Annotated in this window: 58 protein-coding genes and 3 tRNA genes (2 of these 61 cut by a window edge); 35 read left to right on the top strand and 26 right to left on the bottom strand. The window is 70.0% G+C overall.

Translation table 11 applies throughout. From position 1 onward, the window contains the following. The 8 genes from HNR40_RS04345 to HNR40_RS04310 all read left to right on the top strand — a co-directional run. Positions 1–431, top strand: the 3' portion of a protein-coding gene (locus tag HNR40_RS04345) for an NADH-quinone oxidoreductase subunit J family protein (protein ID WP_312896178.1). Its footprint begins 163 nt before the window's first position; only the last 431 of its 594 coding nucleotides appear in the window; its start codon lies beyond the left edge, outside the window; it ends in the stop codon at positions 429–431. After that, positions 431–931: an NADH-quinone oxidoreductase subunit NuoK gene (gene nuoK / locus HNR40_RS58105; RefSeq protein WP_312896177.1), complete on the top strand. Its 501-nt coding sequence runs from the start codon at positions 431–433 to the stop codon at positions 929–931. Before HNR40_RS04345 ends, nuoK begins: the two co-directional genes overlap by 1 nt. Continuing rightward, positions 928–2,871, top strand: coding sequence for an NADH-quinone oxidoreductase subunit 5 family protein (locus HNR40_RS04335; RefSeq protein WP_184958511.1), 1,944 nt, complete (start codon positions 928–930; stop codon positions 2,869–2,871). The genes nuoK and HNR40_RS04335 overlap by 4 nt, the downstream gene beginning before the upstream one ends. Then, entirely contained in the window at positions 2,868–4,550 is a 1,683-nt protein-coding gene (locus tag HNR40_RS04330; RefSeq protein ID WP_184958509.1) for a complex I subunit 4 family protein, read from the top strand. Before HNR40_RS04335 ends, HNR40_RS04330 begins: the two co-directional genes overlap by 4 nt. Continuing rightward, the gene (locus tag HNR40_RS04325) at positions 4,547–6,055 is read left to right on the top strand and encodes an NADH-quinone oxidoreductase subunit N (RefSeq protein WP_184958507.1); all 1,509 of its coding nucleotides are present in this window, start codon (positions 4,547–4,549) and stop codon (positions 6,053–6,055) included. Before HNR40_RS04330 ends, HNR40_RS04325 begins: the two co-directional genes overlap by 4 nt. A gap of 360 nt (positions 6,056–6,415) precedes the next feature. Next, the gene (locus HNR40_RS04320) at positions 6,416–7,261 is read left to right on the top strand and encodes a hypothetical protein (RefSeq protein ID WP_184958505.1); all 846 of its coding nucleotides are present in this window, start codon (positions 6,416–6,418) and stop codon (positions 7,259–7,261) included. Between the two features lie 12 nt (positions 7,262–7,273). Then, positions 7,274–7,720: a hypothetical protein gene (locus HNR40_RS04315; protein ID WP_184958503.1), complete on the top strand. Its 447-nt coding sequence runs from the start codon at positions 7,274–7,276 to the stop codon at positions 7,718–7,720. A 12-nt stretch (positions 7,721–7,732) separates the two neighbouring features. After that, on the top strand, positions 7,733–7,876 hold the full coding sequence (locus HNR40_RS04310; protein WP_184958501.1) for a hypothetical protein: 144 nt from the start codon (positions 7,733–7,735) through the stop codon (positions 7,874–7,876). Positions 7,877–8,022: 146 nt separating this feature from the next. Here HNR40_RS04310 and HNR40_RS04305 read toward each other — a convergent pair. Continuing rightward, positions 8,023–8,104 (bottom strand) — tRNA-Tyr (locus tag HNR40_RS04305). 90 nt (positions 8,105–8,194) lie between these two features. After that, on the bottom strand, positions 8,195–8,536 hold the full coding sequence (locus HNR40_RS04300; protein ID WP_312896176.1) for a cupin domain-containing protein: 342 nt from the start codon (positions 8,534–8,536) through the stop codon (positions 8,195–8,197). Positions 8,537–8,754: 218 nt separating this feature from the next. Between HNR40_RS04300 and HNR40_RS04295 the strand changes: the two genes are divergently transcribed. From HNR40_RS04295 to HNR40_RS04285, 3 genes are all read left to right on the top strand, one after another. Continuing rightward, positions 8,755–9,246 (top strand): YajQ family cyclic di-GMP-binding protein, encoded by a 492-nt coding sequence (locus tag HNR40_RS04295; RefSeq protein WP_184958497.1) that lies wholly within the window; start codon positions 8,755–8,757, stop codon positions 9,244–9,246. A gap of 760 nt (positions 9,247–10,006) precedes the next feature. Continuing rightward, positions 10,007–10,858, top strand: a complete 852-nt coding sequence (gene htpX / locus HNR40_RS04290) for a zinc metalloprotease HtpX (protein ID WP_184958495.1) — start codon at positions 10,007–10,009, stop codon at positions 10,856–10,858. A gap of 23 nt (positions 10,859–10,881) precedes the next feature. Next, entirely contained in the window at positions 10,882–12,363 is a 1,482-nt protein-coding gene (locus HNR40_RS04285; RefSeq protein ID WP_184958493.1) for a hypothetical protein, read from the top strand. On the opposite strand, the gene HNR40_RS04280 is transcribed toward HNR40_RS04285, so the two are convergent. Further along, on the bottom strand, positions 12,338–12,808 hold the full coding sequence (locus HNR40_RS04280) for an NUDIX hydrolase (RefSeq protein ID WP_184958491.1): 471 nt from the start codon (positions 12,806–12,808) through the stop codon (positions 12,338–12,340). The genes HNR40_RS04285 and HNR40_RS04280 overlap by 26 nt on opposite strands. 93 nt (positions 12,809–12,901) lie before the next feature. Here HNR40_RS04280 and HNR40_RS04275 point away from each other — a divergent pair, with 93 nt between their 5' ends. Further along, positions 12,902–13,396: a flavoprotein gene (locus tag HNR40_RS04275; protein ID WP_312896175.1), complete on the top strand. Its 495-nt coding sequence runs from the start codon at positions 12,902–12,904 to the stop codon at positions 13,394–13,396. Between the two features lie 656 nt (positions 13,397–14,052). Here the strand turns inward: HNR40_RS04275 and rpmG are convergent. The 9 genes from rpmG to HNR40_RS04230 all read right to left on the bottom strand — a co-directional run bounded on the left by rpmG (position 14,053) and on the right by HNR40_RS04230 (position 19,282). Further along, positions 14,053–14,217 (bottom strand): 50S ribosomal protein L33, encoded by a 165-nt coding sequence (gene rpmG / locus HNR40_RS04270; RefSeq protein ID WP_101786011.1) that lies wholly within the window; start codon positions 14,215–14,217, stop codon positions 14,053–14,055. Positions 14,218–14,287: 70 nt separating this feature from the next. Next, positions 14,288–14,361 (bottom strand) — tRNA-Met (locus HNR40_RS04265). 157 nt (positions 14,362–14,518) lie between these two features. Beyond that, positions 14,519–14,594, bottom strand: a tRNA-Thr gene (locus HNR40_RS04260). A gap of 51 nt (positions 14,595–14,645) precedes the next feature. Continuing rightward, on the bottom strand, positions 14,646–16,292 hold the full coding sequence (locus HNR40_RS04255; protein ID WP_184958489.1) for a sensor histidine kinase: 1,647 nt from the start codon (positions 16,290–16,292) through the stop codon (positions 14,646–14,648). Further along, the gene (cseB, locus tag HNR40_RS04250; RefSeq protein ID WP_184958488.1) at positions 16,289–16,951 is read right to left on the bottom strand and encodes a two-component system response regulator CseB; all 663 of its coding nucleotides are present in this window, start codon (positions 16,949–16,951) and stop codon (positions 16,289–16,291) included. Before cseB ends, HNR40_RS04255 begins: the two co-directional genes overlap by 4 nt. After that, positions 16,948–17,361 carry a hypothetical protein gene (locus HNR40_RS04245; RefSeq protein ID WP_184958486.1) on the bottom strand — a complete coding sequence of 138 codons (414 nt, stop codon included), beginning with the start codon at positions 17,359–17,361 and terminating at the stop codon, positions 16,948–16,950. The genes cseB and HNR40_RS04245 overlap by 4 nt, the downstream gene beginning before the upstream one ends. A gap of 31 nt (positions 17,362–17,392) precedes the next feature. Continuing rightward, positions 17,393–17,596 (bottom strand): transposase, encoded by a 204-nt coding sequence (locus HNR40_RS04240; protein ID WP_184958484.1) that lies wholly within the window; start codon positions 17,594–17,596, stop codon positions 17,393–17,395. A gap of 73 nt (positions 17,597–17,669) precedes the next feature. Then, positions 17,670–18,158, bottom strand: coding sequence for a C40 family peptidase (locus HNR40_RS04235; protein WP_312896174.1), 489 nt, complete (start codon positions 18,156–18,158; stop codon positions 17,670–17,672). Between the two features lie 113 nt (positions 18,159–18,271). Further along, on the bottom strand, positions 18,272–19,282 hold the full coding sequence (locus tag HNR40_RS04230; protein ID WP_184958480.1) for a GH25 family lysozyme: 1,011 nt from the start codon (positions 19,280–19,282) through the stop codon (positions 18,272–18,274). 258 nt (positions 19,283–19,540) lie between these two features. On the opposite strand from HNR40_RS04230, the gene HNR40_RS04225 reads away from it, so the two are divergent. Genes HNR40_RS04225 through HNR40_RS04215 form a run of 3 tightly spaced genes read left to right on the top strand, consistent with a single transcriptional unit; the run spans position 19,541 to position 21,706 of the window. Continuing rightward, entirely contained in the window at positions 19,541–20,476 is a 936-nt protein-coding gene (locus tag HNR40_RS04225) for an ATP-binding cassette domain-containing protein (RefSeq protein ID WP_184959421.1), read from the top strand. After that, positions 20,457–21,200 carry an ABC transporter permease gene (locus HNR40_RS04220; protein ID WP_184958478.1) on the top strand — a complete coding sequence of 248 codons (744 nt, stop codon included), beginning with the start codon at positions 20,457–20,459 and terminating at the stop codon, positions 21,198–21,200. The genes HNR40_RS04225 and HNR40_RS04220 overlap by 20 nt, the downstream gene beginning before the upstream one ends. 20 nt (positions 21,201–21,220) lie before the next feature. Continuing rightward, on the top strand, positions 21,221–21,706 hold the full coding sequence (locus HNR40_RS04215; RefSeq protein WP_184958476.1) for a DinB family protein: 486 nt from the start codon (positions 21,221–21,223) through the stop codon (positions 21,704–21,706). 263 nt (positions 21,707–21,969) lie between these two features. Here HNR40_RS04215 and HNR40_RS04210 read toward each other — a convergent pair whose 3' ends face one another. After that, positions 21,970–23,055, bottom strand: a complete 1,086-nt coding sequence (locus HNR40_RS04210) for a calcium:cation antiporter (protein WP_221339911.1) — start codon at positions 23,053–23,055, stop codon at positions 21,970–21,972. Positions 23,056–23,249: 194 nt separating this feature from the next. Between HNR40_RS04210 and HNR40_RS04205 the strand changes: the two genes are divergently transcribed. From HNR40_RS04205 to HNR40_RS04195, 3 genes are read left to right on the top strand one after another with little or no spacing between them, the layout of a single operon-like run. Beyond that, positions 23,250–23,699 (top strand): MaoC family dehydratase N-terminal domain-containing protein, encoded by a 450-nt coding sequence (locus HNR40_RS04205; RefSeq protein ID WP_184958472.1) that lies wholly within the window; start codon positions 23,250–23,252, stop codon positions 23,697–23,699. 1 nt (position 23,700) lies between these two features. Then, entirely contained in the window at positions 23,701–24,129 is a 429-nt protein-coding gene (locus HNR40_RS04200) for a MaoC family dehydratase (RefSeq protein ID WP_184958470.1), read from the top strand. 34 nt (positions 24,130–24,163) lie between these two features. Then, positions 24,164–25,342: a hypothetical protein gene (locus tag HNR40_RS04195; RefSeq protein ID WP_184958468.1), complete on the top strand. Its 1,179-nt coding sequence runs from the start codon at positions 24,164–24,166 to the stop codon at positions 25,340–25,342. Between the two features lie 7 nt (positions 25,343–25,349). Here HNR40_RS04195 and HNR40_RS04190 read toward each other — a convergent pair whose 3' ends face one another. The 6 genes from HNR40_RS04190 to HNR40_RS04165 form a co-directional block, all read right to left on the bottom strand. After that, positions 25,350–25,580: a hypothetical protein gene (locus HNR40_RS04190; RefSeq protein WP_184958466.1), complete on the bottom strand. Its 231-nt coding sequence runs from the start codon at positions 25,578–25,580 to the stop codon at positions 25,350–25,352. A 39-nt stretch (positions 25,581–25,619) separates the two neighbouring features. Further along, a complete protein-coding gene (locus tag HNR40_RS04185) occupies positions 25,620–26,273 on the bottom strand; it encodes a hypothetical protein (RefSeq protein ID WP_184958464.1) in 654 nt (217 codons plus the stop codon). Beyond that, the gene (locus HNR40_RS04180; RefSeq protein WP_184958462.1) at positions 26,266–27,507 is read right to left on the bottom strand and encodes an ABC transporter permease; all 1,242 of its coding nucleotides are present in this window, start codon (positions 27,505–27,507) and stop codon (positions 26,266–26,268) included. The genes HNR40_RS04185 and HNR40_RS04180 overlap by 8 nt, the downstream gene beginning before the upstream one ends. Continuing rightward, positions 27,504–28,259, bottom strand: a complete 756-nt coding sequence (locus HNR40_RS04175) for an ATP-binding cassette domain-containing protein (protein WP_184958460.1) — start codon at positions 28,257–28,259, stop codon at positions 27,504–27,506. Before HNR40_RS04175 ends, HNR40_RS04180 begins: the two co-directional genes overlap by 4 nt. A 106-nt stretch (positions 28,260–28,365) precedes the next feature. Next, positions 28,366–28,701, bottom strand: coding sequence for a hypothetical protein (locus tag HNR40_RS04170; RefSeq protein WP_184958458.1), 336 nt, complete (start codon positions 28,699–28,701; stop codon positions 28,366–28,368). Positions 28,702–28,870: 169 nt separating this feature from the next. Further along, positions 28,871–29,224 carry a hypothetical protein gene (locus HNR40_RS04165; RefSeq protein WP_184958457.1) on the bottom strand — a complete coding sequence of 118 codons (354 nt, stop codon included), beginning with the start codon at positions 29,222–29,224 and terminating at the stop codon, positions 28,871–28,873. Positions 29,225–29,756: 532 nt separating this feature from the next. Here HNR40_RS04165 and HNR40_RS04160 point away from each other — a divergent pair. After that, positions 29,757–30,782, top strand: coding sequence for a UDP-N-acetylmuramate dehydrogenase (locus HNR40_RS04160; protein WP_184959419.1), 1,026 nt, complete (start codon positions 29,757–29,759; stop codon positions 30,780–30,782). Between the two features lie 221 nt (positions 30,783–31,003). Further along, positions 31,004–31,570, top strand: a complete 567-nt coding sequence (locus tag HNR40_RS04155) for a TMEM165/GDT1 family protein (RefSeq protein ID WP_184958455.1) — start codon at positions 31,004–31,006, stop codon at positions 31,568–31,570. Position 31,571: 1 nt separating this feature from the next. Here the strand turns inward: HNR40_RS04155 and HNR40_RS56070 are convergent, their stop codons facing one another. Both HNR40_RS56070 and HNR40_RS04145 read right to left on the bottom strand, forming a co-directional pair. After that, entirely contained in the window at positions 31,572–34,427 is a 2,856-nt protein-coding gene (locus tag HNR40_RS56070; protein ID WP_281395038.1) for a helix-turn-helix transcriptional regulator, read from the bottom strand. Positions 34,428–34,605: 178 nt separating this feature from the next. Continuing rightward, a complete protein-coding gene (locus tag HNR40_RS04145) occupies positions 34,606–34,752 on the bottom strand; it encodes a hypothetical protein (protein ID WP_184958451.1) in 147 nt (48 codons plus the stop codon). Positions 34,753–34,903: 151 nt separating this feature from the next. Between HNR40_RS04145 and HNR40_RS04140 the strand changes: the two genes are divergently transcribed. The 4 genes from HNR40_RS04140 (at position 34,904) to HNR40_RS04125 (ending at position 39,412) form a co-directional block, all read left to right on the top strand. Further along, a complete protein-coding gene (locus tag HNR40_RS04140) occupies positions 34,904–35,950 on the top strand; it encodes a hypothetical protein (protein ID WP_184958450.1) in 1,047 nt (348 codons plus the stop codon). 56 nt (positions 35,951–36,006) lie between these two features. Further along, entirely contained in the window at positions 36,007–36,936 is a 930-nt protein-coding gene (gene deoC / locus HNR40_RS04135) for a deoxyribose-phosphate aldolase (RefSeq protein ID WP_184958449.1), read from the top strand. Between the two features lie 2 nt (positions 36,937–36,938). After that, the gene (locus HNR40_RS04130) at positions 36,939–38,387 is read left to right on the top strand and encodes an aldehyde dehydrogenase family protein (protein ID WP_184958448.1); all 1,449 of its coding nucleotides are present in this window, start codon (positions 36,939–36,941) and stop codon (positions 38,385–38,387) included. Between the two features lie 179 nt (positions 38,388–38,566). After that, on the top strand, positions 38,567–39,412 hold the full coding sequence (locus HNR40_RS04125) for an aldehyde dehydrogenase family protein (RefSeq protein ID WP_184958447.1): 846 nt from the start codon (positions 38,567–38,569) through the stop codon (positions 39,410–39,412). A gap of 199 nt (positions 39,413–39,611) precedes the next feature. On the opposite strand, the gene HNR40_RS04120 is transcribed toward HNR40_RS04125, so the two are convergent. Beyond that, positions 39,612–40,901, bottom strand: a complete 1,290-nt coding sequence (locus HNR40_RS04120; RefSeq protein ID WP_184958446.1) for an FAD-binding oxidoreductase — start codon at positions 40,899–40,901, stop codon at positions 39,612–39,614. A gap of 70 nt (positions 40,902–40,971) precedes the next feature. Between HNR40_RS04120 and HNR40_RS04115 the strand changes: the two genes are divergently transcribed. Further along, on the top strand, positions 40,972–41,850 hold the full coding sequence (locus HNR40_RS04115) for a LysR family transcriptional regulator (RefSeq protein ID WP_184958445.1): 879 nt from the start codon (positions 40,972–40,974) through the stop codon (positions 41,848–41,850). On the opposite strand, the gene HNR40_RS04110 is transcribed toward HNR40_RS04115, so the two are convergent. Continuing rightward, entirely contained in the window at positions 41,847–42,962 is a 1,116-nt protein-coding gene (locus HNR40_RS04110; RefSeq protein ID WP_312896173.1) for an MFS transporter, read from the bottom strand. The two genes, HNR40_RS04115 and HNR40_RS04110, sit on opposite strands and share 4 nt — an antisense overlap. 90 nt (positions 42,963–43,052) lie before the next feature. On the opposite strand from HNR40_RS04110, the gene HNR40_RS04105 reads away from it, so the two are divergent. The 3 genes from HNR40_RS04105 (at position 43,053) to HNR40_RS04095 (ending at position 46,956) form a co-directional block, all read left to right on the top strand. Next, complete coding sequence (locus HNR40_RS04105; RefSeq protein WP_184958442.1) at positions 43,053–43,367, top strand: ArsR/SmtB family transcription factor; 315 nt, start codon at positions 43,053–43,055, stop codon at positions 43,365–43,367. Between the two features lie 497 nt (positions 43,368–43,864). Further along, positions 43,865–46,273, top strand: coding sequence for an ATP-dependent helicase HrpB (gene hrpB, locus HNR40_RS04100; RefSeq protein ID WP_184958441.1), 2,409 nt, complete (start codon positions 43,865–43,867; stop codon positions 46,271–46,273). Further along, complete coding sequence (locus HNR40_RS04095) at positions 46,270–46,956, top strand: hypothetical protein (protein ID WP_184958440.1); 687 nt, start codon at positions 46,270–46,272, stop codon at positions 46,954–46,956. The genes hrpB and HNR40_RS04095 overlap by 4 nt, the downstream gene beginning before the upstream one ends. Before the next feature lie 31 nt (positions 46,957–46,987). Here the strand turns inward: HNR40_RS04095 and HNR40_RS04090 are convergent, their stop codons facing one another. Next, positions 46,988–48,166, bottom strand: a complete 1,179-nt coding sequence (locus HNR40_RS04090) for a threonine synthase (protein ID WP_184958439.1) — start codon at positions 48,164–48,166, stop codon at positions 46,988–46,990. A gap of 56 nt (positions 48,167–48,222) precedes the next feature. Between HNR40_RS04090 and HNR40_RS04085 the strand changes: the two genes are divergently transcribed. The 3 genes from HNR40_RS04085 to HNR40_RS04075 are packed head-to-tail and all read left to right on the top strand — an operon-like array spanning position 48,223 to position 50,696. After that, the gene (locus HNR40_RS04085; protein ID WP_184958438.1) at positions 48,223–49,071 is read left to right on the top strand and encodes an SPFH domain-containing protein; all 849 of its coding nucleotides are present in this window, start codon (positions 48,223–48,225) and stop codon (positions 49,069–49,071) included. Further along, positions 49,064–49,225: a type II toxin-antitoxin system antitoxin gene (locus tag HNR40_RS04080; protein ID WP_184958437.1), complete on the top strand. Its 162-nt coding sequence runs from the start codon at positions 49,064–49,066 to the stop codon at positions 49,223–49,225. Before HNR40_RS04085 ends, HNR40_RS04080 begins: the two co-directional genes overlap by 8 nt. Before the next feature lie 19 nt (positions 49,226–49,244). After that, positions 49,245–50,696 (top strand): amidase, encoded by a 1,452-nt coding sequence (locus HNR40_RS04075; protein ID WP_184958435.1) that lies wholly within the window; start codon positions 49,245–49,247, stop codon positions 50,694–50,696. On the opposite strand, the gene HNR40_RS04070 is transcribed toward HNR40_RS04075, so the two are convergent. Beyond that, entirely contained in the window at positions 50,693–51,526 is an 834-nt protein-coding gene (locus tag HNR40_RS04070; protein WP_184958433.1) for an undecaprenyl-diphosphate phosphatase, read from the bottom strand. The genes HNR40_RS04075 and HNR40_RS04070 overlap by 4 nt on opposite strands. A gap of 167 nt (positions 51,527–51,693) precedes the next feature. Between HNR40_RS04070 and HNR40_RS04065 the strand changes: the two genes are divergently transcribed. Both HNR40_RS04065 and HNR40_RS04060 read left to right on the top strand, forming a co-directional pair. After that, complete coding sequence (locus tag HNR40_RS04065; RefSeq protein WP_184959418.1) at positions 51,694–52,179, top strand: SigE family RNA polymerase sigma factor; 486 nt, start codon at positions 51,694–51,696, stop codon at positions 52,177–52,179. Continuing rightward, entirely contained in the window at positions 52,176–52,868 is a 693-nt protein-coding gene (locus HNR40_RS04060; protein WP_184958431.1) for a hypothetical protein, read from the top strand. Before HNR40_RS04065 ends, HNR40_RS04060 begins: the two co-directional genes overlap by 4 nt. On the opposite strand, the gene HNR40_RS04055 is transcribed toward HNR40_RS04060, so the two are convergent. Beyond that, the gene (locus HNR40_RS04055) at positions 52,865–53,674 is read right to left on the bottom strand and encodes a Rossmann-fold NAD(P)-binding domain-containing protein (RefSeq protein WP_184958430.1); all 810 of its coding nucleotides are present in this window, start codon (positions 53,672–53,674) and stop codon (positions 52,865–52,867) included. The two genes, HNR40_RS04060 and HNR40_RS04055, sit on opposite strands and share 4 nt — an antisense overlap. A 75-nt stretch (positions 53,675–53,749) precedes the next feature. Between HNR40_RS04055 and HNR40_RS04050 the strand changes: the two genes are divergently transcribed. Both HNR40_RS04050 and HNR40_RS04045 read left to right on the top strand, forming a co-directional pair. Then, positions 53,750–54,661, top strand: a complete 912-nt coding sequence (locus tag HNR40_RS04050; RefSeq protein ID WP_184958429.1) for an AraC family transcriptional regulator — start codon at positions 53,750–53,752, stop codon at positions 54,659–54,661. Continuing rightward, positions 54,658–54,700, top strand: the beginning of a protein-coding gene (locus tag HNR40_RS04045) for an HAD domain-containing protein (protein ID WP_184958428.1). Its footprint extends 464 nt past the window's final position; 43 of the gene's 507 nt are visible here — the first part of the coding sequence; it begins with the start codon at positions 54,658–54,660; the stop codon falls past the right edge of the window. Before HNR40_RS04050 ends, HNR40_RS04045 begins: the two co-directional genes overlap by 4 nt.

The raw sequence follows: 54,700 nt of genomic DNA, 5'->3' as shown, positions 1-54,700 counted from the left end.
ATCTGGTGCTGACCGCGGAGTTCGTCGCCTGGGTGCAGGTGCTGATCTATGTGGGCGCGGTGGTGGTGCTGCTGCTGTTCGGCATCATGCTGACGCGCGCTCCCATCGGACGCTCGGCCGACCTCGACAGCGGCAACCGCGTCGTGGCCGCCGTCGTCGCGCTGGCGACGGCCGCGGTCCTGGTCACGGTCGTGATCGACGGCTTCCGCACGGCGTACGCGCCGCTGAAGCCGGGTGAGGGCGCGGCGGGCGAGCTGGGCGCGAGCGTGTTCAGCACGTGGGTGCTGCCGTTCGAGGCGCTCTCCGTGCTCCTGCTCGCGGCGCTGATCGGCGCCATCGTCCTGTCCCGCACCGACATCCGCGGCGCCCCGCCGTCCGCGGGCGAGGCCGGCGGCGATCCGGCTCCGGCTGAAGGTCCCGGGGGGCCCTAGTGCACATCGTGTACCCCGCGGTCGTCTCCGCGTTGCTCTTCTCCATCGGCGTCTACGGCGTGCTGGCCAGACGCAACACGATCCTCGTGCTGATGTCGGTCGAGCTCATGCTCAACGCCGTCAACATCAACCTGGTCGCGTTCGACATGTGGCTGGCCGACGTGCTCCACAGCGGTCAGGTGCTCACGCTGTTCATCATCGTGATCGCGGCGGCAGAGGTGGGTCTCGGCCTGGCGATCGTGCTCGCGCTCTTCCGCAACCGCCAGAGCGTCGACCTCGACCGCCTGCGCGCCCTGGCCGAACCCGCCGACCCGGCCACCACAGCCGACGGCGACAACGGCGCGGGCGGCGACAACGGCGCGCGTGCCGACGACCACCAGCCCGCCGGACTCGACACGGTCACCTCACCCCAGCTCACCGCACGCGGCAACGGCGCCTCCGACCAGGGCGACGGCGTCGGCCGGCCCGGTCACCCCGCCAGGCGAGGAGGCAACGCATGAGCACGACATCCTCGCCGTTCCCCCTGCTGATCGTGGCGCTGCCGTTCCTCGCGGCCTTCGCGGGCCTGCTCCTTTCCCGCTGGCCAAGAACTCGTCGACCACAACCGGGGGCCGCCGAAGCGAAGGGGCAGGAAGCAGGCCACCAGCACCGGGGAGGCAACCGGCGCGCGGCCTGGATCGCCGTCCTTCCCACCGCCGTCTCGGCCGCTCTGGCGCTCTGGCTGGCGGCCGCTCAGGGCTTCGCGTTCTTCGCCGAACGCGCGGTCGATCCGGTAGGCGCCGACTACGGCGAGATCGTCACCGGTACGGTCCCCATCACGCTGACCCTCCAGGCCGACGCCCTGTCCGGTGTCCTCGGGGTCCTGGTGACCCTGGTGGCGCTGGCCGTACAGGTCTATTCGGTGGGTTATCTCCACGACGACCGGCGCTACCCGTCCTACAGCGCCTTCATCAGCCTGTTCACCAGCGCCATGCTGCTCGTCGTCTACTCCGGCGACCTGCTGGTCCTGTACGTGGGCTGGGAGGTCATGGGCCTGTGCTCCTACCTGCTCATCGGCCACTGGTGGGAAGACCGGTCAAACTCCAGGGCCGCCGTGAAGGCCTTCCTGGTCACGCGACTCGGCGACGTCGGCTTCCTGTTCGGCATCTTCGTGCTCGGCATCTCGGCGGACAGCTTCCGCATCGCCGACGTGCTCGCCAAGGTGCCGGAGATGTCCACGGCCACGCTGGTCACGGCGACCATGCTGTTGCTGGCCGGGGTGGCGGGCAAGAGCGCCCAGGTGCCGCTGCACACCTGGCTGCCCGACGCCATGGCCGGTCCGACGCCGATCAGCGCGCTGATCCACGCCGCCACCATGGTCGCCGCCGGCATCTTCATCGTCGCCAGGCTCTTCCCCGCGTTCCTCGGGGCCAGGCCCACGCTCGACGTGCTGGCCGTCATGGCGGCGCTCGGCATGCTGGGCGCCGCCCTGGCCGCGCTGGCCCAGGACGACCTCAAACGTGTGCTCGCCTATTCGACGATCAGCCAGCTGTCCTACATGGCCGGCGGCCTGGCCGCGGGCTCCGACCACGCGGCCATCTTCCACCTGCTCACGCACGGCGCGTTCAAGGCGCTGCTGTTCCTGTGCGCGGGGGCGGTCATCCACCACGTCGGCTCCAACCTCATGAGCCAGATGGGCGGCCTGCGCCGTGAGCTCCCGGTCACGTTCGCCGCGACCACGATCGGTTTCGCCGCCCTCATGGGCCTGCCACCGGCCAGCGGATTCTTCAGCAAGGACAGCCTCCTGCTGGCCATGGACGGGGCGGTCAGCGGCGCCGCCCTCACCGACGCCGCCGCGCTCCTGCTCTACGCCAGCGCCCTGGCCACCGTCGTCGTCACCGGCGCCTACTCGGCCCGCGCCTGGTTGCGTACGTTCTTCGGACCCGGACGCACCATCGCCCTGCCCGAGCCGCAGCCCGGCACGGCGCACGTGGTCGACACCCGCGAGGCGCCGCCGACGATGCTGATCCCCATCGTCCTGCTCGCGGTCCCCGCCCTCCTGCTGGGCTTCGCCGGCGGCCTCCACCTCGACGTCGGCGTGGCCACGATCAGCGTGGTGCTGGCGCTGCTCGGCTCCGGAGTCGTCTACGCCTTCTGGCGCGGCGATCCGGTGGCCGACCCCGCGCGTATCCTCGGGCCGTTCCGCGTCCCGTGCGAACGCGCCTTCTACGTCGACTCCGTCTACGCGGCCCTGTTCGTCCGCCCGATCCTCGCGCTGTCCCGGCTGGTGGTCAGCACCGACGACCGGGTCGTGGACGGCGCGGTGCGCGGCTCCGGCCGCACGGCCCGTGGCCTGTCGGGGGTCCTGCGCCTCGCGCAGAACGGCAACGTGCAGCTCTACGTCAGCGGCGTGCTCGCCGGAGTGCTCCTGATCGTCGTCGGGGCGGTGATGTTCGCATGAGCGGGCTCAGCTGGCTGCCTGTCGCACTGCTGGCCGTACCTCTGCTGGGTGCTCTTCTGCTGCTCGCACCCCCGCCGGCGCTGCGGCGGACGCTGCGCCTCTACGGCCTCGCCGTCTCCGGCGTGGTCCTGGTGCTGGCCGCGATCATGGTCGCGACTTTCGAGTACGGCCAGGCCGCCCGTATGCAGTTCACCCTCGACCTGCCGTGGATCCCCGGCCTGGGGGTCAGGTTCCACCTGGGAGTCGACGGGATCTCGCTGCCGCTGGTCGCGCTGACCGCCCTGCTGACGTTCCTGTGCTTCGTCTACCTGGGCGTCGGCGACGGCCGCGGCCAGGGCCAGCTGCTCCGCCCCAGAGCGGGCGGCAGCCGGCCGAGGGCGCTGGTGTTCACGCTGCTGGTGCTCGAAGTCGGCATGATCGGCACCTTCCTGGCCCTGGACCTGCTGCTGTTCTTCGTGTTCTTCGAGATCGTGCTGATCCCGATGTACTTCCTGATCGCCGTCTGGGGCGGCAAGGCCCGCCGGGCGGCGGCGGTCAAATTCATCCTCTACACCCTGCTCGGCTCGGTCGTCATGCTGCTGGGCCTGCTGTTCATCTGGGCCCAGGCGGGCACGCTCGACATGGTGGAGCTGGCCGCCCGGCACGGCGCCGGAATGTCCAGGGCGGTGCAGGTGATCGCGTTCCTGGCGGTCGGCATCGGCCTGGCGGTGAAGACCCCGATGTGGCCTTTGCACACCTGGCTGCCCGACGCCCACACCGAGGCGCCGACCGTCGGCTCGGTGCTGCTGGCCGGTGTGCTCCTCAAGATGGGCACCTACGGCTTCGCCAGAATCGCCATCCCGGTCCTGCCCGAGGGCGCCGCCGCACTGGCGCCGTGGCTGGGCGCGCTGGCCGTGGTCGGCATCATCTACGGCTCCCTGGCCTGCCTGGCCCAGCGCGACCTGAAACGGATGATCGCCTACTCCTCGGTCGGCCACATGGGTTTCGTCCTGCTCGGTTTCGCCACGCTGACCACCGTGGGCATCAACGGCGCCCTGTTCGCGAACGTCGCCCACGGCCTCATCACCGGCCTGCTCTTCTTCCTGGCCGGAGCGATCAAGGAGCGCTACTCGACCGCCGACATGCCCTCGATCACCGGCCTGCTCGCCACGCTCCCGCACCTGGGCTCGGTGCTGACGTTCGCGGCCATCGCCTCGCTCGGGCTGCCGGGCCTCGCCGGGTTCTGGGGCGAGATGCTCGCGCTGCTGGGCGCGTTCGATCCGGCCGAGGCGCTGTCACGGCCCCTGTTCCTGACGTTCATGGTCATCGGAGGTCTGGGCGCGGTGCTGACGGCCGCGTACTTCCTGGTCATGCTCTCCCGCGTGACCCACGGACTCCCGGGCAGCAAGGCCGTACCCGTCCCGCCCGGCACCGTCCTGGCCGCGTCGGGGCCGGGCGATGAAGCGACCGGCCCAGAAGCCTCTCTCGCGATCGGCCCGTCCGACGAGACCGCGGACGCGCGCCTGGAGAAGACGGGTGAGCGGATCGGCCTCCTGTCCCACATGCCCGACATCCGCCGCTACGAGATGGCCGCCTGGGTGCCGCTGATCGTGCTGATCCTGCTGTTCGGCCTCTGGCCCGGACTCCTGCTCTCGCTCACCACACCCGCCGTCGAGGCGCTGCTGGGGGTCGTGTCGTGATCCAGTCGATCGACTACTTCGCCATCGCGGCCCCGCTGATCCTGGCGCTGGTGGCGGGCCTGGTGCTGCTGCTCGACGCCTTCCTGCCCGCGACCCGCCGGGTGCGCACCGCGCTCGGCCTCGTCACGCTGACCGGCCTGCTCGCCGCCCTGGCCTTCGTCGTGGCCCAGTCCCCGGCGGCGGCCCAGGGCCTGTCCACGTTCTGCGTCCCGAAGGCACTCAACACCGGCCCCACGCCCATGTGCTCCTTCGTCGTCGACCACTACACCGTGGTCTTCGCCGGTCTGGCCCTGGTGGCCGGGGTCGTCGTGGTGCTGCTGTCGATGACCGAACTCGCGGGCGGCGGCATCCCGGTCGGCGAGTGGTACTTCCTGCTCCTGTGCACCCTGGTGGGCGCCGTCGCGCTCCCCGCCTCCCGTGACCTGATCATGCTCGTGGTCGCGCTCGAACTGGTCTCCCTGCCGGTCTTCGCCCTGACGGCGCTGAAACGCTACGACGGCCGCGGCTCGGAGGCGGCGGTGAAGCTGTTCGTGATGTCCGTGGTCTCGACCGCCGTCATGCTCTTCGGCGTCTCCCTGCTCTACGGCATCACCGGCACCGTCTACCTCAACCGCATGGCCGCGACCCTGAGCGGCCAGCTCCCGGCCCCGGGCGCCCCCGGCGCGCTGCCCTCGGTCGTCGCGGTCGGCGTGGTCCTGGTGACGGCGGGCTTCGCGTTCAAGATCGCCGCCGTCCCGTTCCACTCCTGGGCCGCCGACGTCTACCAGGGCGCGCCCATCCCCATCGCCGCGCTCCTGTCGGTCATCTCGAAGGCCGCCGGATTCGCCGGACTCATCCTGGTCCTCGTGGCCGCCCTGCGCGGCCAGGCGGCGACCTGGTCCCCGTTGATCGCCATCCTCGCCGCCCTGACCATGACCGTGGGCAACCTGCTGGCCATGCGCCAGCGCTCCGCCGTACGCCTGCTCGCCTGGTCCTCGGTGGCCCAGTCCGGCTACATCCTCGCCCCGCTGGCCATCGCCGCGGGATCGGGCGCCGCCATCGCCGCGTCGATGGCCTACCTGGTCCTGTACGCCGCCATGAACCTGGGCGCCTTCGCCGTGGTCATGCTCGTCTCCCGGAGCAGCCCGCGCAACGAGCTGAACGACTACCGTGGCCTCGCCTTCCGCACACCGGTCGCGGGCATCGCCCTGGCCTTCTGCCTGATCTGCCTGGCGGGCCTGCCGCCCGGCCTGGCGGGGCTGTTCGCCAAGGTCGTCGTCTTCCGCGAGATCGTCGAGGGCGGCCTGGGCTGGCTGGCCGTCGTCATGGCCGTCAACACGGTCATCGGCCTGTATTACTACGTGGCCTGGACCGCCCGCGTCGTCACCCCGGCCGCCGCTCCCGCCCACAAGCTCGCCCGGATCCACCCGGCCACCTGGGTCGCCGTCGCCGCCACCCTGGCGGTCGCCGTCCTGTTCTCCGCGGCTCCGCAACTGGTTCTCACCCTGACCACGCTGACGGGCTGACACCGTCGTACGGCGAGCGCGTGGGGCGAATGGCCAACCGAAACCACGGATCGCCGTGCGACAGGCCGACCACGATGAACACTCTGTGGCCGTCGCGTCACGCCTGCTCAACTCGGTGAGCACGGGACGACTCCATCGTCCACGGTCTCACATGATGAGAAAGGCCGCCGCGACGGAAGGCATTTTTGAACACACGACCCTTTTTCGGCAGGGTTGATAAATGTGGCCGTGCGGTTAATGGTAGTTTCAATTTGAATTGGATTGCCCGTGACGACCCGGTCGGCCTGAATTTTGTGTCTTTCCAGCAGCTTGCTTGCCTGTTAACTTCTCTGTGGAATCAACGATCGCGGAGGAGAGGCAATGCTCCACATCGAACTCGACGTCTTTTCTGGACGTCCGAATCCGCACTGGAAGCTCACGGCACGCGAAGAACGCGAACTCATCGAACGGCTCAAGGCGAATCGTTCCGGGCTACGCCAGGTCAACGACGTCGAGTCCAAGCTGGGTTATCGCGGAATGGTCGTGACCGCCGACCGGTCAAGCCAGGAACGCCTCACCGCCTCCGGCCTGCCACCGAGCTTCCGCCTCAGGGAGGCCACCGGCCTGCAGGTGTCGGACGTGACGGAACGCTGGCTGTTACACACCCCCGGCGCGCAGTCCACCATCTCACCCGAGGTCGGCGGCGTCGTCGATCTGACCATCGGCTCCCCGACGGCACAGCAGGAAGGCGGCGGCCAGGCGATCGCGGCCTGCGCGACCTGGTCGTCCACCTGGGCAGACCTCAACACCTTCTGGAACGGCGCCCGCCGTCCCACGAACAACTGCTACAACTTCGCCTCCAGTCTCGCCACCGGCACCTTCGCGCAGCCCGGCCGCGGCACCGGCAGCATCTTCACCGCGCTGACCATCGCCAACATCAAGGCGGCGGTGTTCCGCGACGGCTACACCAGCGCCTGCAACGACGACAGATTCGTCAGCTACGTCTGCATCTGGCCGGGGACGGACTTTCACTTCTACCACCGGATCGCCGATTACTCCGGCAGCCTCCAGCGCTGGGCGCACAAACCAGGAAGCACACCGGCGACCAACGTCGACAATTCCGGACTGGCCATTACCAATCCGGTGACATGCAACCGGGGGCCGTATACAGTGGACGGATCTCCGTACATCTATCCCCGGGTAAATCCGCGGTCCACTATCAACTAGTCAGGGGTTCCAGTGGCTGTCCGGCTTGTTCTCGCGGTGATCGGAGTTTCGCTGTCCATGTTCGCCTGCGGCAATTCTGGCGCCGAGGGCGACTCGCCGAGCGTGGCGACAGTCGAGATTTACTCAGGTCGGCCGAATCCGAGCTGGACCCTCGACAAGTCCGCGCGCTCCGCAGTGGTCACAGCGGTGGACGACCTGCGGGTGGACGAGGGACTCAAGCCACCGGACGAAGGCAAGCTGGGTTTCCGCTGGATCGAGGTGACCGGTCTGGACACCTCGCACGGCCGCGCGGCACGGGCCAAGGTGGCCCCGCGCGTCGTCGCCCTGGAACTGTCGGCCGATCGGCGGGTGGTCCTGCTGGCCGACCCCGAATCGCACACACTCCAGGAGCTGCTGCGGCACGCCGCGGGCCATGTTGACGCCGACGTGCTCAACCTCATCCGTCAACAGATCCGCTAACGGAGGGCACCAATGTCCGAATCAGTCTCACGTCGTACGATCATCGCCGGCATTCTCGTGGGCAGCGCCGCCGCGTTCGCCCTGCAGTCGGAGGCGCTCGCGGGCGCCCCCACCGGCGCCGTCGAGTCCTGGCTGCTGACCACGGCCAAGTTCTGACGAACCAGCGGCGTCACGTGGACCCATGGCCAGGAGGGCACCGCCCGGCAACGGACCGGTAGCAGGCCATGACTCCCGCCGCACTGACCAAAGCGAAGGGCCCCTGGTGCGCTTAGGCGCAGACCAGAGGCCCTTCGTACTGCGTGTGGCAGGTCCAGGGTTCGAACCTGGGTAGGCTAAGCCGACGGATTTACAGTCCGCTCCCATTGGCCACTCGGGCAACCTGCCTTGTCAGACCCGCTTGCGCGGCGACAGGTAGAAGAATAGCGGACTTTCGAGGTGGACGTGACATCAGAATGTCCTGCTTGTGGTCGGGGGTCAGCGGCGCTTCGCGACGGTGAGGAGGACGGCTGAGTCCTCCACGGCCTCGACCGCGTGTACGGCCTGCGGAATGATCAGCAGGTCCCCGGTCATCCCGTCCCAGGACACGCCGTCGGACAGGAGTTTGACCCGGCCGGACACGACGTAAAGGGTGGCTTCGCCGGGATTGTTGTGGTCGTCCATGCGGGATCCGGCGGCCAGGGCGATCAGGGTTTGGCGTAGGACCTGTTCGTGCCCGCCGTACAGGGTGGTGGCGGAGCGGCCGCTTGAGGCGACACGCGCGGTTTCGAGCTGGTTGCGGGCTACCGCGGTCAATGACTGCTTGTTCAAAGGTTCCACCTCTCACCATCCTGGTCGTGGGTATTCCCGCAGCTCACCCCCATCTCCCCGGCCAAGGCTCGGGTAAACGACATTTGACCGGCAGAGCGCCGCGCGCGGATGCTGGCTAGGCTTGTCAGGCTTATCAAGGACTATCGGGCCGCGGCGCCCGTGCGGGCTATCGAGAGTGTAGAAGGCCGAGTCCGCCGTGACTTGGCCCGTCTGAGAGGTTTCGGGCATTGGCAGACTCGTCATTCGACATCGTCAGCAAGATCGACCATCAGGAGGTCGACAACGCGCTGAACCAGACCGTCAAGGAGATCGGGCACCGCTTCGACTTCAAGAACACCGGCGCTTCGATCAGCTGGTCCGGCCAGCAGAACATCGAGATCAAGGCGAACAGCGAGGAGCGCGCCAACGCCGCCCTCGACGTGTTCAAGGAGAAGATCATCAAGCGGGGTCTCTCGCTGAAGATCCTTGACTCCGGCGAGCCGAAGCTGTCGGGCAAGGAGTACCGCATGATGATCGCCCTCAAGGAGGGCATCGACCAGGAGAACGCGAAGAAGATCTCCAAGCTGATCCGCGACGAGGGCCCCAAGGGCATCAAGGCGCAGATCCAGGGCGAGGAGCTTCGGGTCAGCTCCAAGAAGAAGGACGACCTGCAGGACGTCATCACCCTGCTCAAGGGCAAGGACCTCGACGTCGCCCTCCAGTTCGTGAACTACCGCTAGCGACGCTCGGGGCACACCGTGCCCCGAGCCGCTCGCCCACCTTTTCAGAGGTACGGCGGCCGCTCCGCCATTCCCCACCACACGGGCACCCGATCCCGTGGCCGGCCCAAGCACCACACCCCCCGAGAGCCGCACCAGGCCCTGCCCTGCCCGCGACGTGCCGTCCCGAGACGCGCCGTGCGAGGCTCCGACCTGCCCTGCCCGCAACGTGCCGCCCGCCACGCGCTGTGCCGCTCGGCTGAAGGGGCAGCGCCAGTCCTGAGGTCATGTCCCGTGCGTGCCGCGCCACTCCGGACGAAGTTCACGTCGCTTCGAATCCGTGGTCCCGGCCAAGGCTTGTGCGGTGAGGCTCGGGCCGAGGGTGCCCCTGACCGCTCCGGCCCAAGGCTTGTGCCGTGTTGCTCGGGCCGAGGGTGCCCCTGACCGCTCCGGCCCAAGGCTTGTGCGGTGAGGCTCCGGCCGAGGGTGGCCCTGACCGCTCCGGCCCAAGGCTTGTGCCGTGTTGCTCCGGCCGAGGATGTCCCTGACCGCTCCGGCCAAGCTCCACCCCTGCTGACGGCCCCTTGACCGCATGCCGTACCCCTGACTGGGGGTTGTGGGCTTGTGGGGGTCACAAGTTTGCGCAGGTCAGCGTCTCCAATATCCGGTCAAGTCGGGGAACGGGGGATTTCCGGAACGCCGTGCGGGATGGTGGAGCGGGAACGTTGAGGTAGGGGATGGACGTTGGAAGTGGTGAACCCAGACCACGGAAGGGGGAGCCTTGCGTCGCAACGGTGTGCGCACTGCCGTGCTACTTGGCGGATTGTCGGCAGGAATCCTCGTCGTGGGCACCTGGGTGGGTGGCAGGGTCGGGCTGCAGATCGCGGTGCTGATGGCGCTGGGCACCTCCGGCGTCGCGTATTTCTTCTCCGACCGGATCGCGCTGTCGGCCATGCGGGCCCGGCCGGTCAGTGAGGTCGAGCAGCCGACGCTTTACAAGATCGTGCGCGAGCTGTCCACGGAGGCGCGGCAGCCGATGCCGAGGCTCTACATCTCGCCGACGGCCCAGCCGAACGCCTTCGCCACGGGCAGGAGCCCCAGGCGGGCGGCGATCTGCGTGACGTGGGGGCTGACCCGGCTGCTGGACGAGCGGGAGCTGCGCGGGGTCATCGGGCATGAGCTGTCACACGTGTACAACCGCGACATCCTCCTCTCGTCCGTCACGGCGGCGCTGGCCACGATGATCACCTGGGTCAGCTACGTCGCGGTGTTCTTCGGCGGCTCGGACGACGATGAGGGCCCAGGGTTCCTGGGGGCGCTGCTGATGATGGTGCTGGGCCCGGTGGCGGCCGGCATGGTGCAGATGGCGATTTCCCGGACACGCGAGTTCCAGGCGGACGAGTCGGCCGCCCGGCTGACCGGCGACCCGCTGGCTCTGGCCTCCGCGCTGCGGAAGATCGAGATGGGCGCCCGGCGGCTGCCGTTGCCGGAGAACAGCCGCCTGACCTCGGCCTCGCACCTGATGATCGCCAACCCGTTCAGCGGATCGGGACTCGGCCGGATGTTCTCCAGCCACCCGCCCACCTCGCAGCGAGTGGCGAGGCTGGAGCGAATGGCGGGCTACCGGCGCTGAGGCGGCTCCGGCACAATTGGATCATGGGGTTACGTATGCGGCTCACCGCGGCCGAGCAGCGTGTATGGAAGGCGTTCGAGACGGGCGCCTGGGCCGAGTTCGCCGACCCCATCACCGGTCCCGGCTGTACCGCCGGCCAGAACGCGCCCACCGACGGCGAGACCTGGGGCCCCGAGCGCACCGTGCGCGGCGAGGTCATCTCGGCCCTGCTCCTCGGCGCTCACGAACCCGACGCGGGAACCGCTCCTGCCGTACGGCTGCGCGGCGCCCGCATCACCGGCCAGATCGCCCTCAGAGGGGCGAACACCGCATACGAGCTCGCGGTCAGCGGCTGCCACCTGGAGGAACCGGTCGACTGCGCCGGCGCGACCACCAGGACGCTGCGGTTCACCGACTGCCACCTGCCCGGACTGCGCGGCAGCGGCATGCGGGTGGCCGGGCACATGAGTTTGTCGGGTTCGATGGTGACCGGCTCGATCCGGGTGGCGCGGGCGGTGTTCGAGAGCGGCCTCTGGCTCGGCGGCACGAAGATCACCACCACGGACGAGTGGGCGCTGTGGTCGGGCGCGATGGTGGTCGACGCCGGCCTCTACCTTAACAATGCCGACATCACCGGCGGCCTACGCCTGGTCGGGGCGCGGCTCAACGGCGGCCTGTTCATGAGCAACGCCACCATCCGCAACCCCGGCAAGGACGCGCTGGCCGCCGACAACATCACGGTCGAAGACATCTTCGAAGGCGACTTCCAGGCTTTCGGGGTGGTACGCCTGCGCGGCGCCCGCGTCAACGGCACCCTGTCGATCACCGGCGCCATCCACAGTCCCGACACGCCGTACGCGCTGCACGCCAGCCACATGGAGGTCCGCGAACTCGTCCTCAAGCCGGCCGAGCCCATCGAGGGCGTTGTCAGCCTCGCCCACTCCCGCGTCGGCACGCTCCGCGACGACCCCGACACCTGGCCGGAAAAGCTCCGCCTGAACGGCCTGGTCTACGAAGCACTGCGCGGCAGCGGCGTCACCAAGCGCATCGACTGGGCCGGACGGGATCCGGCGGGGTTCCGGCCGCAGCCGTACGAGCAGCTCGCCGCGTGGTGCCTGCGCGACGGGAACGAGCATCTGGCCCGCCGCACCCAGCTGGCCAAGCTGCGGGCGCGCCGCCGTACCTCACCGCTCAGCGGCCGTATCTGGGGCAATCTCCTCGACATCACCGTCGGGTACGGCTACCGCCCCTGGCTGGCCTCGATCTGGTTCGTGCTGCTGCTGGTCGTGGGCACGGTCGTGTTCGCCCTGAACCCACCCAGAGCGCTCAAGCCAGCGGAAGCGCCCGTGTTCGACGCGTTCGCCTACACCTTCGACCTGCTGCTGCCGATCGCGGCATTCGGGCAGCGGGAGTTGTTCGATCCGGCCGGTTGGACCCAGGGGCTGGCGTACGGCCTGATCGCCGCCGGGTGGATCCTGGCCACCGCGCTGATCGCCGGAGCTACCCGGATTCTCCGTCCGGTGTGATCTTGCGAAGAATGGCCGGAAGGTCCACGGGGAAGATGGTCTCGTCCGTCGCTTCGAGTTCCTCCAGGCTCCACCAGCGGTGTCCCAGCGTGGTGTCCTTCTCCACGTCCTCCATGTGCTCGAACGAGACTTCCGCGCCGGTCACCCGGATCGCGAAGAACGTCTGGTCCTGCGTGATCGCGTACTCGGCGAAGTTGAACGAGATCGTCCCGGTCGCCAGCGGCCCGGTGAACTCACCGGCGGGCGCCGCGATCCCGGCCTCCTCGAACAGCTCCCGGACCGCCGCGTCCAGCAGCGTCTCATCGGCCTCGGCCGCGCCGCCGATCGTGAACCAGAACGGCTCATCCGGCCTGGCCGGATCGAACCCGTGCAGCAGCAGGACCCGGCCTTCGTCGTTGATGGGGAGCGCGCGGCCGGTGAACCGGCGCAGGGGGATCTTCGTCACGACCGACAGCTTAAGCCGCCTCGCGTTTCAAGGTCGGCGATCACCGCGAACCGGGCATAGAACGTCGAACTCATCGGCAACTAGCCTGGCCTGGTGAAGGTCCTCTACGTCATCGTCTGCGCCGCCGCGCCCGCCTCGGACGTCGGCCGCCTGGTCGAACTGGCCCAGGACGCCGGATGGGCCGTCCAGATCGTCGCCACCCCGCAGGCCCTGGACTTCATCGACGTGCCCGCGCTGGAGCTCCAGACCGGCCAGGCCGTCCGCAGCCGCTACCGCAAACCCCACGAACCCAAGCCACCCAGACCCGACGCGATCATCGTCGCCCCGGCCACCTTCAACACCGTGAACAAGTTCGCCCAGGGGATGACCGACTCATACGCGCTCGGCCTGCTCGCCGAGGCGCCCGGACTGGGGATCCCGGTAGTGGTGCTCACCTTCGTCAACGCGGCACTGTCGGCCCGCGCGCCGTTCATGCGGAGCGTGGAGAGCCTGCGCGCCGAGGGCGTCGTGGTGGTGGAGGGCTCAGACGGCGAACAACAAACCCAGCCCTGGGACCTGGCCCTCAGAGAACTCACCCCACCCCAATGATCCAGTACGGCCCGCCGCCCCCAGTTGCCGGGACACGCGGGGTCCCGCTCCACCCAACGGCTAGCCCGAGGGGTGTGGGCCAGGCGGGGTGGCCCGGGGCCTTGGGGCGGGTGCGGGAGGTACGGTACCGAGGGCTGCCGAGCGAGCCCCGGTGGACCGTCGCGAGCTGTCCCGGAGACGACTACAGCGCTGGGCCGTGGCGGTGGTGATCGTGACGTGTGCCCGTGTCGCCAGCGGGGTTGGGCCAGGGAGTCTGCGGGCCAGGCGTGGGGTGCTGCGGGAAGTCCGCGGAGTTGGCCCCGGGAGGCCGTAGGCCAGGGCTGGGGTGCCGCAGGAAGTCTGCGGGCCAGGGCTGGGGTGCTGCGGGAAGTCGGTGGGCGGTCGCGACGCTTTGCGTGACGCCGACGGCGGTTAGGCCCGGAAGCCTGCGGGCGGGACCGGGCGGCTGTGGGGCGAGGGCAGGTGGCGTTGAGCCGGGGGTGGCCTGCGAGGGGTTTTGGGTGGAGAAATGCGACAAACCGGCGCCTCGGGTTGAGGTGCCGGTTCGTGCGGTGTGTTGCAGGAGTGTCTGCCCTGCGGAGAACCCGGGCCGCGTGTGGAATCGCGGCTGAGGCGCGGTCGGCCGGATCGGGAGGTGGCCTGGCCGCGGCCGAGTGCTAGCGGGTCTCGCGGTGCGCGCGGTGGGTGCGGCAGTTGGGGCAGTACTTCTTCAGCTCAAGCCGATCCGGGTCGTTGCGCCGGTTCTTCCGCGTGATGTAGTTGCGGTGCTTGCACTCCTGGCAGGCCAGCGTGATCTTCGGCCTAACGTCGGTGGCAGCCACGTGGGAGTGCCTTTCTACGTTCGGGACATGGACATACCCGTGCCCAGGCCAGGTGACCTGAGAAGGGCCGTAGCGGAGGCCGGACTTGAACCGGCGACACAACGATTATGAGCCGTTTGCTCTGCCTGACTGAGCTACTCCGCCTGGAGCCGGGCGAAACAACCCGGACCCGTAGAGGATACCCGACCTCGGGAGCACATACGTACATGACCTGGTCAGGTGGGTTGACCTCATCTATGCCTCACCACTGAACTCATAACAAAAGCCTCGACCGAAAACTTCCGGTGAGGCCTGGTGAAGCTGGAGCCCCCAAACGGAATCGAACCGTTGACCTTCTCCTTACCATGGAGACGCTCTGCCGACTGAGCTATAGGGGCCTGTCCGCAGGCGCTGTCTGCGTTGCGGACAGGTGTAACCATACACGGCAGTCAGCGATGATGCGAACTGGTTCCAGGCAATCTCAGGGTCACCACGGCACCCGTGTCCGTGTTGCCGAACTCCAGGTCAGCACCCAGCATCCGGGCCTGCCCGGCGGCGATCGTCAACCCCAATCCGACCCCCGTCCCGCGGGCGCGAGCACCGCTGGCGAACCGCTGAGGACCATGTTCTCGCAGTACGGCCAGCATGTCCGCCGGGAACCCCTGCCCATGATCCGCCACCCGCACCGTCGTGCCGTCCACGGTGACCGTGACCGGCGGCCGCCCATGGCGCACGGCATTGGTCACAAGATTGGCCAGAATGCGCTCAACCCGCCGCGGATCGGTCTCCACCTCAACATCCCGCACCACCACCACCCGCACCCCGGCGCCCCCGCTCGCCGGGTAATCCGTCCCAGGAAGGGCGTCGCTCGGAACGGGGCTCCCTTCGCAAGCCGCCTCCGGGAGGGCGCTGTCGTTCGCGTGGGTGTGGTCCAACCCCGGCGGCGGGGCTGGAGTATCGGGGTTGGGGGTGTCGTCGTCCGGCGTGGAAGAGCGGGGGTGTTCTGGAGCCGCGTGGTCGGGTGTGGCCGTCGAGGGGGTGGGCGCGGGGGTGGCGTGGGCGGCGGTGATGGCTCGGTGGGTCAGGGCGCTCAGCAGGCGGCGTTCCAGGGTGGGTTGGTCGGTGTGGGCGTCCAGGCGGGCCACTTCGAGGATGTCTTCGACCAGCCTCGCCAGTACGGCGGCGCGGTCGCGGACCAGCTCGGCAGGACGGCCGGGAGGCAGCAGTTCGGCGGCCGTGAGCAGGCCGGTGACCGGGGTGCGCAGCTCGTGCGCGATGTCGGCTGTCACGCGGCGTTCCGCCTCCAGCCTGGCCTGGAGCGCGTCGGCCATCTGGTCCAGCGCTCTGCCCACCGCCACGACCTCGTCCCCCCGCCAAGCGCTCCTCGAACGGGAGGACACAGACACGACCGCGTGGTCCGCTGGCGGTGGTGCGGAAGAGGGCGATGACGGGCCGACAACCGGTGAGCCGGGCGTGGGCGGGCTCCCGGATGGCGCGGGCGCGAGTGGGTCGGGCGTGGATGGGTCCCCGGGTGGCGCGGGCGCGAGTGGGTCGGGCGTGGAGAACGCGGTGGGTGGCGCGACAAGGGCCGGGGGTGGGGTGACGCGGGCGGTCAGGTCGCCGGAGGCGATGGTGGTGGCGGTTCGGGAGACGTGGCGGAGGCGGCGGCTCAAGCCTGTGGCCACCGCGATCCCCGCCAGACAAGCCACCAACGTGGCCAGCGCCCCCGAGGTGAGCAGGGTGCGGTCGAGGGCGGCCAGCTGGGCCTGTTCGGGGTGGTAGGGGCGGGTTAGGGAGACGGTCTTGCCGGACAGGGTGGTGGCGGCCCAGAGGGTGTCGCCGTCCAGGTACGTGGCTCGGACCGGGCGGGCGGTGATCTCGCGGGACAGCGGCGCGGGGACGGGGCCGACGGTCAGGCCGGCGTCCTGGCCCTCCGCCTGGCGGGCCAGGAGCGACTGGAACTGGCCGTCGAGGGTACGGCGCGCGGTGTCGAGCTGGGTGTCGGCGGTGCGCAGGTGAACGAGGACTCCGATGGCCGTGGCCACCGCCACCGCGGTCAGAGCCAGCGACAGGGCGATCTTCAGGCGCAGGCTCATGAGCGCCTCAGCTTGTAGCCGAACCCGCGTACGGTCTCGACCCGGTCGTTGCCGATCTTGAAGCGCAGGCGCTGCACGTGTACGTCGACGACGCGGGTGTCGCCGTCCCAGGCGTAGTCCCAGACGTTCTGCAGCAGGGTGTCCCGGGACAGGACGATCCCGGCGTTCGCCGCGAACTCCAGCAGCAGCTTCAGCTCGGTCGGGGTCAGGGACAGGAGGGTGCCGCCCCGCCGTACCTCCATGGACTGGGTGTCGATGGTCAGGTCGCCGAACGTCAGGACGGCGGGGGCGCTCGTGGCGGCGGCGCGGCGCAGGACGGCGCGGATGCGGGCGTGCAGGACGCCCAGTTCGAACGGTTTGGTGACGTAGTCGTCGGCGCCGGCCTCCAGGGCGTTGATCACGTCTATGGCGTCCGACCTGGCCGAGATCATGATGATGGGGACGTCGCCCGCCTGCCTGATGCGCCGGGCCAGGCTGACGCCGTCGAGGTGGGGGAGCATGATGTCGAGGAGGGCCACGTCGGGAGGCTGGCGTTGGAAGGCGGACAGGCCGGACAAGCCATCCGATGCCGTGCGTACGGCCAGGCCGTGGCGTTCGAGCGCGAGCTGGGTGGCCTCGCGGATCACGGCGTCGTCCTCGACGAGCAGAACGTCGGTCATCGGGGCGGCACCTCCAGCTTCTGGTCGGTCAGGTCGTCCTTGATCTTGTGGCCGGAGGTGACGGTGAAGCGGGCGTAGTAGCCGGTGCGCTCGAACCGCGTCAGGCCGGTGAGGGTGATCGTGGCGGGGTAGCCCTTCTCGCAGCCGGGCAGGCACCAGGTGCCGCTCACTTGGCCGGTGCCGACTGCTTGCTCGCCGCCCCAGGACTGCCAGCGCACGCCGTTCATGCTGCTGAACTCGGTGAGCGCGAAGTCCGACGGGCGTTGCAGGGCATCGCCCATGTAGGCGACGACGTAGACGGGACCGCGGGACTCCGACGGCGGCGCCGGGCCCTCGACCCGGACTCCGCCGGCGGCGCCGCAGGCCGCCGTGAGGGCGAGCGCGAGGAGCGTCAGAGCCTGTTTTCGCATGTCAACGAGGGTACGGCGGCGCCCGTGTCGGTTATCCTGCAGCTCTGTAACGACGGTCCATCGGTAGCGCGATCACTTCGCACAGGTCGGCCAGATCCACGTGCTTGGCGACGTCGGCCACGGACAGGCAGTCGGCGATCAGCCAGCCGTTGCGCCGGATCCGCAGCACCTGGCGGCCGGCCCGCGTCGCCGGGACGACCTCGTAGCCGCGGGGGCCCACCCATCGCCTGTCCATAGCGGCACAGATTAGACCTCAGGACTCTCAATTTTCACGCAGCGACTCATGCCTCCTGGGCATCGTGAGTCAGTCAGAACCGGTAGTAACCGGCGAAGCCCTTCTTGTCGGCGATGTCATCGACGCGGATCTCGGCGCCGGTCTCGGGGGCGTTCATCATCTTCCCGCCACCAAGGAAGATCCCGACGTGATGCGTCTTAACGCGCTTTTTCGTGATTTTTCCGAAGTACACGAGGTCGCCAGGCTGCGGCTTCTTGACCCGGTACATGCGCCGCACATGGTCATCAGTGTTACCCGGACCGAGCACGTCGGAGCCGTGCGCCAGCGCGTACACCCACCTGGTGAACCCCGAGCAGTCCAGCCCCCTGGTCCTGGCGGCGGGACAGGGCTTGATCTTCCCCTTGTAACCGAGGCAGGTGCCCTTGGACGGGCCCGGCTCGTCGGCGTGCCCGCCGCCCCAGGAGTAGGTGATGTCCTTGCGCTCGATCTCGTAGGCGAGCCTGACGATGTCCGGCGCCACCCACTCCCTGATGGGGGCGGAGGCGGTGGCCAGCAGGAGCACCAGGGCAAGCGCGGGTAGCAGTCCCCGCCGTAGCCGCCCCGACACCCGCCAACGCCTCCGTTAATAGGGAAAGACGGGATACATCCTCATCGAAAAGGCGCAAGATCGCGCGCTCAGCGAGCCTTCAGGTTCAGCTCCACCGTTCCGACCGTGAACCGCATCCCCACGCTCCCCTTGGCCGGAGCCTTCGTGGTGAACGTCAGCCGCACCTTCTGTCCCCGGTTCAGCTTGGCCACCGTGCACTTCACGGCCGTGCCGCTGAACTTGCAGCCGGGCGCCTTGACGACCTTCTGCCCGCCGTACGCCCGACCGGAGATCTTGATCGTGCCGGCGGGGTGCGGGCCGGTGTTGGCGATCGTGATCGTGTACGAGCGGCGGCTCTTCGCCTGGCCGGACACCGTCAGCTCGACCGCCGAGATGGCCAGCTCCCTGAGCTCGGACTCGCTGCCGTTGAAGGAGTTCTGCCCGCCGGCCAGCGTGCCCTTGTCGGCCGACTGCCAGAACGTGTGCCTGTCCCAGCTCTTCGGCAGCTCGCCCGGATCGGCGCCCCAGCGGGCCAGCCAGAGCGGGTTGGCCTTGAATTTGGCCGAGTCGCCGGTGCACGTCTTCCACCAGCTCGCCGTGGTGTAGATGATCGCCTGGCGTCCGGTGCGCTGGTGGTAGCGCTTCGTGAAGTCCTTGACCCACGTGACCATGTCCTTGGGGGACAGGCCGTAGCAGTTGTCCTTGCCGTTGCGGTCCTTGTAGGGGTTGTCCTCCAGGTCGAGCACGCCCGGCAGGGTGATGCCGTCGCCGGTCCAGCGGCCGCCGTTCTGCACGAAGTACTCGGCCTGGGCGGCGCCGTCCGACTCGTGCGGCTGGGCGAAGTGGTACGCGCCGCGGATCAGCCCCGCGTCGGCGGCGCCCTGGAACTGGGCGGAGAACGTGGGGCTGACGAAGTCGCCGCCCTCGCTGGCCATCACGAACGCGAACTTCGCGCCGCCCGACGCCACGCTCGCCCAGTCGACCTCGCCGGTCCAGTTGCTCACGTCGACGCCGGGCACGCCGTCGGCGGCTTGGACGGGTAACGCGTTCGCGCCATAACCGACCGCGGCGAGCGCCGCGGCCACCAGAACACGCTTCACGAAGGGGTCCCCTTTTCACCGATTAGGCCCCAGATCTTCCCGGAGTACGGCAGGGCCCCGCAACCGCCGACAAAGGTCATCGCGAAATTTCCTGAAATCCCAGGTCGGAGCGCCATTTCGAATGATGGCCGACGTAGCGTTTCCGCAGGTCAGCGCCGTATGTGAATGTCACGTTCGCGTTTGCCTAAACCCCGCTGACCTGCGCAGACTTTGGGGAAATCCGCCCGCCTCCCAAGCAAGGGGCTGTTTGCCATGCCCATCATCAGTGCCCGGGGACTCACCCGGAGCTTCACATTGAAACGAAAAGAGACCGTCGACGCCGTACGCGGCATCGACCTCGACATCGAAGACGGCCAGCTGGTCGCCTTCCTGGGCCCGAACGGCGCGGGCAAATCGACCACCCTGCGCATGCTCACCACGCTGCTGCCGCCCACGAAGGGCAGCGCCACGGTGGCCGGGCACGACATCGCCACCGACCCGTCCGGCGTCCGCGCCCGCATCGGCTACGTCGGCCAGAAGAACAGCGCGGGCGAGAACTACCGCGTCCGCGACGAACTCGTCGCCCAGGGCCGTTGCTACGGCCTGCCCATCCCGCAGGCGCGCCGCCGCGCCGACGAGGTGCTCGACATGCTCGACCTCACCAAGATGGCCAAGCGCCGGCCCGGCACGCTCTCCGGCGGCCAGCGCCGCCGCCTCGACCTCGCGATCGGCCTGGTACACGAGCCCAAGCTGCTCTTCCTGGACGAGCCGTCCACCGGCCTGGACCCGACCAGCCGCGCCGAGGTCTGGTCGCACATCCTGCGCGTGCGCGAGGAGATCGGGATGACCATCTTCATGACCACCCACTACCTCGAAGAGGCCGACGCCATGGCCGAGCGGGTGATCATCATCGACAACGGCCGGATCATCGCCGACGGCACCGCCGAGCAGCTCAAGAACGACCTGGCCGGCGACCACATCATCCTGACCACCCCGGACGCCGCCCGCGCCGCCGAGCTGACCGGTGGCGAGGCAGACGGCGCCACCGTGAAACTGCGCGTCCCCAACGCTCCGGCCGCGCTGCCCGAATGCCTCAGAACCCTCGACGCGCACGAGATCAAGGTCACCGCGGCCGAGACGAAGCGCCCCACCCTCGACGACGTGTTCCTCGCGCTTACCGGAAGGAGCCTGGCCGATGACGACGTTCCTGCGTGACACGGCGACGGTCTTCACCAGGGAGTTCACCCCGTCGTTGCGGAATCCGACGACCCTGGTCTTCGAGATGTTGCAGCCGCTGCTGTTCCTGTTCCTGTTCGGCTCGCTGCTGAAGGGGGCGACGGACACCTCGTGGCAGTGGTTCGTGCCCGGCATCCTGGTCATGATGTGCCTGACCGGGCCGATGGGCTCCGGATACAACCTGCTCACCGAGGCGATCGGCGGCTCGCTGGAGCGCCTCATGGTCTCGCCGCTGAACCGCACCGCCATGCTGGTCGGCCGGACGCTGAAGGAGATGGCGGTCCTGTTCCTCCAGGCCGTGCTGATCATCCTGCTGGCGCTGCCGCTCGGCTTCGAGCTGCACCTGGCCGGGGTGATCCTGGGCCTGGCGCTGCTGATCGTGCTCGGGGTGGGGCTCGGGTCGCTGTCGTTCGTGCTGGCGCTCAAGTCGGCGCCGGACGGCACGATGTTCTATCTCGTCACGCAGTGGGCGCTCTTTCCGCTGCTACTCCTGTCGGGAGTGCTGCTGCCCGTGGACTCCGGCCCGGCGTGGCTGCGGATCGTCGGATACGTGAACCCCGTCAAATACCTCGTCGACGCACAACGTTCGCTCTTCTCCGGTCAGCTGGGTGATATCTCTGTCTTGTACGGCGCAGCGGCCGCCGGCCTGGTGGCCCTGATCGGCCTCTATGCCGGAACCAGGGCGATGCGCAAGGGCATCTAGACCCCGGAAGGGGTGACGACATGTCGAGCGAGCGCGACGACCTCGTCCAGACGCTGGACAAGCACCGAGGGTTCCTGCGCCACACGGTCCAAGGGCTCACCGACGAGCAGGCGGCCCTCACGCCGACGGCCAGCGCGCTGTGCCTGGGCGGCCTCATCAAGCACGTCGCGAACGTCGAGCAGCGCTGGGCCCGCTTCGCCACCGGAGGCGCCGAGCACATGGAGAGCGTGCCCGTCGACTGGGAGGGCCAGTTCAGGATGGACGCGGGCGACACGCTCGACGCCCTGCTCAAGCACTACGAGTCGGTGGCCGAGGCCACGAACGAGCTCGCCCGCACGCTCGACCTCGACACCTCGCACGCGCTGCCCACGGCGCCGTGGTTCGAGCAGGGGGCACGCTGGTCGGTGCGCCGCGTGATGCTCCACATCATCGCCGAAACCTCCCAGCACGCCGGCCACGCCGACATCCTCCGCGAGTCCATCGACGGCCAGAAATCCATGGGATAAGCCCTTAAAAGCGCACCATCCCTTACGGCTCCGCCACCCCACCCCCACCCGCCGCCGTGGGCCGGCGCCGATCGTGGGGATCGCTTCTCACGTCGGACGTGGCGCCCACCGCAACGGCGCCACGTCAGCCACCCAAGTGGTCAACCTCCCTGAGAACACCTGACAGAAGGACCTCCCTCCTCGCCTCGACGAGAAAGGAGGAGGGCGTTGAGGTGAGGAGACGGGTCCTCGTGTTTAGGCGTTGTCTGTGACCGGCCAGATGGTCATGGGCTGACCGCGAGGAACAGGAACGCCGCGAACAGCACCAGGTGGACGCCGCTCTGCAGCAACGTTGCCCGTCCCGGCACCACGGTGAGGGTGGAGACGCCGACCGTCAGGGCGAGCAGCACCATGTGGGTGCCGCCGAGCCCCAGCACCAGCGGCCCGTCCAGCCAGATCGAGGCGAGCGCGATGGCCGGGATCGTCAGGCCGATGCTGGCCATCGCCGAGCCCAGCGACAGGTTGAGGCTGATCTGGAACTGGTCGCGCTTGGCCGCGCGTACCGCGGCGATGGTCTCGGGCAGCAGGACCAGCAGCGCGATCACCACGCCGACGACGGCGTGCGGCAGCCCGGCCTCGGAGACGGCGCTCTCGATGATCGGCGACTCGACCTTCGCCAGGCCGACGACGGCGACGAGGGCGACCAGGAGGAGGGCGAGGCTGACGAAGGCGGTTCTGGTGGTCGGCCTGGGCGCGTGCGAGTCCGGGGGCGTGGGCTGGCCGTCGTGGGTGACGGGGAGGAAGTAGTCGCGGTGCCGTACCGTCTGGGTGAGGACGAACAGGCCATACAGCGCGAGCGAGGCCACGGCGGCGAAGGCGAGCTGGCCGGGGGAGAACTCGGGGCCCTGGGCGCTGGTCGTGAACGTCGGCAGCACGAGGCTGAGCGTCGCGAGCGTGGCCACGGTGGCGAGCGCGCCGCCGGTGCCCTCGGCGTGGAACGCCACGACCCGGCGCCGGAGCGTGGCGGCGAGCAGGGACAGTCCGACGATGCCGTTGCAGGTGATCATGACAGCGGCGAAGACGGTGTCGCGGGCGAGCGACGCGGTCTTCTCGCCGCCGCTGATCATCAGGCTGACGATCAACGCCACCTCGATCACGGTGACCGCGACCGCGAGCACCAGCGAGCCGAACGGCTCACCGACGCGGTGCGCGATGACCTCGGCGTGGTGCACGGCAGCCAGGACCGCCCCGGCCAGCAGCACCGCCACGATGATCACGACGACCATCGGAGGTTCCCGTCCCCACGTCAGAGCCAGCGCCAGAAGTGCGAGGAGAGGGACGGCGGTGGTCCAGTTGAGGAAACGGCGCATGGTATAGATCATGCCCTAAGTGGAGTGTCTGTTCACTTGTGTCCGGTTGGGCGATCGGGCATCAAGGGTCATCGTGCGGCAATGCCGAGGCCGTCGCGGGTGCGGGCGGTTCATGATGGAGTCGGGACGGCGACAGCCGAACCTTGTTCTGTTACGGTCGGGTCGAAAGCTCAGGAACGCGTGAAGGGGCACGAATGGCCTTGAACCGTGATTTCGTGGGGCGGTCGTATGCGTCCGCCGCGCCGTACGAGGTCAGCCGGGTGAAGATCCGCGAGTTCGCCGCGGCGATCGGCGACCACAACCCGATCTACCGCGACCGGGACGCGGCCCAGGCCGCGGGACATCCGGACGTGGTGGCGCCGCCCACCTTCCCCATCGTGTTCAGCCTGCAGAGCGGCGGTGAGGCGCTGGCCGATCCCGAGCTGGGGCTGAACTTCGCGATGGTGGTCCACGGCGAGCAGCGGTTCGAGTACACGCGGCCGATCTACCCCGGCGACGAGCTGGTCACCCGATCGACGATCACCGACATCCGCAGCGCCGGGCGCAACGAGCTGCTCACGATCAAGAGCGAGGTCAGCACCGTCGCCGGCGAGCCCGTCTGCACCACCTACAACACCATCGTCGAGCGTGGAGGGGCGGTCTGAGATGACGGCGACGGTCAAATACGACGAGGTCGAGGTCGGCCAGCAGATCCCCGCGGTCGACTACCCGGCGCGCCGCCTCAACCTGGTCATGTACGCCGGCGCCTCCGGCGACTTCAACCAGATCCACTGGAACGAGCGGTTCGCCAAGACCGTCGGCCTGCCCGACGTCATCGCGCACGGCATGTTCACGATGGCGCAGGCGGGACGGTTCGTCACCGACTGGGCCGGGGATCCCGGCGCGGTCGTCGACTACGGGGTGCGGTTCTCCTCGATGGTGGTCGTGCCCGACGACGACCAGGGCGCGACGATCACCGTCAGCGGCGTCGTGGAGGAGAAGCTGGAGGACAAGCGGGTCGTCATCGCCCTGGTGGCCAAGTCCGCGGACGCCAACGTGCTGTCCAAAGCGCGTGCGGTGGTTCAACTGTCCTGATAGAGGCGGCCTGTCCCGGGGTAGGGCGGTCCGTATGAGTGAAGTGCCGCACCACGTCATCGAGCTGGCCGAACAGCGCGTGAAGGCGAGGGCGGAGCGCGACTACGCGCTCGCCGACGAGCTGCGCGCCCGGATTGAGCACGAGGGGTGGCTGGTCAAGGACGCCCCCGACGGCTACACGCTGAGCGAGAAGCCGCCCTACACCATCTGGCCGACCGTCCGCTCGATCCCGATCACCGGCGCCACCGACGCCGGCCCGCCCCGCCACCTCAACCCGCGGGCCGTCGGCCCCACCTCGGGCACCGGCCGCGACACGACCGGCGGCGGCGAGGGCTCCGCCGGGGGTACCGCGGGTGGCGCGGGAGCCCAGCAGGATCCCGCCGCCGAGCTGGGCTTCTCCGGCGATCCCCAGTCCAGCGGGGCGCCGGAGGACGACATGCTCCACGCGCAGCGGATCTGGGACGCCAGCCTGGCCGCCAACCGGCTCGACGACGCCGGGGTGAACCAGCAGCGGCAACGCGCCGAGATCGCCGACGTCACCGTCTCGGTGGGGCTGATCGCCGACGGCCGCCCGGACGACGTGCGCGCCTGTGTGGAGGCGCTGCTGGAGCACACCGACGCCGCCGTGCTCGCCCTCGACCTGGGCAACCGCGACGGCGTGGGCGACGTCCTGCACGAGTTCGCCACCCGGCGGCCCGAGCGGGTGACCGTCTGGCACGTGGCCGAGCTGCCGCACTGGTTCTGGGGGTCGGCAGGGTGGGGCGCCTGCCGTACCACATTGTTGCGGTTGGACACCTCGGACGTGCACGTCCTGATGGAGACCTCCACGATCCTCACGGGCGACGCGCTCACGCCGCTGACGGCGGCGATCCAGCGCGGCGCGGTCGCGGCCGGGTGGAAGGGCGCCGACCCCGACGCGGACGGCCACACGTGGTACGAGGCCGGTCCCGGCCGGGTCCGCGCGCTGATGGGCTACCTGATGGCGGTACGGCGGGCCGAAGCGCTGGCCGCGATGCCGCAGGAAGCCCGCTACTACCGCAACGCGGACCTGGAGCTCTCGCTCGGCTTGGACGGCGAGCTGGTGGTGCCGCAGGAGACGCTCCCCGTGCACGGGCTGCGCCACCACGGCTACCACGACGTCGACGAGGACTACCGCGAGCGCGAGTCCCGCCGTACCTATGACCGGGTGCTGCGGCTGCTGCGCCCTTCCTGACGGCGCGTCACTTCAGGTCATGCGCGCGGCCCGGCGGCTCCTTGAGCACGGTCAGCTGCCACTGCAGGTCGGCTCCCGTGGGTGAGGTGGGCTCAAGATGGTTGGTGAGCCGAACCCCCATCCCAAGGGTGTCGGCCGCGCGCACGGCCTCGATAATGCTGTCGATGTCCGTGCTGCACACGATCTTGACCGTGGCCTGGGCGGAGCGATCGTCCTGCGAGTCGTCACCATGGGACATTGAGCCACTCCTGTTCGAGAGGACGGGGGCTTTCCCCACTTACTGAGCACGTCCGAGATGGGCCCGATGAAGCAACCGCAGTGGGCCACGCCGCCAGAGCCCTGCTTCCAGCAGCGCGGCCAGGCCAAGGGCCAGCACGATGGCGGTGGCCGCCCAGGCCCACGTCGACGCTTCCGGCTGTCTGGCGATCGCCCACCACGGGACCAGTCCGCCTCTGCCTCCCCGCCCGGACTCGTACAGAGGGACCAGCAGGACCACGGGCAGGACCCAGCCGAGAGACCTCCCCAGCAGCGCGGCGGACAGGCATGCGACGCCCGTCCAGAAGACTATATTGCGCAGGACCAAGGGGATCAGCTGTGCCGTGTCACTCAGCAGGAGGCCGGCGACCGCGGACAGCAGGGCGATGACCGACGTCAGGGCGACGCACGCGAGGTCGATGACGTGGACCTTCCTGGCGGCCACCCTCTCGGCGTCCATCATGGAACTGCGCACGGCCAGAGCGGTGACGCACGCATAGGGGACCGGCGCGAGGATGGCGAGCGGAAGAGTCGCCTGGTCGCCCGGCAGCAGCAGGAGGTTGCGTCCCCATATCGCGACCGTCGCGCACAGACACAGGAGAGCCGCCCACAGCGGCACCAGGTGCCTGGTGCGCACGAGCCAGACGAGGGCGGTCACGCCTTCCGGTCTATCCACCGCAGGCTCCCATGATGGTGATCTGCCGTCGCGCCCACTGGACCTGCTCAGCTCTGGCCAGCTTCAGTGTCGAGCCCACTTCCTGGCGTCCGGCCGAGGTCAGGGCGATGGAGTCCCAGTAGGCGTCCTGCAGCCTCCCCAGGTGGCTTGAGCTGATCCAGGTGTCCAGCTTGGCGCGTGCTTCGATGCGCCGACGGCCCGCGACCTCGCTCTCCTCCGCGCCGCAGTCCTTCAACAAGGCCCAGGTCAGCCTGAAGGACTGCAGCGAGCCGAACGCCTCTCCCGTGGATCCCGCGACCACGCCGACGAACACCGTGGATCCGCCGGCGATCGCGAGTCCCTCCTCGGCCACTACGTCGGGGTAAGGAAAGACGTGGCGCGTCGTGTCGATCAGCGCCTTCGTGGCCTGGAGCGCGCCGGGCAGCCGCGCGGCGTTCTCCGGCCACAGGCACACCCGGGTTCGCTCGACGAGGCCGCAGACGGGATCTTCGGCAGGCGCGCGGGCCTGCTGCGGGGGACCGAGCGCGACCACCGCGAGCACCGCGAGCCCGGCTGACCCCGTCGCCATGAGCGGGCGCCACGCGGGGCGCCGCCCCACCACGGTCCGCGCGCTCACGAAGAGCGCGGCGAACACACAGGTGATCGCAAACGCCACCCGGGCCGCGAGAGCAGCCGGGCTGACCTCCTTGTTCGCTTCTCCGAAGTAGGGCACGAGCAGCGACATGACGAACAGGGGAAAGAAAGAGAGAAACCCGGCGACCGGTGGTGCGAGGCGGCTATTCACCGTGCTTCCGACCGCGTGCCCGAGCGCGGTGACGATAATGGTCGCCGCGAAACCGAGCAGAAGATATGAGGGCCACAGGGACCCGGGCGGAGCCATTCGCGCCGTGACGAATCCGGCGATCAGCGAAACAACGGCGAGCACGATCCAGGAGAAGACGAGGGAGCTGAACAATTGCACGGCTTCGATCTGCCATCGGGGACGAGCGGCGCCATTCAGCAGATCCGCGGTGCCCGTCCGATGCACCCGCTGGGCCGCCCACGCGGCCACGGCGGCCACGGCGACGCCGGGCAACTGCGTGGCCGCGGCTATGACCTGGACGCTGGCCTCGGGCCACACCGCGTGCCAGGTCTCCCGCTCCCGTAAGAGAACCGCTATGGCGAGGGCGCTGATCGGAAGGACGACCCAGAGGAAGGGAGATCGCCGGAGCTCCATGCCCAGGACCCTGATCACGCGCGGACCCTCTCGTCTCTGAGCACGGAGATGTAGCCACGCTCCAACTCGGTGTCACCCCGGGCCCCGTCCACGGCGGCGCCGATGAGTTCGTCAGGCGTGCCGGAGAAGCCGAAGGCTCCCGAGGCGATGACGTGGAGCCGGTCGCAGATGGCCGCGACGTCTTCGACCAGATGGGTGCTGAGAACAATGGTGGCCTCGGCCGAGACCCGCCGCATCAGCTCGCGGAACGCCAGCCGCTGCTCCGGGTCCAGCCCGACGGTGGGCTCGTCCAGCAGAACCAGCCGGACGCCGCCCGCCACCGCCTGGGCGATGCCGGCCCGCCGCAGCATGCCGCCGGAGAGCGCCTTCATCTTGGTCTTCGCCTGGTCGCCCAGATCCACTGCCTCAATGGCGTCCATGGCCGCTTCGCGGGCCCGCCTGCCCGGAACCTGACGCAGCCACAAGCAGTAGCGGACGAATTCGTAGAGACTGAAGTTCGGATAGTATCCGAACTCCTGCGGGAGAAAGCCCAGGTGTCTTCGCGCGGCGCGTACGTCGGCATCCCCGTCAAGGCTCTTCCCGAAAAGCTGAACCTGCCCGGACCTCGGTGGGAGTACTGTTGCCAGTGTGCGCAGCAGGGTTGTCTTTCCCGCGCCGTTCGGCCCGAGAAGCCCCACAATGCCGCCGTCAATCTCGATCGTCAGATTCTCGATGATCGGATTTCCGCCATAACCCTGCGTCAGATTATCGGTGCGTATCGCAGGACGCATCAATTCAACCCCTCGCGATGGGACGGCCGGCCCGTCTCGGCCGGCCGTCCTATATGGAACGGGAACGAGTCACGCTTCGTGCTCCGGCGGCAGGCCGGTCACCGGGTCAGCCCCAGCCGTAGACGAAGTCCCAGCCGACCAGAGTGTTCGCGCAGGTCTGGGTCAAGGCCCAGGTCTGGTACTGCTTGGACGTCCAGATGTCGGTCTGCCAGTCGCAGTCCCACACACCTCGCGACCAGTTGTTGTCCGCGCTGCCGCTCCTGATGCAACCGAGCGCCGCCGATTTGCTCTCCGGAATAACTCGCTTTCCGTCGCAGTCCCAGCGGGCGAGGGCGGAGTTGGTTGCCTCGGACGGGGGTTCGGCCCAAGCGGGTGTGCTTCCGGCCGTGAACGCCGCCATCGCACAAATGGCGGTGGTCACCGCTAAACGCTTGATGCGCATGCGGTAGACTCCTTTCTGCATCGTTGATGCCCACGGGTGGGGGTTCCCTACCAAGGCCCCACCCGTGGACTAACGCTTAATCGCGAAGGAATTGCAGGTGCGCGCATCCTTCTTTATGAGGATGTGCGCCGCGTGGGCTCAGGACACCACGGATCGGACCAAGGCCGGGTCAGCCCCAGCCGTAGACGAAGTCCCAGCCGACGAGTTCGGTGTTGCAGCTCTGCGTCAGCGACCAGGGGTAGTAGCGCGGCCCCGTCCAGATGTCGCCCTGCCAGTCGCAGTCCCAGACTCCCCGCACCCAGTTGGTGTCCGCCGGGCCGCTCCTGCCGCACTGGAGAAGTGCCGCCTTCACCGTGGGGTTCACCCGACGGCCGTCACAGCTCCAGTTGGCGAGGGCGGAGTCGGGCTGAGGCTGTGCCGTGGTCGCCTCGGACGGGGGTTCGGCCCAAGCCGGTGTGCTTCCGGCCGTGAACGCCGCCATCGCACAAATGGCGGTGGTCACCGCTAAACGCTTGATGCGCATGCGGTGGGCTCCTTTCTGCATCGTTGATTCCCGCTGAACGAGGTTCCCTACCAAGGCTTCGTTCGCGAGATCGCCGCGGAGTTGCGGCGTGAATTCCGCGAAATCACTTCCGTGGAATCCATTGGAACCTTATTTTGGAACCGAAATACTGTCAAGAGTTCTTTTCCGCGCTTACCGTTCGATCGATGCGTGTGAGCACATGGGCGGGCCTGTCGATGCCAAGGGCCGTGCGCAGCGCCTTGATCGCCCGAAGCACACAGTACATTTCACGCAATAGCTCTAAAGATGTCAACACGAATCCAGAATTCATCTGACTCGGCGACGGACCGGCTTATCTACATTCTTACTACATTTGCCCTTGGAGATTGGTCGCTCGGATATGTGCACGCAGTATTCATGGGATTCGGCTGTCGTCATTGACGCTTGGCAGCGTGGGGGAAGGTGTTCGCGGGCTTCTGGACGGCTCGATCCGGGGCCGGGCCGCCGGGTGTCCGTGCATGGCGGGGGGCTCATAAGCTAGGGCCCCATGGAGATGCTGGCGCCGTACACCACGCTGGGCCTGGGTGGCCCGGCTCGCGAGTTCGTCGAGGCCGCCACGGCGGAGCAGCTCGTCTCCTTCGTGGCCGAGGCCGACCGCGACGGGGTTCCGACGCTGGTGCTGGGCGGCGGCAGCAACCTGGTCGTGCCCGACGAGGGCTTCGACGGGCTGGTGATCAAGGTCGCCTCGACCGGTGTGCGGGCCGAGCGCGACGGCGGGCAGGTGCTGCTCACCGTCGAGGCTGGCGAGGACTGGGACGCGCTCGTGGCCCGCGCGGTCGCCGAGGGCTGGTCCGGCATCGAGTGCATGTCCGGCGTCCCCGGCCTGGTGGGGTCCACGCCGATCCAGAACGTCGGCGCCTACGGGCAGGACGTGTCACAGACCGTCCGCTGCGTGCGGGCCTACGACCGCAAGACCCGGCAGGTGGTGGACATCGAGGCGCGGCGGTGCGGGTTCTCCTACCGCGACAGCGCGTTCAAGCGGGACCTGTCGCGGCACGTGGTGCTGGGCGTCACCTACGTCCTGGACATCTCCGATCTGTCGGGCGAGGTGGCCTACAAGGAGCTGGCCGCGCGCCTCGGGGTGCCGATGGGCGAGCGGGTGGGGCTCGCGGACGCCCGCGCGGCCGTCCTGGCCCTGCGCAGGAGCAAGGGCATGGTGCTCGACCCGGCCGACCCCGACACCCGCAGCGCCGGATCGTTCTTCACCAACCCGATCCTGGCCCCCGCCCAGGCCGCCGAGCTGGAGTTGCGCGCGCCCGGCCATCCTCGCTGGGATCTGCCTGACGGCACGGTGAAGGTGCCGGCGGCGTGGCTGATCGAGCAGGCGGGCTTCCCCAAGGGCTATCGGCGCGGGCCCGCGCGCATCTCGACCAAGCACACGCTCGCCCTCACCAACCCCGACGGCGCGGCCACCGCGGCCGACCTGCTGGCGCTGGCCAGGGAGGTGCGCGACGGCGTCGCGGAGAAGTTCGGGGTGCGGCTGGTCAACGAGCCGGTGATGGTCGGCTGTGAGCTCTGACACCCTCACCTGAGGAACATCGGCGGGGATCGGCCTGTTAAAGTTGTCGAGATATTCCGAAGGGGAGTAGTCCCAAATCACGTGATCGACACACTGGCGTCTCGACGCCCGGTCACGTGGGCCTTCACAGGCGGACGAGACCTTCGGCCTGGCAGCCATTGCCGGGCCGAAGAGTCGTGCCCCGACAGGCGCTCCGGTCCGGTTCGTAGGAATGAGGACCGTTGGAAGCGTTCTGGATCAGTCTTGTGGCCATTTTCGTGGCGGAGCTGGGTGACAAGAGCCAGCTGATGGCGATGACGTTCGCCACCCGGTTCAAGGCCTGGCCGGTGTTGGTCGGCATCACCATCGCCACCACCGTCGTCCACCTGCTCAGCGTGGCCGTCGGCGGGCTCATCGGTGACGCCCTGCCCACCACCGCGATCTCCATCGCCGCCGGCATCGCCTTCCTCGGCTTCGCGCTGTGGACGCTGCGCGGCGACGAGCTGACCGACGAGGAGTCGAAGAAGGCCCAGCGCACCACCAGGAACGCGATCATCGCGGTGACGGTCGCGTTCTTCCTGAGCGAGCTGGGCGACAAGACGATGCTGGCCACGATCGTCCTGGCCACGCAGCACGGCTGGCTCGGCACCTGGATCGGCTCCACGGTCGGCATGGTCGCCGCGGACGCCCTGGCCATCGTGGTCGGGCGGATCCTCGGCAAGCACCTGCCGGAGAAGGCCATCCGCTACGGCGCCGCCGCGGCGTTCGCCGTCTTCGGCATCATCCTGCTGGTCGACGCCATCTGGTAGCTCAGGACGACAGCAGCGACAGCCGGTACGCGGCCGCGGCGGCCTCGCCCCGGCTGGAAACTCCGAGCTTGGCCAGGATGTTGGAGACGTGCACGCTGACCGTCTTCGCCGAGATGAACAGCTCGGCCGCGATGTCGCGGTTGCTGCGCCCCAGCGCCACCAGCCGGAGGACCTCCAGCTCCCGGGGCGTCAGCAGCTCCGACGTCGCGGACGGCGCCGAGGCGCCCACCCGCCGGCCGAGCATCTCGATCTCCTCCACCAGCGGGGTGGCCCGCAGCGCCTCGGCCAGCGGCTGCGCCACCCGCAGCCGCGTGGCCGCGCCCTCGCGGTCGCCCGACTGGGCGGCGATGGTCGCGGCGTGCAGGAGGGCCTTGGCCTGGGCGTGCGGGCGGCGCAGCCGTTCCCACGCGGCCGCGGCGGCGTCGAAGTCGCCGGTGTAGGTCAGGCGGTAGGCCTCGGCGGGCGGGCCCGAGATGCGGAGCGTGGCGGCCACTTCGGCGGCGTGGCCGCGCACGTGCTCGGACAGCGTGGGATCGATGGCCTCCGCCTGGTCGCAGACGTGGCTGATGAGGGAGAGCAGCCGCCAGCCGAGCGCCGACTTGCTGGACTGCGACGGCCGCGACAGCACCCGGTGGGCGACCTCCAGCGCCGAGTCGGGCTCGCCCTTCAGCAGGTGCCAGCCCATGTGCAGGCGGGAGCTTGAGGTGATGTCCTGGACGAAGTCCTCGGGACGCTCCTTGAGCACGCCCAGCTCGGACAGGGTGCTCTCCAGCGTCGACAGGTCGCCGCGCGACATCGCGATGTCGGCCTGGACGCGCAGGATGTGGTGGCGGGTGCGCAGGCTGGGGCCGAACCGCAGCGAGCGTTCCGCGGTCTCCAGCGCCTCGTCCCAGCGGCCGAGAAGTTCGAGCGCCTCGGCGCGGTTGTTGAGGATGAAGACGCCGGTGGTCCTGATCAGGCCGTACTTCTTGGCCATGCGCTCGCCCTCGTAGGAGAGCTCCAGCGCCTCTTCCGAGCGGCCCAGGTCGTTGAGCGCGTCGATGTTGTTGCCGACCGAGCGCAGGATGAGGCGGGGCGAGCCGATGCGTTCCCCTATCTCGCGGGCGCGCTGGTTGGTCTCGTACTGCGCGATGCTGCCGCCGGCCATGGCCTGGCCGAGGGCGAGGTTCATGAGCAGTTCGCCCTCGAGGAACTCGTCGCCGATGTCCCTGGCGATGAGCAGTCCCTCCTCGCACCGGGCGGTGCCCTCCTCGACCTCGCCCTGCAGCATCAAGTGCTGGCTGAGCTTCGTCAGCACCTCGGCGCGCGGGCTGCTGCGTTCGGGGACCAGCGCCAGGGCCTTGTGGAAGTCTTCGACGACGCCCATCTTGCCCTTGGAGATCTTGAACCCGGCCCAGCGCACCATGAGCATGGCCACGCGGTCGGGCTGGGTGCCCTCGTCGAGCTCGGCGAGCGCCGCCCGCACGAACTTCACGCCCCGATCCACCTCGGCGCTGTTGCCGGCGGCCAGCGCGGCCTTCTCCAGCACGTAGGAGTGGTCGGCCTCTATGCGCGCGGCCGCGGCCGGCACCTTGTCCCAGAGCATGAGCACGCGTTCGAGCAGCGGGATCGCCTCGGCGTAGGCGAAGGCCTTCATCGACTTGCGGGCCGCGTCCCAGGCGGAGATGAGGGCCCATTCGTCGTCGCGCGCGCCGTACCAGTGGTGGGCCAGCTCGACGGCGGCGCGGCCGGGCGGGACGAGCTTGCGGTCGCGGGAGATCTCCTCGGCGTAGCGGGCGTGCAGCCGCTGGTGCTCGCCGGGCAGAAGCTCCTCGTGTACGGCTTCGCGGATCAGCGCGTGCCGGAAGACGTAGGCCCGGTTGTCGGCGATCTGCAGCACGTTGCCCGCGATGGCGGGGCGCAGCGCGGACTCCAGCTCCAGGTCCGACAGGCCGCTGACGGCGGCGAGCAGGGCGTGGCCGATCCGGATGCCGCCGGCCGCGGCCACCCGCAGCACACGCTGGGTCTCCTCGGGCAGGCGCTCGACGGCGCTGAGGATGAGGTCCTGCATGGAGTCGGGGAAGGCGCAGTCGCCGTCGGGGTCGTCGAGCAGCGCCTCGACGAACAGCGGGATGCCCTCGCTGCGCTCGAAGACCTTCTCGACCCTGGCGTACTCGGGGACCCGGCCCAGGATGCCGGTCATCTGCTCGGCCACCTCGTCCTGCGACAGGCGGGGCAGGTCGAGCCTGAGCACGCCCCTGACCCGGCTCAGCTCGGCCAGGACGGGGCGTAGCGGATGCTGGCGGTGCAGGTCGTCGGATCGGTAGGTGAGCACGATCAGGACCTGGGCTGCGGCGAGGTTGCGGCTGAGGAAGGCGATGAGGTCGCGGCTGGAGCGGTCGGCCCAGTGGATGTCCTCGATGAACAGGATCGTGGGCCGGGACTCGGCGAGGCGTTCCAGAAGGGTGAGGAACTGCTCGAACAGCCGCGCGCGGCCGGTGTCGGTGTCGCCGTCGACCGTGGGCTCGCCGAACTCCGGCAGCAGCCTGGCCAGGTCGCGCTCGGCGCCCTCCGGCAGGAGCCGGGCGATCCTGGAGGTGCCCATCTCTCTGACGAGCTGCCTGAGCGCGGCGGTGAACGGCGCGTAGGCGAGGCCGTCGGTGGACAGTTCCACGCAGCCCCCGAAGAGCACGTGGGCGCCGTCCTGGGCGGCTTGATCGGCGAAGCGCTGCACCAGCCGGGTCTTGCCCACACCGGCTTCGCCGCCGAGCAGCACCGCTGTGGCTGTGCCCTGCCTGGCCGCGTCCAGGGCCTCGGCGAGGTGGGCGAGTTCCGCTTCCCGCCCGACGAAGACGGGACTCACCGTACGTCCCAGCATGTCATCCAGCATGTCATGCCTTACCTGTAGCTTTCGCCGCATTTATTGGGAGGCACTGTGGCCGCTCGGGCCGGAGGCGGCGGGAGGTCGGGGGGTTTGCCGGGGGACGTTCCGTGGGGTCAAGGGGGATGAGAGGCCCGGCCGCGAGGGAGGTTGCGGCCGGGCACTCTTGCGGGGGTCATGACGCGCGGCGCTTGCCGAAGACCGAGCGGCGCTCGGACTTGTTGCGGCGCTCCGCCTCACGTACCTTCCGGTGCTCGGCGGCGGCCCGCCGAAGCTCACTGGCCTGGCTCTTCATCAGCTGGAAGTCGAGCTCGGGGTTCATTTCGTTCTCCTTTGTCGTCTGCACCCCTAACAGTCCTCCTAAGGCCCTCCCAGCCACATCGGTCGGATGCCTTATCTCTTGCCGAACCATCGGCTTACCCCTACCTAGGACACCCCTGCGACCTGCCTAAGGCAGGCCACGATGAGGCCCCATGAGACGCATCGCGATCGCCGCGCTGACGTTGTTCTCGCTGGTGGCGGCGGTGCCCGCCGAGGCAAGGGAGACGGGCTGGCGGGTCTCCAGGACGGACGGGTCCCTGGGCGGCTATCAGGACGTGGGCGCCACCGGCGGCGACGACGCCTGGGTGGTCAGAACCGGGCAACCCCTGCTGCGCTGGAACGGCAGAGCCTGGCGGAACACGGCGGGTGGGGCGGCGCCGTACCTGGTGACGGCGGCGGGACGGGGCACGGCCTGGCAGTTCGTGCAGAGCCCGGCCCGGGTGGACGCCCGCCAGCTGACCGGCGGCAAGTGGTACGAGCGCCCGATCGAGGCCGAGGGCGCGCACGCGACGGCGGCGCTGGCCACGGGGCCATCGGAGTGCTGGGCGGCGGGGCTGCGGCTCGGCCCGCGCGGGCTGCGCGACGTGGTGTGGCACTGGAAGGGCAAGGGCTGGTCGGAGGTGGCCGCCCCGCTGCCGATCACCGACTTCGCCGCCTCCTCCCCGAAGGACGTGTGGGCGCTCAGCAGCCTGGGGGCCGAGTCGCCGGCGCACGCCGCGTCGGTCCTGCGGCTGACGGGCTCGGGGTGGCGGCGCTCGCCGGTGCCGTCGATCTCGCTGCCCAGCCGGTCGCGGGTCGGCGACGCCTACGCGGAACTGCACGACATCGTGGCGCTCGGGCCGGACGAGGCGTACGCCGTGGGCGGAATCTCCTTCATCATCGGCGAGGAACGGGTCATGCGTGAGGCCCTGGTGCTGCGCTGGAACGGCACCTCCTGGATCCGGCTGGCCCACCGCCCGGCCGGGACCTCCTACGCGAGGGTCGCGCCGGACGGCGCCGGAGGGTTGTGGCTGGCCACGCGCCGCCAGGACCTGCCGGACGTGCTCACCCACTACCAGGGCGGACGCTGGACGCGGACCCCGGTCGGCAAGGTCACGCTCAACGGCCTGGCCAACGTGCCGGGAACCAGGACGATGTGGGCCACGGCCGAGACGCGTGAGGCTGGAGTGACGCGCCAGCTGATCCTCAGCTATCGGTGACCTGATCCGGTTTGGAGGTAGCCTGCCCGGTCGGCGATGCTGTGGGGGTGTCAACTGTGACTACCTCGCTCGCGGACGTGGCGGCATCCGCCACCACCCTGCGGGCCTTCCTGCACGGCCTGCCCGGTGTCGACCGGGTCGGCGCGGACCAGCGAGCGGCGATGCTCGGCACCCGATCCATCAAGACGACCGCGAAGGCGCAGGCCATCGACCTGGCCATCTCGATGGTCGACCTCACCACGCTGGAAGGCGCGGACACGCACGGCAAGGTGCGGGCGATGTGCACCAAGGCGATGCGTCCTGGTGGCGGCGCGCCTCGTGTCGCGGCGGTCTGCGTCTACCCCGACCTGGTGGCCGTCGCCGCCGAGACGGTCAAGGGCTCGGGGGTGAAGGTCGCCTCGGTGGCCACCGCCTTCCCGAGCGGGCGCTCCTCCCTGGAGGTCAAGGTCAGCGACACCGCGCTGGCCGTGGCGGCGGGCGCCGACGAGATCGACATGGTGATCGACCGCGGCGCCTTCCTGGAGGGCCACTACCTCAAGGTCTTCGAGGAGATCGTCGCGGTGAAGGCCGCCTGCGGCCAGGCGCACCTGAAGGTGATCCTGGAGACGGGCGAGCTGGCGACCTATGACAACGTACGGCGCGCGTCCTGGCTGGCCATGATCGCCGGCGCCGACTTCATCAAGACCTCCACCGGCAAGGTGGCCCCGGCGGCCACACTCCCGGTGACCCTGATCATGCTGGAGGCCGTGCGCGACTTCCGCGACGCCACCGGCCGCCAGGTGGGCGTGAAGCCCGCCGGTGGGATCCGCACCACGAAGGACGCCATCAAGAACCTGGTCCTGGTCAACGAAACCGCGGGTGCGGACTGGCTGACGCCCGAATGGTTCCGGCTGGGCGCCTCCTCGCTACTCAACGACCTGCTGATGCAGCGAGAGAAGCTGGCCACCGGCCGCTACGCGGGCCCCGACTACTTCACCTTGGACTGACGATGGCCTTCGAATACGCGCCAGCGCCCGAGTCGCGCGATGTCGTCGACATCAAGCCGTCCTACGGGCTGTTCATCAACGGCGAGTTCGCCGAGGGGTCAGGCACCCCCTTCAAGACGATCAACCCGGCGAGCGAGGAGAAGCTCGCCGAGATCGCCACCGCCACCTCCGACGACGTGGACCGCGCGGTCCAGGCCGCGCGCAAGGCGTTCGGCGTCTGGAGCGCGCTGCCCGGCTCCGAACGGGCCAAGTACATCTTCCGCATCGCCCGCATCATCCAGGAGCGGGCCCGCGAGCTGGCCGTGCTGGAGTCGCTCGACAACGGCAAGCCCATCCGCGAGTCGCGCGACGTGGACGTGCCGCTGGTCGCCGCGCACTTCTTCTACTACGCGGGCTGGGCCGACAAGCTGGAGCACGCCGGGTTCGGCCGGAGGACGACAGACGGGCACAGTGGTGCCAAGCCGCTGGGTGTGGCCGGTCAGGTCATCCCCTGGAACTTCCCGCTGCTCATGCTGGCCTGGAAGATCGCTCCGGCGCTGGCCTGCGGCAACACCGTCGTACTCAAGCCGGCCGAGACCACCCCGCTGACCGCGTTGCTGTTCGCGGAGATCTGCCAGCAGGCGGACCTGCCGCCCGGCGTGGTCAACATCGTGACGGGCGCGGGCGAGACCGGGGCGGCCGTCGTGGCGCACCCGGACGTCAACAAGGTGGCCTTCACCGGCTCCACCGAGGTCGGCCGCATCATCGCCCGCACCGTCGCAGGCACCGACAAGAAGCTCACGCTGGAGCTCGGCGGCAAGGCCGCGAACATCGTGTTCGAGGACGCGGCCGTCGACCAGGCCGTCGAGGGCATCGTCAACGGCATCTTCTTCAACCAGGGTCACGTGTGCTGCGCGGGCTCGCGGCTGCTGGTGCAGGAGTCGGTCCAGGACGAGCTGCTGGCCGCGCTCAAGCGCCGGCTCGGCACGCTGCGGCTCGGCGACCCGCTCGACAAGAACACCGACATCGGCGCCATCAACTCCGCGGAGCAGCTGGCGAAGATTCGTGAAATGTCGGAAATTGGGGACTCGGAAGGCGCGGAGCGCTGGTCGCCCCCGTGCGACCTCCCGGAGAAGGGCTTCTGGTTCCCGCCGACCGTCTTCACCGGCGTCGCCCAGTCCCACCGCATCGCCCGCGAGGAGATCTTCGGGCCGGTGCTGTCCGTGCTCACTTTCCGCACCCCGGCCGAGGCCGTGGAGAAGGCCAACAACACCCCGTACGGGCTGTCGGCCGGCGTCTGGACCGAGAAGGGCTCGCGCATCCTGTGGATGGCCGACCGGCTGCGTGCCGGAGTGGTGTGGGCCAACACCTTCAACAAGTTCGACCCCACCTCGCCGTTCGGCGGGTACAAGGAGTCGGGCTACGGCAGGGAAGGCGGGCTCGCCGGGCTGGAGGCGTACCTCGATGTGTGAGCACAAGCGTGGCAAACGCCGGGCCCGCCGCGGGCAGGCCACCCGGGGACACGCCTTCGCCAGGGCCGGACGGCCGGGCCGTACCGGGTGGTTCGCGCACCGCTGCGGTGTCAGCAGGTGCGGTCAGATCTTCGCTCCTGTGCAGCTGACCCAGGAGATCACGTGGAGGGGGCGCGGCGATGAGTAGGTTGTCCGTACGCAAGACCTACAAGCTGTTCATCGGCGGGGCGTTCCCCCGCTCCGAGAGTGGAAGGTCCTACGTCGTGACCTCGGCCAAGGGCGAGTTCGTGGCCAACGCGGCGCGTGCCTCGCGCAAGGACGCCCGCGACGCCGTGGTGGCCGCCCGCAAGGCGTTCCCGGGCTGGTCGGGGGCGACGCCGTACAACCGGGGGCAGATCCTCTACCGCGTCGCGGAGATGCTGGAGGGGCGGCGGGCGCAGTTCGCCGAGGAGCTGGGCGGGCCCAAGAAGGCCGCGGCCGAGCGGGTGGACGCGGCCGTGGACCGGCTGGTCTGGTACGCCGGGTGGTCGGACAAGATCGCGTCGGTGCGCGGGGCGGCGAATCCGGTGGCCGGGCCGTACTTCAACCTCTCGACGCCGGAGCCGACCGGGGTGGTCGCGGTCGTCGCGCCCGCCGACCCGCTGCTCGGGCTGATCTCGGTGATCGCGCCGGTCATCGTCACCGGTAACACGTGCGTGGTGGTGGCGTCCGAGAACGCGCCGCTGCCCGCGATCACGCTGGCCGAGGTGCTGGCCACCTCCGACCTGCCCGGCGGGGTGGTCAACCTGCTCACCGGGCATCAGTCGGAGCTGGCCCCGTGGCTGGCCGCGCACATGGACGTCAACGGCCTGGACCTTGGCGGGGTCGAGGATGCTGACCTGGCGCTGAAGTGCGAGCAGGAGGCCGCCGAAAACCTCAAACGCGTCTTCCGCCCGGCTTCCGAGGACTGGTCCTTGGATCCGGGGCTCTCTCGCATGACCCGCTTCCTCGAAACCAAAACCGTCTGGCACCCAGTCGGGATCTGACTCTGGTTTTTTGGGTCTCGGTCTGTTGCGGCCCTTTTAGGGCCTCTATCCGTTACGGCGAGCCCCCGCCCACGCCACCCGCCGGCGTGGGCGGGCGTCGATCGTGGGGGTCGCTTCTCACGTCGGACGGGGTGCCCGCCGTCACGGCCCTTCGTTCACCCCCTCGACCGGCCTACCGGGGCCACCAGGGCTATCTGGGCTATCTGGGCGGGATGTGGTGGGTGTGGTGGAACAGGTCGGTCGGGTCGTAGGTGGTCTTCAGGTCCCTCAGGCGGTCGTATGTGCTTGGGTCGAAGGCCTTTTTGACGTTTTCTTCCGTCGCGTGGGCGGCGAACAGGAAGTTCAGTGCTTTTCCGCCGGTCGACCAGGGGCGTAGGGCGCCTTCCAGCTGGGCGTGTTCCGGGGTTACCTCGGGGCCTCTGGAGACGATGCCGTAGATGTATGCCGCGTCTCGGTTGCCTATGGCGTTCGGTGTCATGGGTGGGCGGGACAGGGCTCCGCCCAACTGGCGGATCTCCAGGATGTTCGTGGTCAGGGATCTTGCCGCCTCCACCGCCTGGGGTGGCAGTTCTCTCAAAAGGCTGTGGGAGGACTGGGAGGCCACCGGGTCGGTCGGGTCGTTGTGGATGACGCCGGACTGGGTGTACGGGATCTCGTCCACCTTGTCCATCAGGCGCGGGCCGTACGCGCGGAGTTGGTCTGTGAGGTGTTTGCCCTCCTCGGCCGGGCCCAGGTACGCGATGCGGATGTGTGTCGCCCGGCGGCCGCGTAGGGGTTCGGGGACGAACGGGGCGTCGGGGAACGGGATGACCGCCACCGACGAGGTCATCTCCTCCGGGACCGCGGCCACCCATTCGCGCCAGGCGTGGACCGCGTCGAAGCCGTCGAAGAACATCGCGCCGCCGTACAGCGTCTTCACCGGGACCAGGGCGATTTCCATGCCCGTGGCCACGCCGAAGTTGCCCCTGCCGCCCAGCAGGGCCCAGAACAGGTCGGGTTCCTTGTCGGGGGTGGCCAGGACGAGTTCGGCGTCGGCGGTCACCACCTCTATCGCCCTTACCTGGTCGGCGGCGTAGCCGTGTTTGCGGGCCATGAGGCCGATGCCGCCGCCGAGGGTGTAGGAGAGCGCGCCTACCGCGGGGGCGGCGCCGGACAGCGGGGCCAGGCCGTGGGGGGCGGCGGCTTCGATCACCTTGGACCATGGGGTGCCCGGCTCGACCCAGGCGGTCGCGGCTGCCGGGTCCACGCGGACGCCGTTCATTCTTCCTGTGGTGATGAGGACGCCGCTGTCGGCCGCCGTCGCCAGGCCGTGGCCGGTGGCCTGGACGGCCACTCGCAGGTTGCGGGCGGCGGCGTGGGCCACCGCGGCGCGGATGTCGGCGGCGTTCTCCGCGGCGAAGATCACGTCTGGGCGATGGCTCGCGGAGAGCTGGAAGCCGGTCCGTTCGCTGTCGTATTGGTCGGAGTCTGCGGTGATGGTGTGAGCCATACGGCCATCCTGCCCAGGGGCTTTCCATAAGTCCAAGAGCTGGTTCTGCTCGTAGCTATAATCCACAGTTATGGAACTGCGGCAGCTTGAGTACTTCGTCTCGGTGGTCGAGGAGGGCGGCTTCACCAAGGCGGCGGTCAAGCTGCACGTGGCGCAGCCGGGTGTGAGTGCGCAGGTCAAGCAGTTGGAGCGGGAGCTGGGGCAGCCGTTGTTCGACCGGTCGGGGCGCAGTGTGACGCTGACCGAGGTGGGGCGGGCGGTGCTGCCTTACGCGCGGGCCGCGCTGTGGGCGGTGACCGGGATGCGTGACGTCGTGGACGAGTTCACCGGGCTGCTGCGGGGGCGGGTGGTCATGGCTGTCGTGACCGCGCCCTGGGCGCTGGATCTGGCCGGGCTCCTCGCGGGTTTTCACGCCAAACATCCGGCTGTGGAGATCACGCTCAACGAGATGGATCCGATCACCCTCGCCGAGGCGCTCGCGGCTGGGCAGGTGGACCTTGCCCTGCTTGGGCTTGGGGCGCCGCTGCCTGCCGGGGTGGAGACTCAGGTGGTCATCGATCAGGATGTCGTGGCCGCTGTCAGGCGGGGGCACTCGCTGGACGAGCGGGACTCCGTCACCGTGTCGGAGCTGCGGGATCTTACGTTGATCACGTTGCCGCCGGGGACCGGGTTGCGGTCCGTTCTTGAGGCGGCCTGTGCCGGGGCGGGGTTTCGGCCTCGGGTGGCGTTCGAGGCCAGTGAGCCGTACTTCCTGGCCAAGCTGGCCGCTCATGGGCTGGGGGTGGCGATCCTGCCGCGTTCGGCGGTTTCGCGGTACGACGACCTGCACGTGCTGGAGATCCGGGAGCCCGCCATGCGGGGGCAGATGGGGCTGGCCTGGCGTACCGACCAGCCCGCAGGGCCGGCGGCCCGCGCGCTGGTCGAGCACGCCAGGGCGGCCATGGGTTAGCTCGCCGCCGGCGCCATGGCCGCTGGCGTGCGGCGGTAGGTGGCCAGCGTGAAGAGCACCGCGGCCACGCTCAGTCCCGTGGCCAGGATGATGACGCCGGCTCTGCCGTACCACTCCAGGGCCAGGCCGCCGGTGAGGCCGGCCACGAACAGGCCCGCGTACTGGGCCGACGAGAGCAGTCCCAGTCCGATCGGCACGCTGTCGGGAACCGCGGCGACCGTCCGGTACTGCTGCGCGGGCGCGACCAGCCAGCCCACCGTTCCCCAGAGGAAGGCCCAGATCAGGGCGATCGGCAGCGACAGGTTCGCGAACGGGATCAGGGCCAGGAAGATGGTGGCGGCGACCAGGCCCAGGAAGACCATCCGGCGTGGGCCGTAGGCGTCGGTGAGGCGGCCGCCCAACTGGTTGCCGATGATCCCGCCCAGCCCCCACGCCCACAACACCGCGGGGAGCGACAGGTCGAAAAGCGAGCCGATGTAGGTGTAGGCGGTGAAACCTGCGGAGAACATCAGCAACTGGGTCGTCAGCACCGCCGCCACCCGCCGGTCGGCCAGTGGCGCGAAGCGGTCGCGCAGCCGTCCGGAGGAGGGGATCGTCACCTCTGGCACCAGTACGGCCACGCCGATCAGGCCCACGACGCCGAGTCCCACCACCAGCCAGATCGTCGAACGCCAGCCGCCCGCCCCGCCGAGCCAGGTGCCGAGCGGCACCCCGATCGCCGAGGAGACGCTGAGCCCGCCCATCACCAGAGCGAGCGCCCGTCCCCGGCGTTCCGGAGAGGTCAGCGCGTTGGCGACACCGGACGCTGTCGGCGTGAACATGGCCGCCCCGGCCGCCGCGATCACCCGCGTGGCCAGGATCAAGGGGTAGGTGGGGGCGATGGCGGTCAAGGCGTTGCCCAGGATGAAGACGACGAGGGCGATCAGCAACAGGCGTTTGCGCGGCAACCTGGCCGTGAGCGCTGCCAGCACGGGCGAGAGGATGGCATAGGCCAGCGCGAACACCGTCGCCAGCTGCCCGGCCGCCGCCACGGAGATCTGCAGGTCACGGGAGATCGGGGGGAGAAGCCCCGCCGTGACGAACATCCCCGTCCCAACAGCGAAATTTCCCACAGCAAGTGGATAAAGCCTCGAATTCACTCCCACTACGCTGGCTTATAGTTGGATGGTTGTCAAACAATGGAACTGAAGTAGAGTGACACCATGCGCCAGCTTCCGCACCCGGACGCGAAGGACATCCAGCTCACGGAGGTGCTGAGGGTCTTGGGGGACCCCGTGCGGCTCGAACTGGTCGTCAAGCTCGCCGACGGCCGCGAGCTGTCGTGCTCCAGCGCCGGGGACGACCTCGACATCCACAAGTCGACGCTGTCGCACCACTACCGCGCGCTGCGCGAGGCCGGCGTCACCAGAACCCGGCTGAACGGCCGTGAGCGCATGCTCAGCCTGCGCCGGGACGACCTCGACGCCCGCTTCCCCGGCCTGATCAACTCCATCCTCACCGCCGCCCACCCCGCCTAGCCGCCATGCCCACCCCACCCCAACCCCCCTCACCCAACCCCACCCCCACACCCAAGCCCGGCCCGCGCGACCCCTCCGACCCCGTCGCGCCAACCAGGCCGTCGGTCACGCCTGATCCGGCCACCGCCACACCCGACCTTGCGGTCTCGGCCGAGCCCGCCCCGGGCCACGCCTCCGGCCATCCGGCCCCGGGCACGCTTTCCAGGTCGTCGGGCACGCCTGGCCTGTCGGCCCCGGCGGCGTCAGCGGGATCGCAGGACACGCCCGATCCGGCCGCCACACCCGACCTTGCGGTCTCGGCGGAGCCGGGGCCGGGCGACGCCCCCGGCCTTCCGGCCACGGGCGTGTCGACCGGGCCATCGGGCACGCCTGGCCTGCCGGTCTCGGCGGCTTCTGGGTCGGGTGACGCCTCCGGCTCTCCGGCCACCGGTGTGCCGTCCGGGTCATCGGGTGCCTCTGGGGTGTCGACCCAAGCGGTGTCTGCTGGGTCGGGTCGGATGGGCGGGGTGGCGGCGCCTGGGGATGGGTTGCCGATTGTTGGGGTGTTGGGGGAGTTGGCAGGGGTGCTTGAAAGGCACGGCTGTGCGGTGCTCACCGCGCCTCCTGGCACGGGCAAGACCACGGTGGTGCCTCTCGCGCTGGCCAAGGAAGGGGCGAGGGTGCTGGTGGCCGAGCCGCGGCGGCTGGCCGTACGGGCGGCCGCGCACAGGATGGGGGTCAGCTACACGATCAGGGGCGAGCGCAAGGTGGGCCGTAACCCCATGGTCGAGGTCGTGACCACAGGCGTGCTGCTGCAACGCCTCCAGCGCGACCAAGAGCTAACCGGCGTGGACGTCGTCATCCTCGACGAGTGCCACGAACGCCACCTGGACGCCGACACCGCACTCGCCTTCCTGCTCGACGTCCGCGAGACGCTACGCCCGGACCTGCGCCTGCTGGCCACCTCGGCGACCGCCGACGCCGCGCCGCTGGCCCGCCTGCTGGGCGACGCGCCGATCGTGGCGGCCACCGGCGCCCTGTACCCCGTCGAGACCGTGTGGGCGCCGCCGCCCCGACCCATCGCGCCGCCGCACGGGCTGCGGGTGGATCCCGGGTTGCTGTCCCACGTGGCCTCGACGGTACGGCGGGCGCTGGCCGAACGGCAGGGTGACGTGCTGTGCTTCCTGCCCGGCGTCGCCGAGATCGGCAGGGTCGCCAGGATGCTGGCCGACGAGGACGTGCAGGTGCTCCAGGTACACGGCCAGGCCCCAGCGCACGTCCAGGACGCCGTGCTGGCCCCCGCCACCGCCCGCCGGGTCGTGCTGGCCACCTCGGTGGCCGAGTCGAGCCTGACGGTGCCCGGGGTGCGCGTGGTGGTGGACTCGGGGCTGGCCCGCGAACCGCGTACCGACCACGCGAGGGGGCTCGGCTCGCTCACCACGGTCCGCGCCTCGAAGGCGGCGGCCGTGCAGCGGGCGGGACGGGCGGGCCGTGAGGCGCCCGGCGCCGTCTACCGCTGCTGGACCGAGGCCGAACACCAGCGTCTGCCCGACCATCCGCAACCCGAGATCGCCCTGGCCGACCTGACCGGTTTCGCCCTTCAGGCCGCCTGCTGGGGCACTCCGGAAGCCACCGGCCTGCGCCTGCTGACCTCGCCGCCGCCGGCCGCGATGTCCGCCGCGGCCCGCACACTCGAAACGCTCGGCGCCCTCGAACCCGAGAGCTCGCGGGTGACCGATCGCGGGCGGCGTATGGCGCAGGTGGGCGTGCACCCGCGCCTGGCCAGGGCGCTCCTGGACGCCGGACCCGGCGCGGCCGAGGTGGTCGCCCTGCTGTCCGACCAGCTTCCCAGGGACGCCTCCGACGACCTGGCCGAGGTGTGGCGCTCGGCCCGGAGCGGCGCCCTGCCCCGCTGGCGCAAGGAGGTCGAACGCCTAACCCGGGCCGCCCCGGCGACGGGTTCACGGCGCGGCTCCGTTGACGCGGTGGCCGGGGTGACCGTGGCGCTGGCGTTTCCGGAGCGGGTGGCGCGGCGCAGGGGCGGGGCGTATCTGATGGCGTCCGGCACGCAGGCGCAGCTCGGCGAGGGTTCGCGGCTGGCCGAGGCCGAGTGGCTGGCCATCGCGGTGGCCGACCGGCCGGCGGGGTCGGCGACCGCGCGGATCCGGCAGGCCGTGGTGATCGACGCGGACACGGCCCGGCTGGCCTGCGAGGTCACGGTCGAGGACGAGGTGGCCTGGAAGGTGGCGCCGGGGGAGCGCCGCGGTGACGTGGTGGCGCGGCGGGTCGAGCGGATGGGCGCGATCGAGCTGGGGTCCAGGCCGCTGCCGCGCGCCGAGGTGCGGGAGGCTCTGCTGTACGGCCTGCGTACCGAGGACGTGCTCACCTGGACCCCCGAGGCCGTGGCCCTGCGCGAACGCCTGGCCTTCTGCCATCGGGCCGCCGGCGACCCGTGGCCGGACATGGACGCCTTGCCCGATCTGGCCGAGCAGTGGCTGGAGCCGGAGCTGTCGCGGGCGCGCCGCCGTTCCGACCTGGAACGCATCGACGTGGCCACGGCGCTGCGCAGGCTGATCCCGTGGAGCCGGCGGCTGGAGGAGGTCGCGCCGGAGCGGATCGAGGTGCCGAGCGGGTCGCGGATCCGCGTCGACTACTCGGGCGGGCAGCCGGTGCTGGCGGTCAAGCTGCAGGAACTGTTCGGCTGGGACGACGCCCCGAAGATCGCCGGGGTGCCGCTGCTCATCCACCTGCTGTCCCCGGCCGGCCGGCCGGCGGCGGTGACGGCGGACCTGGCCTCGTTCTGGCGCGAGGGCTACCGTGCGGTACGCGCCGAGCTGCGCGGGCGCTATCCCAAGCATCCCTGGCCGGAGGACCCGTTGACGGCGAAGGCCACCCGCCACACCAACGCCCGGATAATGGGGAAATGACCGACGAGAGGGTGCTGGCGGCGGCGCGCAACAACGCCGAGTGGTGCGACCTGATGTCACGGGCGCACGGAATCACCGGACGCTTCGGCCCCGCGGTGTGGAGCAGCGACCGCAGGACGCCGCCCTACTACCCCGACGCCGTCACCCTCGACCCCGCGGCCACCGCCGCCGACGTGCTGGACGGCATCGACGCCGGCCCGTGGGCCTCGGTGAAGGACAGCTTCGCGACGCTGGAGCTGGACGGCGGGTTCGAGGTGCTGTTCGAGGCGAGCTGGATCCACCGGGAGCCGCCCGGGGCCGAGGCCGTGCCGGGCGAGGTGAGCTGGGAGCGGGTCGAGGACGCCGCCGCCCTGCGCGCATGGGAGCGGGCCTGGAGCGGCGGCCAGGACAACGAGCTGTTCCTGCCCGCGATCCTGGACGGGGCCACGGTGCTGGCCGGGCGGGCCGACGGCGAGATCGTCTGCGGCGCGGTGCTCAGCGGGGATGAGCGGGTGGTGGGCGTCTCGAACGTGTTCGCCGCCGGTCGCGACGTGGACGACGCCTGGGCGGGCGTGCTCGCGATGGCCGCCCGGCTGTTCCCCGGGCGGGCGCTCGTCGGGTACGAGAGCGACGTCTCGGCCGCGGCCCGCCACGGGTTCACCGCGATCGGGCCGCTGCGCGTCTGGCTCCACGAAGGTCAGTAGCGCCCCGCCGTACAGCCAAAAAAGGCGCGCGCTAGAGGGCGTCGCGCCAGGTGGGGGCGGTGAGGACTTCGGCGGGGCGGGTGCCCACGCCGAGGTCCTTGAAGCCGCTGGACGTCCCGACGCACACCACAGGCCCGTCGAAGGTACGGCCCAGCGCACGGTAGGCGGCCAGGCCGGCGGCGCCCGAGAGTTCCTGCCAGATGCCCTGGCCGGCCAGCTCCCGCTGGGCGGCGCGCATCGTGTCGTCGCCGACCGGCAGCGCCAGGCCGCCGCTGTCGCGGACCGCGCGCACGGCGCGGTGGCCGCCGACCGTGCACAGGATGGCGTAGGCGTCGGAGGGGCCGGCGTCGACGATCGTGGCGGGTTCGCCGTCGGCCAGCGCCCGCGCGGTGGGGGCGCCGGCGGCGGGCTCGCAGGCGAACATGAGTGGCGCGTCCGTCGTCGCGCCCGTGCGACGCAGCTCGGTGAAGCCCTTCCAGACGCCGTAGAGGAGCTCGCCGTAGCCGGTCGGCGTGAACACCGCCGCCGGGACCCGGCCGAGCTGCGCGAACAGCTCGTAGGCGATGGTCTTGTAGCCCTCGGGGCCGTAGGGGTGGCCGGTGTGGGTGACGGTCTGGTTGCTGACCGGGTGGTAGCCGAGCTCGTCGACGATGTCGCGCAGCAGCGGCCAGCGTCTGTCCGCGTCCACGGTCAGGACCTTCGCGCCGTACGCGCGCACGAACGACTGCACGGCGGGCGGCGAGTCGGCGGAGGCGAGTACGACGGCCTTGAGCCCGGCGCGGGCGGCGTAGGCGGCGGCCGAGGCGCCGTGGTTGCCGGAGGAGGCGACGACCACGCCGGGGGCGCCCGCGGCGAGGGCGGCGCTGACGGTGACGCGGTTGAGGCGGTCCTTGTGCGACCAGGTGGGGTTGCGGGACTCGTCCTTGAGGTAGACGCCGTCGTCGAGCTCCAGCAGCGGGGTGCCGCCCTCGCCCAGGGTGGGCGCGTGGAGCGGCGGCAGCAGCGGCGCCCACCGCGCGATGTCGGGCAGCGGCGCCTGCTCGAACAGCCCGGCGGGCACCCGGTCGTAGTCGTAGTCGACCTCTAGCGGGTAGGCCAGGGCGTCGGTGCTGGTCTTGGGGCAGCCGCGGGTGAGCGGGGGGACGAGGGGATAGCTGATCGAGGGGTCGCCCAGTGAGCGCTGGGCGACGGCAAGCGATGGCGCGGTCACGCGTTCGAGCCTAGTGGGCTATCATTGTGATATCACTTCGATACCAAGGAGTCGCGATGGAACGACGTGCCTTCCGCCTCAACGGCTTCCTGGCCCTGCTCGGGGCGCTCGCCCTGGCCGTGGTGGCGGGGCTGCTCCTGCTCAACGGCGGCGTGTCCGGGCTGGTGCTCGCGATCGTCCTCGGGCTGGTCGTGCTGCTCGTGCTCACCGGCTTCGCGGTGATCAACCCGAACGAGGCCAATGTCGTGCAGTTCATGGGCCGCTACGTCGGCACGGTCACCGACCCGGGCCTGCAGTGGGTGCTCCCGCTCACCACGAAGCGCAAGGTCACGCTCCGGGTCCGTAACTTCGAGACGGCCAGGCTGAAGGTGAACGACGCTGACGGCAACCCGGTGGAGATCGCCGCCGTCGTCGTCTACAAGGTCGCCGACGCCGCGCGGGCCGTGTTCTCCGTCGACGACTACGAGGAGTATGTCTCGATCCAGTCGGAGGCCGCGGTGCGCCACCTGGCCACCACGCATCCCTACGACTCGCACGAGGAGTCCCGCACCAGCCTGCGCGACGGCGCCACCGTCGCCGAGGAGCTCACCACCGAGCTGCGCGAGCGCACCGAGCTGGCCGGGATCGAGGTGCTGGAGGCGCGCATCACCCACCTGGCCTACGCGCCCGAGATCGCCCAGGCGATGCTGGTCCGCCAGCAGGCCGCCCAGGTGGTCGCGGCCCGGACGCGCATCGTGGAGGGCGCGGTGGGAATGGTTCAGCTCGCGCTGGACCGGCTCGCCGCCGAGGGCGTGGTCGACCTCGACGAGGAGCGCAAGGCTCAGATGGTCTCCAACCTGCTGGTCGTGCTGTGCGGCGACCGCGCGACCCAGCCGGTGGTGAACGCCGGCAGCCTCTATGCCTGACAAGAAGAAGCTCCTGCTGCGCCTGGATCCGGCCGTCTACGACGCCATCGCCAAATGGGCGGCCGACGACCTGCGCAGCGTCAACGGGCAGATCGAGTTCGCGTTGCGCCTGGCCCTGAAGGAAGCCGGTCGGGAGCCTCGCACCGAACGCTAGAAACCTGCAGACTCTATGCATGTTGTGGGCAGGAAGGTCCGCCGTGGAGATCGCGGCAGCCGTACGGCATGGGGACGTCGCGCCGGAGACCGTCGTCGAGGAACATCTCCAGGTGATCGCCGAGCGCGATCCACGGCTCGGGGCCTTCCGCCTGGTCAGGGCGCGCGCGGTCGAGGAGGCGCGGGCGGTGCGCAAGCGCCGCGACCTGGCCGATCTGCCCCTGGCCGGCGTGCCCGTGGCGGTCAAGGACAACCTGGAGGTGGCGGGCGAGGCGTGCCGCCACGGCTCGGCCGCCACGTCCGCCGCCCCCGCGCGCGATGACCATCCCGCCGTCGCCCGCCTGCGCGCGGCGGGCGCGGTCGTGGTGGGCCTGACCAACCTGCCCGAGCTGGGCCTGGTGGGCTTCGGCGACAGCGCCTTCGGCACGGTGAGAAACCCCTGGGACCTCTCCCGTACGGCCGGTGGCTCCTCGTCCGGCGCGGCCGCCGCGGTGTCGGCCGGCATGGTCCCGATCGCCCTCGGCAACGACGGCATGGGCTCCCTGCGCATCCCCGCGGCCTGCTGCGGAGTGCTGGCGCTGAAGCCGGGTCCCGGCGTGGTTCCGCCGCCGGTCAACGACTGGCGGGGGCTGACCGAGAACGGACCGCTGGCGTGGAGCGTGGCCGACCTGTCGCTGACGTTGTCGGTGCTGGCGGCCGATCAGGGCCTGGCCGAGTCGTGGCGGACCGGTTCGCGGACGGAGCCGACGCGCCCGATGCTCCGCTCGGTCTGGGCCGACGACGGCGACGACGAGACCTGGGAGCACCGTCCGATCCGGCCGGACGCGCACGGCCCCTTCGACCTGCGCGTGGCCTACGCGCCGCAGCCGCTGCCCGCCGGCCTGTCGATGGACCGGGAGTTCCGGGCGGCGGTGGAGGCGGCCGCCGAGACGCTGCGGGTGGCCGGGCACACGATCGTGGAGCACGAGGAGCGCCTGCCCGCCTGGCTCGGACCCGCCACGATCGCCGCCTGGCTGGCCCGCTCGGGCGAGGCCGCCGACGGGCTGGACCGCGGCCGCCTGGAGCGCCGCAGCCGCGCGCTCGGCCGGGCCGGACGGGTGCTGGCCAGGCTCTCGCTCGACGGCACGAAGGGCAGGGAACGCTGGCGCGACTACGGGGCCGACCGCTGGTTCGGCGACGCCGACGTGCTCATCACCCCGACGCTGGCCGCGGTGCCGCCGCGCGCCGACGGCTGGGCGCGGCGGGGCCTGCTCAGCACGGTGCTGGCCAACGCCAGGTACGCGCCGGCGACGGGCCCGTGGAACATGTGCGGCTGGCCGGCGCTGTCGGTGCCGATCGCTACCCACTCGACGGGCCTGCCGATAGCCGTGCAGCTCATCGCGCCGCCCGGCGGCGAACCCCACCTGCTCGGCCTCGCCGCCCAGCTGACCACCGCGCATCCGGCGGTCCGCCCGCCGGGCCACTCGCTTTAGGTGGGCATGGGCGAGATCCAGCCCAGCGCGATGCACAGGAAGATGAACGCCCCGAGCGCGATCCGGTAGATGACGAAGCCGGTGAAGCGGTGGGTGCTGATGTAGCGCAGGAACCAGGCCACGGCCGCGTAACCGACCACGAACGAGATGATCGTGGCCAGGATCGTCGGCCCCCACGCGGGCGCCTGGCCCTCGCCGATCTCGGTCAGCTCCAGCAGGCCCGACGACAGCACCGCCGGGATGGCCAGCAGGAAGGAGTACTTGGCCGCGTCCTCGCGCCGGTAGTCCAGCAGGAGGCCGGCGGTGATGGTGCCGCCGGAGCGGGAGACGCCGGGGATCAGCGCCAGCGACTGGGCGAAGCCGTACACGATGGCGTGGGTGAAGCTGAGGTGCTTCTCCAGCGTGAGCTTGTTGCGCGCGGTGCGGTCGGCGAACCACAGGATGATCGCGAAGACGATGAGCGTGGTGGCGATGATGCGCAGGTCGCGGAAGACGGTCTCGATCTCGGTCTTGAACAGCAGGCCGAGCGCGCCGATGGGGAGCGAGCCGACGATGATGAACCAGCCCATCCGGGCGTGGAACTCGCCGCGCAGCGCGGGTGTCCACAGGGAGCGGGTCCAGGTGGAGATGATCTGCCAGAGCTCCTTGCGGAAATAGATCAGGACCGCGGTCTCGGTGCCGAGCTGGATCACCGCGGTGAAGGCGGCGCCCGGGTCCTCCCAGCCGACGAGTTCGGAGACGACGCGGATGTGTGCGCTGGAGGAGATCGGGAGGAACTCCGTCAGGCCCTGGATCAGGCCCAGGACAACAGCTTCGAGCCAGCCGATCACGCGTATACCCTCCCACGCCCGTCTCTTTGACGAAGCGAGGTTATCGGTCGTTGGGGTTGGGTGGTGACAGCGTTGCTTCGGGGGAGCGTCGATGCGTCCGGAAATTTCCGGAAATTTCTGGAAATGGGTGTCATCCGGTTGGGGCGGTCCAGACCGTAGTAACAGTGATGGACACTTTCGCCGAGTACGTGATGACGCGGTCAGCGCGGCTGCGCCGTACCGCCTATGTGCTGACCGGCGACTGGGACACCGCGGACGACCTCGTCCAGACCGCGCTGGCCAAGGCGTGGACGGCCTGGCGGCGGATCGACGGTGACCCCGATCCGTACGTCTACCGCATCCTCACCCATACCCACGCCTCCTGGTGGCGGCGGAGGTGGCGGGGCGAGGTGCCGACCGAGCGGCTGCCCGAGACCCCGGGCGGCGACTTCTCGGCCGAGGCGGAGGAGAAGGCCGCGGTGTGGGCGGCGATCCGGGAGTTGTCGGGACGGCAGCGCGCGGTGATCGTCCTGCACTACTTCGAGGAGCTGACGCTCCCGCAGTGCGCCCATGTGCTGGGTTGTTCGCTCGGCACCGTGAAGACGCAGCTCGGCAGGGCGCTGGCCAAGCTGCGCGTACATCCGGGCATCCGGTCCGAGGAGGCGGCGCGATGACGTTCACCGAGGACGACCTGCGGGCGCTGCTGGACGAGCGCACCGCACCCGCACCTGAAAGGGCGACAGACGTGACCCAGATCGTACGGCGCGGCCGCCGGATGCTGATGATCCGGTGGGGGATGGGCGCGGCGCTGGCGGGGGCCGCCGCGCTGGTCGCGTTTCTGGTGGTCCCCGGTCAGAGTCCGAACGCGGATCCGATCCCGGTGGCCGCCGCGACCCCCTCGGCGACGCCGTCGCGGACGCCCGAGCGGCAGCCCGCCCTCACCCTCGACGGCAAGGACCGCTCCGCCGCGCTCGCCTCCGACAAGTCGGCCGTCGGCTACGACCTGAAGCTCACCCCCAAGTCGTCCGACCTGGTGGTGCGGTGCGAGGAACCGGGTGCCTGGGTGGCCCTGTCGTTCAAGGGCGGCGCCCAGAAGGGCGCCACGGCGCGGTGCGCCGGCCGCGGGACCCGGTTCGAGCTGTCCGGGAAGGCCAAGAGCGTGCGTGTCTGGGTGTTCCCGGCCAACGCCCCGGTGGTGGACCGGCCGCTCAAGGACTGCGTGCTGGTCGAGAAGGAGAAGGGGCTCTGCGACGGCAAGTACGCCGCCGCAGAGCTCATCCGGTATGACGTCGCCCTCTCGCTCGCGGCCGACCTGGGCGCACAGCCCGGATCCTGGTCGGCCGCGGTCTACGACCGGCCCTAGACCTTCCACGCCGGAGCCGCCTGCTTGGCGTACTCGGTGAAGTCGCGGGCCGGCCGGCCGAGGGCCTGCCGTACCCCGTCGGCGAGGTTTTCGTTACGGCCGTCGAGGACCTCGGCGAACAGCGCGTTGAGACCGTGGGCCTCGTCCTCGGGCACGCCGGCCGCGATGGCGCCGGCCGCGAACTCCTCCGGCGTGACCGAGACGTAGGCGACCTCGCGCCCGGTCGCCGCGCTGATCTGGGCCGCGGCCTCGGCGAAGCTGATTAGGCGGGGTCCGGTCAGCTCGTAGACCTTGCCGGCGTGGCCGTCCTGGGTCAGCGCAGCGGTGGCGACGTCGGCGATGTCCTCCACGTCGACGAAGGGCTCGGTGACCTCGCCGGCGGGCAGCGCGATGGTGCCGCTCAGCACGGGCTCCAGGAGCCAGCCCTCGTCGAAGTTCTGCATGAACCAGGAGCAGCGCACGACCGTCGCCTCGACGCCGGCGCCGAGGACGACCTGCTCGGCCTCCTGGGCGAGCTCCTCGTTGCGGCCGGACAGCAGGACCAGCCTGCGCACCCCCGCCGCGACGGCGATCTCGGTGAAGGTGCGGATCCGGTCGAGCGCGCCGGGGAAGGCGAGGTCGGGGTAGTAGGTGATGTAGACGGCGTGGACGTCGCGGACGATGGGCGCCCAGGTGGAGTCGTCCTCCCAGTCGAACGCCGGGCGCGAGCCCTTGCGCACGTCGAGGCCCATCGCCTCGAGCCGCTCAACCACGCGGCGGCCGGTCTTGCCGTTGGAACCGAGAACCAGAGTCGTGTTGTTCGTCATGCCTCATAGTTAAGCGGCTGCGAATGAGACTGGACATGGTTGAAACGCGCCATTCCATATGCGATCGTCTCAACCATGGACCAGCTTGCCGCACTCCTCGACGGGCCACGCGCCCGGGGCGCATTTCTGCTGCGTGCCCTCCTGGATCCGCCCTGGTCGATGCGGGTGGAGGACCAGGCGCCGCTCACCCTGGTGGGCGTGGTCAGGGGGGAGGCGTGGGTGGTGCCGCGAGACAGCCCGCCCGTCCCGATCAGCCCCGGTGAGGTGGCGATCGTGCGCGGGCCGGACGACTACGTCGTGGCCGACCGGCCGGGCACCACACCCCAGATCATCATCGGGGCCGACCAGCACTGCACCACGCTGGACGGCGAATCGCTCTACCAGTCCATGGACCTCGGCGTGCGTACCTGGGGAAACAGCGCCGACGGCGACACCATCATGATCGTCGGGACCTACGCCATGGAGACCGAGGTCGGCAAACGACTGCTGGACGCACTGCCGAAACTCCTCGTGCTGCCGGGCGGGCCGCTGATCGGCCTGCTCGGCGCCGAGATGGTCCGCGACGAACCCGGCCAGGAAGCCGTGCTCGACCGGCTGCTCGACCTGCTGCTGATCTCCACGCTGCGCTCCTGGTTCGCCGACCATGAGGCGCCCGCCTGGTACCGCGCCCAGAGCGACCCGATCGTCGGCAAGGCCATGCGCATGCTCCACAACAACCCCGCCCACCCCTGGACCGTCGCCTCCCTGGCCGCCGAGGTCGGCGTCTCGCGCGCCTCGCTGGCCAGGCGCTTCACCGAACTCGTGGGCGAGCCGCCGATGTCCTTCCTCACCGACTGGCGCCTCGCCCTCGCCGCCGACCTGCTGCGCGAGCCCGGCGCCACCATCGGCTCCGTCGCCAGGAAGGTCGGCTACGGCAGCCCCTTCGCGCTCAGCACCGCCTTCAAGCGGGTACGCGGCGTCAGTCCCCAGGAATACAAGGTCGGATGAAACCCCTGGTGCTCGTCGACATCGACGGCGTGCTCAACC

Source organism: Nonomuraea endophytica (assembly GCF_014203235.1).
Classification (GTDB): Bacteria; Actinomycetota; Actinomycetes; order Streptosporangiales; family Streptosporangiaceae; genus Nonomuraea; species Nonomuraea endophytica.
Note: the sequence above shows the minus strand (reverse complement) of the source record. Positions and strands in the feature narration are given on the sequence as shown.

Coding starts and splice junctions, on each gene's coding strand:
- HNR40_RS04335 (WP_184958511.1), top strand. CDS start 928: ATGAGCACGACATCCTCGCCGTTCCCCCTGCTGATCGTGGCGCTGCCG.
- HNR40_RS04330 (WP_184958509.1), top strand. CDS start 2,868: ATGAGCGGGCTCAGCTGGCTGCCTGTCGCACTGCTGGCCGTACCTCTG.
- HNR40_RS04320 (WP_184958505.1), top strand. CDS start 6,416: ATGCTCCACATCGAACTCGACGTCTTTTCTGGACGTCCGAATCCGCAC.
- HNR40_RS04310 (WP_184958501.1), top strand. CDS start 7,733: ATGTCCGAATCAGTCTCACGTCGTACGATCATCGCCGGCATTCTCGTG.
- HNR40_RS04285 (WP_184958493.1), top strand. CDS start 10,882: ATGGGGTTACGTATGCGGCTCACCGCGGCCGAGCAGCGTGTATGGAAG.
- HNR40_RS04255 (WP_184958489.1), bottom strand. CDS start 16,292: ATGAGCCTGCGCCTGAAGATCGCCCTGTCGCTGGCTCTGACCGCGGTG.
- cseB (WP_184958488.1), bottom strand. CDS start 16,951: ATGACCGACGTTCTGCTCGTCGAGGACGACGCCGTGATCCGCGAGGCC.
- HNR40_RS04245 (WP_184958486.1), bottom strand. CDS start 17,361: ATGCGAAAACAGGCTCTGACGCTCCTCGCGCTCGCCCTCACGGCGGCC.
- HNR40_RS04240 (WP_184958484.1), bottom strand. CDS start 17,596: ATGGACAGGCGATGGGTGGGCCCCCGCGGCTACGAGGTCGTCCCGGCG.
- HNR40_RS04220 (WP_184958478.1), top strand. CDS start 20,457: ATGACGACGTTCCTGCGTGACACGGCGACGGTCTTCACCAGGGAGTTC.
- HNR40_RS04215 (WP_184958476.1), top strand. CDS start 21,221: ATGTCGAGCGAGCGCGACGACCTCGTCCAGACGCTGGACAAGCACCGA.
- HNR40_RS04210 (WP_221339911.1), bottom strand. CDS start 23,055: ATGCGCCGTTTCCTCAACTGGACCACCGCCGTCCCTCTCCTCGCACTT.
- HNR40_RS04205 (WP_184958472.1), top strand. CDS start 23,250: ATGGCCTTGAACCGTGATTTCGTGGGGCGGTCGTATGCGTCCGCCGCG.
- HNR40_RS04200 (WP_184958470.1), top strand. CDS start 23,701: ATGACGGCGACGGTCAAATACGACGAGGTCGAGGTCGGCCAGCAGATC.
- HNR40_RS04195 (WP_184958468.1), top strand. CDS start 24,164: ATGAGTGAAGTGCCGCACCACGTCATCGAGCTGGCCGAACAGCGCGTG.
- HNR40_RS04190 (WP_184958466.1), bottom strand. CDS start 25,580: ATGTCCCATGGTGACGACTCGCAGGACGATCGCTCCGCCCAGGCCACG.
- HNR40_RS04175 (WP_184958460.1), bottom strand. CDS start 28,259: ATGCGTCCTGCGATACGCACCGATAATCTGACGCAGGGTTATGGCGGA.
- HNR40_RS04170 (WP_184958458.1), bottom strand. CDS start 28,701: ATGCGCATCAAGCGTTTAGCGGTGACCACCGCCATTTGTGCGATGGCG.
- HNR40_RS04165 (WP_184958457.1), bottom strand. CDS start 29,224: ATGCGCATCAAGCGTTTAGCGGTGACCACCGCCATTTGTGCGATGGCG.
- HNR40_RS04160 (WP_184959419.1), top strand. CDS start 29,757: ATGCTGGCGCCGTACACCACGCTGGGCCTGGGTGGCCCGGCTCGCGAG.
- HNR40_RS56070 (WP_281395038.1), bottom strand. CDS start 34,427: ATGCTGGGACGTACGGTGAGTCCCGTCTTCGTCGGGCGGGAAGCGGAA.
- HNR40_RS04145 (WP_184958451.1), bottom strand. CDS start 34,752: ATGAACCCCGAGCTCGACTTCCAGCTGATGAAGAGCCAGGCCAGTGAG.
- HNR40_RS04140 (WP_184958450.1), top strand. CDS start 34,904: ATGAGACGCATCGCGATCGCCGCGCTGACGTTGTTCTCGCTGGTGGCG.
- HNR40_RS04130 (WP_184958448.1), top strand. CDS start 36,939: ATGGCCTTCGAATACGCGCCAGCGCCCGAGTCGCGCGATGTCGTCGAC.
- HNR40_RS04125 (WP_184958447.1), top strand. CDS start 38,567: ATGAGTAGGTTGTCCGTACGCAAGACCTACAAGCTGTTCATCGGCGGG.
- HNR40_RS04120 (WP_184958446.1), bottom strand. CDS start 40,901: ATGGCTCACACCATCACCGCAGACTCCGACCAATACGACAGCGAACGG.
- HNR40_RS04115 (WP_184958445.1), top strand. CDS start 40,972: ATGGAACTGCGGCAGCTTGAGTACTTCGTCTCGGTGGTCGAGGAGGGC.
- HNR40_RS04105 (WP_184958442.1), top strand. CDS start 43,053: ATGCGCCAGCTTCCGCACCCGGACGCGAAGGACATCCAGCTCACGGAG.
- hrpB (WP_184958441.1), top strand. CDS start 43,865: ATGGGCGGGGTGGCGGCGCCTGGGGATGGGTTGCCGATTGTTGGGGTG.
- HNR40_RS04095 (WP_184958440.1), top strand. CDS start 46,270: ATGACCGACGAGAGGGTGCTGGCGGCGGCGCGCAACAACGCCGAGTGG.
- HNR40_RS04085 (WP_184958438.1), top strand. CDS start 48,223: ATGGAACGACGTGCCTTCCGCCTCAACGGCTTCCTGGCCCTGCTCGGG.
- HNR40_RS04080 (WP_184958437.1), top strand. CDS start 49,064: ATGCCTGACAAGAAGAAGCTCCTGCTGCGCCTGGATCCGGCCGTCTAC.
- HNR40_RS04075 (WP_184958435.1), top strand. CDS start 49,245: ATGTTGTGGGCAGGAAGGTCCGCCGTGGAGATCGCGGCAGCCGTACGG.
- HNR40_RS04065 (WP_184959418.1), top strand. CDS start 51,694: ATGGACACTTTCGCCGAGTACGTGATGACGCGGTCAGCGCGGCTGCGC.
- HNR40_RS04060 (WP_184958431.1), top strand. CDS start 52,176: ATGACGTTCACCGAGGACGACCTGCGGGCGCTGCTGGACGAGCGCACC.
- HNR40_RS04055 (WP_184958430.1), bottom strand. CDS start 53,674: ATGACGAACAACACGACTCTGGTTCTCGGTTCCAACGGCAAGACCGGC.
- HNR40_RS04050 (WP_184958429.1), top strand. CDS start 53,750: ATGGACCAGCTTGCCGCACTCCTCGACGGGCCACGCGCCCGGGGCGCA.